The 57671-nt window shown below is 70.5% G+C and carries 53 protein-coding genes and 4 tRNA genes (1 of these 57 running past the window's edge); 38 read left to right on the forward strand and 19 right to left on the reverse strand.

Annotation, left to right across the window (positions count from 1 at the left end):
- The 3 genes from IEY55_RS23435 to IEY55_RS23445 all read left to right on the forward strand — a co-directional run.
- The coding region (locus IEY55_RS23435) for a replication initiator (RefSeq protein ID WP_373290051.1) at positions 1-877 on the forward strand (877 nt) is incomplete at its 5' end.
- The gene (locus IEY55_RS23440; protein ID WP_189060706.1) at positions 870-1142 is read left to right on the forward strand and encodes a helix-turn-helix domain-containing protein; all 273 of its coding nucleotides are present in this window, start codon (positions 870-872) and stop codon (positions 1140-1142) included. The genes IEY55_RS23435 and IEY55_RS23440, both read left to right, overlap by 8 nt.
- Position 1143: 1 nt before the next feature.
- Positions 1144-2394: a tyrosine-type recombinase/integrase gene (locus IEY55_RS23445; protein WP_189060707.1), complete on the forward strand. Its 1251-nt coding sequence runs from the start codon at positions 1144-1146 to the stop codon at positions 2392-2394.
- An 84-nt stretch (positions 2395-2478) separates the two neighbouring features.
- Here the strand turns inward: IEY55_RS23445 and IEY55_RS23450 are convergent.
- The 4 genes from IEY55_RS23450 to IEY55_RS23465 form a co-directional block, all read right to left on the reverse strand.
- Positions 2479-2553 (reverse strand) — tRNA-Val (locus tag IEY55_RS23450).
- Between the two features lies 1 nt (position 2554).
- Positions 2555-2626 (reverse strand) — tRNA-Cys (locus tag IEY55_RS23455).
- A 59-nt stretch (positions 2627-2685) separates the two neighbouring features.
- Positions 2686-2758, reverse strand: a tRNA-Gly gene (locus IEY55_RS23460).
- 133 nt (positions 2759-2891) lie between these two features.
- Positions 2892-3317, reverse strand: coding sequence for an SsgA family sporulation/cell division regulator (locus tag IEY55_RS23465; RefSeq protein WP_189060708.1), 426 nt, complete (start codon positions 3315-3317; stop codon positions 2892-2894).
- 665 nt (positions 3318-3982) lie between these two features.
- Between IEY55_RS23465 and IEY55_RS23470 the strand changes: the two genes are divergently transcribed.
- Positions 3983-4054, forward strand: a tRNA-Val gene (locus tag IEY55_RS23470).
- Positions 4055-4496: 442 nt separating this feature from the next.
- Here IEY55_RS23470 and IEY55_RS23475 read toward each other — a convergent pair.
- Positions 4497-5105, reverse strand: coding sequence for a hypothetical protein (locus tag IEY55_RS23475; protein ID WP_189060709.1), 609 nt, complete (start codon positions 5103-5105; stop codon positions 4497-4499).
- Positions 5106-5324: 219 nt separating this feature from the next.
- Positions 5325-6950, reverse strand: a complete 1626-nt coding sequence (locus IEY55_RS23480) for a sensor histidine kinase (protein ID WP_189060710.1) — start codon at positions 6948-6950, stop codon at positions 5325-5327.
- 261 nt (positions 6951-7211) lie between these two features.
- Between IEY55_RS23480 and thrS the strand changes: the two genes are divergently transcribed.
- The 6 genes from thrS to IEY55_RS23510 all read left to right on the forward strand — a co-directional run bounded on the left by thrS (position 7212) and on the right by IEY55_RS23510 (position 13844).
- Positions 7212-9281, forward strand: coding sequence for a threonine--tRNA ligase (gene thrS / locus IEY55_RS23485; RefSeq protein WP_229686676.1), 2070 nt, complete (start codon positions 7212-7214; stop codon positions 9279-9281).
- Positions 9278-9865, forward strand: coding sequence for an HIT family protein (locus IEY55_RS23490; protein WP_308424780.1), 588 nt, complete (start codon positions 9278-9280; stop codon positions 9863-9865). The genes thrS and IEY55_RS23490 overlap by 4 nt, the downstream gene beginning before the upstream one ends.
- A 295-nt stretch (positions 9866-10160) precedes the next feature.
- Positions 10161-10766 (forward strand): phosphatidylinositol phosphate synthase, encoded by a 606-nt coding sequence (gene pgsA, locus IEY55_RS23495; RefSeq protein WP_189060711.1) that lies wholly within the window; start codon positions 10161-10163, stop codon positions 10764-10766.
- On the forward strand, positions 10763-11707 hold the full coding sequence (locus IEY55_RS23500; protein ID WP_189060712.1) for a phosphatidylinositol mannoside acyltransferase: 945 nt from the start codon (positions 10763-10765) through the stop codon (positions 11705-11707). Before pgsA ends, IEY55_RS23500 begins: the two co-directional genes overlap by 4 nt.
- Positions 11704-12849 (forward strand): glycosyltransferase family 4 protein, encoded by a 1146-nt coding sequence (locus IEY55_RS23505; RefSeq protein WP_189060713.1) that lies wholly within the window; start codon positions 11704-11706, stop codon positions 12847-12849. The genes IEY55_RS23500 and IEY55_RS23505 overlap by 4 nt, the downstream gene beginning before the upstream one ends.
- Positions 12846-13844, forward strand: a complete 999-nt coding sequence (locus IEY55_RS23510) for an NUDIX hydrolase (protein WP_189060714.1) — start codon at positions 12846-12848, stop codon at positions 13842-13844. The genes IEY55_RS23505 and IEY55_RS23510 overlap by 4 nt, the downstream gene beginning before the upstream one ends.
- A 220-nt stretch (positions 13845-14064) precedes the next feature.
- Here the strand turns inward: IEY55_RS23510 and IEY55_RS23515 are convergent, their stop codons facing one another.
- Positions 14065-16194, reverse strand: coding sequence for an elongation factor G-like protein EF-G2 (locus IEY55_RS23515; RefSeq protein ID WP_189060715.1), 2130 nt, complete (start codon positions 16192-16194; stop codon positions 14065-14067).
- A gap of 206 nt (positions 16195-16400) precedes the next feature.
- Here IEY55_RS23515 and IEY55_RS23520 point away from each other — a divergent pair, with 206 nt between their 5' ends.
- Both IEY55_RS23520 and pdxS read left to right on the forward strand, forming a co-directional pair.
- Positions 16401-16901: a pyridoxamine 5'-phosphate oxidase family protein gene (locus IEY55_RS23520; protein ID WP_189060716.1), complete on the forward strand. Its 501-nt coding sequence runs from the start codon at positions 16401-16403 to the stop codon at positions 16899-16901.
- A gap of 265 nt (positions 16902-17166) precedes the next feature.
- Positions 17167-18084, forward strand: coding sequence for a pyridoxal 5'-phosphate synthase lyase subunit PdxS (gene pdxS / locus IEY55_RS23525; protein WP_189060717.1), 918 nt, complete (start codon positions 17167-17169; stop codon positions 18082-18084).
- Positions 18085-18166: 82 nt separating this feature from the next.
- Here the strand turns inward: pdxS and IEY55_RS23530 are convergent, their stop codons facing one another.
- The 3 genes from IEY55_RS23530 to IEY55_RS23540 form a co-directional block, all read right to left on the reverse strand.
- The gene (locus tag IEY55_RS23530) at positions 18167-18544 is read right to left on the reverse strand and encodes a type II toxin-antitoxin system VapC family toxin (RefSeq protein ID WP_189060718.1); all 378 of its coding nucleotides are present in this window, start codon (positions 18542-18544) and stop codon (positions 18167-18169) included.
- Positions 18538-18696, reverse strand: coding sequence for a hypothetical protein (locus tag IEY55_RS23535; protein WP_189060719.1), 159 nt, complete (start codon positions 18694-18696; stop codon positions 18538-18540). Before IEY55_RS23535 ends, IEY55_RS23530 begins: the two co-directional genes overlap by 7 nt.
- Before the next feature lie 173 nt (positions 18697-18869).
- Positions 18870-19436 carry a helix-turn-helix domain-containing protein gene (locus IEY55_RS23540; protein ID WP_189060720.1) on the reverse strand — a complete coding sequence of 189 codons (567 nt, stop codon included), beginning with the start codon at positions 19434-19436 and terminating at the stop codon, positions 18870-18872.
- 68 nt (positions 19437-19504) lie between these two features.
- Here IEY55_RS23540 and IEY55_RS23545 point away from each other — a divergent pair, with 68 nt between their 5' ends.
- From IEY55_RS23545 to IEY55_RS23625, 17 genes are all read left to right on the forward strand, one after another.
- A complete protein-coding gene (locus IEY55_RS23545; protein WP_189060721.1) occupies positions 19505-20203 on the forward strand; it encodes an AzlC family ABC transporter permease in 699 nt (232 codons plus the stop codon).
- Positions 20200-20508: an AzlD domain-containing protein gene (locus IEY55_RS23550; RefSeq protein ID WP_189060722.1), complete on the forward strand. Its 309-nt coding sequence runs from the start codon at positions 20200-20202 to the stop codon at positions 20506-20508. Before IEY55_RS23545 ends, IEY55_RS23550 begins: the two co-directional genes overlap by 4 nt.
- Before the next feature lie 234 nt (positions 20509-20742).
- Positions 20743-22071: an amino acid permease gene (locus tag IEY55_RS23555; RefSeq protein WP_189060764.1), complete on the forward strand. Its 1329-nt coding sequence runs from the start codon at positions 20743-20745 to the stop codon at positions 22069-22071.
- 455 nt (positions 22072-22526) lie between these two features.
- Positions 22527-23897: an amino acid permease gene (locus IEY55_RS23560; protein ID WP_189060765.1), complete on the forward strand. Its 1371-nt coding sequence runs from the start codon at positions 22527-22529 to the stop codon at positions 23895-23897.
- A gap of 123 nt (positions 23898-24020) precedes the next feature.
- Positions 24021-24641 carry a pyridoxal 5'-phosphate synthase glutaminase subunit PdxT gene (gene pdxT / locus IEY55_RS23565; protein ID WP_189060723.1) on the forward strand — a complete coding sequence of 207 codons (621 nt, stop codon included), beginning with the start codon at positions 24021-24023 and terminating at the stop codon, positions 24639-24641.
- Positions 24642-24789: 148 nt separating this feature from the next.
- Positions 24790-25539, forward strand: coding sequence for a YebC/PmpR family DNA-binding transcriptional regulator (locus IEY55_RS23570; RefSeq protein WP_189060724.1), 750 nt, complete (start codon positions 24790-24792; stop codon positions 25537-25539).
- Between the two features lie 280 nt (positions 25540-25819).
- A complete protein-coding gene (locus IEY55_RS23575) occupies positions 25820-26332 on the forward strand; it encodes a DUF4262 domain-containing protein (RefSeq protein WP_189060725.1) in 513 nt (170 codons plus the stop codon).
- The gene (locus IEY55_RS23580; protein WP_189060726.1) at positions 26329-26835 is read left to right on the forward strand and encodes a DUF4262 domain-containing protein; all 507 of its coding nucleotides are present in this window, start codon (positions 26329-26331) and stop codon (positions 26833-26835) included. Before IEY55_RS23575 ends, IEY55_RS23580 begins: the two co-directional genes overlap by 4 nt.
- 94 nt (positions 26836-26929) lie before the next feature.
- Positions 26930-27322 carry a hypothetical protein gene (locus tag IEY55_RS23585; RefSeq protein ID WP_189060727.1) on the forward strand — a complete coding sequence of 131 codons (393 nt, stop codon included), beginning with the start codon at positions 26930-26932 and terminating at the stop codon, positions 27320-27322.
- Positions 27323-27543: 221 nt separating this feature from the next.
- The gene (gene ruvC / locus IEY55_RS23590; protein WP_189060728.1) at positions 27544-28125 is read left to right on the forward strand and encodes a crossover junction endodeoxyribonuclease RuvC; all 582 of its coding nucleotides are present in this window, start codon (positions 27544-27546) and stop codon (positions 28123-28125) included.
- A complete protein-coding gene (gene ruvA / locus IEY55_RS23595) occupies positions 28122-28718 on the forward strand; it encodes a Holliday junction branch migration protein RuvA (protein ID WP_189060729.1) in 597 nt (198 codons plus the stop codon). The genes ruvC and ruvA overlap by 4 nt, the downstream gene beginning before the upstream one ends.
- A gap of 64 nt (positions 28719-28782) precedes the next feature.
- Positions 28783-29814, forward strand: coding sequence for a Holliday junction branch migration DNA helicase RuvB (ruvB, locus tag IEY55_RS23600; protein ID WP_189060766.1), 1032 nt, complete (start codon positions 28783-28785; stop codon positions 29812-29814).
- Between the two features lie 147 nt (positions 29815-29961).
- Entirely contained in the window at positions 29962-30366 is a 405-nt protein-coding gene (yajC, locus tag IEY55_RS23605) for a preprotein translocase subunit YajC (RefSeq protein ID WP_189060730.1), read from the forward strand.
- A gap of 174 nt (positions 30367-30540) precedes the next feature.
- On the forward strand, positions 30541-32253 hold the full coding sequence (gene secD / locus IEY55_RS23610) for a protein translocase subunit SecD (protein ID WP_189060731.1): 1713 nt from the start codon (positions 30541-30543) through the stop codon (positions 32251-32253).
- 1 nt (position 32254) lies between these two features.
- Positions 32255-33484 (forward strand): protein translocase subunit SecF, encoded by a 1230-nt coding sequence (gene secF, locus IEY55_RS23615; protein ID WP_189060732.1) that lies wholly within the window; start codon positions 32255-32257, stop codon positions 33482-33484.
- A gap of 74 nt (positions 33485-33558) precedes the next feature.
- Complete coding sequence (locus IEY55_RS23620) at positions 33559-34089, forward strand: adenine phosphoribosyltransferase (RefSeq protein ID WP_229686688.1); 531 nt, start codon at positions 33559-33561, stop codon at positions 34087-34089.
- Positions 34090-34245: 156 nt separating this feature from the next.
- On the forward strand, positions 34246-36540 hold the full coding sequence (locus IEY55_RS23625) for a RelA/SpoT family protein (protein ID WP_189060733.1): 2295 nt from the start codon (positions 34246-34248) through the stop codon (positions 36538-36540).
- A gap of 99 nt (positions 36541-36639) precedes the next feature.
- Here the strand turns inward: IEY55_RS23625 and IEY55_RS23630 are convergent, their stop codons facing one another.
- The gene (locus IEY55_RS23630; protein WP_189060734.1) at positions 36640-37446 is read right to left on the reverse strand and encodes a peptidylprolyl isomerase; all 807 of its coding nucleotides are present in this window, start codon (positions 37444-37446) and stop codon (positions 36640-36642) included.
- A 181-nt stretch (positions 37447-37627) separates the two neighbouring features.
- Between IEY55_RS23630 and IEY55_RS23635 the strand changes: the two genes are divergently transcribed.
- From IEY55_RS23635 to IEY55_RS23645, 3 genes are read left to right on the forward strand one after another with little or no spacing between them, the layout of a single operon-like run.
- Positions 37628-38332: an MBL fold metallo-hydrolase gene (locus IEY55_RS23635; RefSeq protein ID WP_189060735.1), complete on the forward strand. Its 705-nt coding sequence runs from the start codon at positions 37628-37630 to the stop codon at positions 38330-38332.
- Between the two features lie 12 nt (positions 38333-38344).
- Entirely contained in the window at positions 38345-39616 is a 1272-nt protein-coding gene (gene hisS / locus IEY55_RS23640; RefSeq protein ID WP_189060736.1) for a histidine--tRNA ligase, read from the forward strand.
- 10 nt (positions 39617-39626) lie between these two features.
- Positions 39627-40271: a hypothetical protein gene (locus IEY55_RS23645; RefSeq protein WP_189060737.1), complete on the forward strand. Its 645-nt coding sequence runs from the start codon at positions 39627-39629 to the stop codon at positions 40269-40271.
- Between the two features lie 208 nt (positions 40272-40479).
- Here IEY55_RS23645 and IEY55_RS23650 read toward each other — a convergent pair whose 3' ends face one another.
- From IEY55_RS23650 to IEY55_RS23665, 4 genes are read right to left on the reverse strand one after another with little or no spacing between them, the layout of a single operon-like run.
- Complete coding sequence (locus IEY55_RS23650; protein WP_373290052.1) at positions 40480-42027, reverse strand: YibE/F family protein; 1548 nt, start codon at positions 42025-42027, stop codon at positions 40480-40482.
- 57 nt (positions 42028-42084) lie between these two features.
- Entirely contained in the window at positions 42085-43572 is a 1488-nt protein-coding gene (locus IEY55_RS23655; RefSeq protein ID WP_189060768.1) for a GMC family oxidoreductase, read from the reverse strand.
- A 14-nt stretch (positions 43573-43586) separates the two neighbouring features.
- Positions 43587-45092: an aldehyde dehydrogenase family protein gene (locus tag IEY55_RS23660; RefSeq protein WP_189060739.1), complete on the reverse strand. Its 1506-nt coding sequence runs from the start codon at positions 45090-45092 to the stop codon at positions 43587-43589.
- Complete coding sequence (locus IEY55_RS23665) at positions 45089-46786, reverse strand: high affinity choline transporter 1 (RefSeq protein ID WP_229686678.1); 1698 nt, start codon at positions 46784-46786, stop codon at positions 45089-45091. The genes IEY55_RS23660 and IEY55_RS23665 overlap by 4 nt, the downstream gene beginning before the upstream one ends.
- Positions 46787-47110: 324 nt before the next feature.
- Here IEY55_RS23665 and IEY55_RS23670 point away from each other — a divergent pair, with 324 nt between their 5' ends.
- Together IEY55_RS23670 and IEY55_RS23675 are read left to right on the forward strand one after the other, a co-directional pair.
- Positions 47111-48193 (forward strand): Rv2578c family radical SAM protein, encoded by a 1083-nt coding sequence (locus IEY55_RS23670; RefSeq protein WP_189060740.1) that lies wholly within the window; start codon positions 47111-47113, stop codon positions 48191-48193.
- A gap of 115 nt (positions 48194-48308) precedes the next feature.
- On the forward strand, positions 48309-48692 hold the full coding sequence (locus IEY55_RS23675) for a PPOX class F420-dependent oxidoreductase (protein WP_373290053.1): 384 nt from the start codon (positions 48309-48311) through the stop codon (positions 48690-48692).
- An 18-nt stretch (positions 48693-48710) separates the two neighbouring features.
- Here IEY55_RS23675 and IEY55_RS23680 read toward each other — a convergent pair whose 3' ends face one another.
- Both IEY55_RS23680 and IEY55_RS23685 read right to left on the reverse strand, forming a co-directional pair.
- On the reverse strand, positions 48711-49595 hold the full coding sequence (locus IEY55_RS23680) for an aminoglycoside phosphotransferase family protein (protein WP_189060742.1): 885 nt from the start codon (positions 49593-49595) through the stop codon (positions 48711-48713).
- A gap of 12 nt (positions 49596-49607) precedes the next feature.
- Positions 49608-50849, reverse strand: coding sequence for an NsdA family TPR-like regulatory protein (locus tag IEY55_RS23685; RefSeq protein WP_189060743.1), 1242 nt, complete (start codon positions 50847-50849; stop codon positions 49608-49610).
- Between the two features lie 223 nt (positions 50850-51072).
- On the opposite strand from IEY55_RS23685, the gene IEY55_RS23690 reads away from it, so the two are divergent.
- On the forward strand, positions 51073-51444 hold the full coding sequence (locus tag IEY55_RS23690; protein ID WP_189060744.1) for a hypothetical protein: 372 nt from the start codon (positions 51073-51075) through the stop codon (positions 51442-51444).
- 83 nt (positions 51445-51527) lie between these two features.
- Complete coding sequence (locus IEY55_RS23695) at positions 51528-51770, forward strand: hypothetical protein (protein ID WP_189060745.1); 243 nt, start codon at positions 51528-51530, stop codon at positions 51768-51770.
- A gap of 68 nt (positions 51771-51838) precedes the next feature.
- Here the strand turns inward: IEY55_RS23695 and IEY55_RS23700 are convergent, their stop codons facing one another.
- On the reverse strand, positions 51839-53503 hold the full coding sequence (locus IEY55_RS23700) for an alpha-keto acid decarboxylase family protein (RefSeq protein WP_189060746.1): 1665 nt from the start codon (positions 53501-53503) through the stop codon (positions 51839-51841).
- A 123-nt stretch (positions 53504-53626) separates the two neighbouring features.
- On the opposite strand from IEY55_RS23700, the gene IEY55_RS23705 reads away from it, so the two are divergent.
- A complete protein-coding gene (locus IEY55_RS23705) occupies positions 53627-54886 on the forward strand; it encodes a PucR family transcriptional regulator (RefSeq protein WP_189060747.1) in 1260 nt (419 codons plus the stop codon).
- Here the strand turns inward: IEY55_RS23705 and IEY55_RS23710 are convergent.
- Positions 54839-55876, reverse strand: a complete 1038-nt coding sequence (locus IEY55_RS23710; RefSeq protein WP_229686680.1) for a sodium:calcium antiporter — start codon at positions 55874-55876, stop codon at positions 54839-54841. The genes IEY55_RS23705 and IEY55_RS23710 overlap by 48 nt on opposite strands.
- An 811-nt stretch (positions 55877-56687) precedes the next feature.
- On the opposite strand from IEY55_RS23710, the gene aspS reads away from it, so the two are divergent.
- Positions 56688-57671: the 5' portion of an aspartate--tRNA ligase gene (gene aspS, locus IEY55_RS23715; protein ID WP_189060748.1), read on the forward strand. It continues 807 nt past the right edge of the window; the window shows 984 of its 1791 coding nt (coding positions 1-984); the start codon lies at positions 56688-56690; its stop codon lies beyond the right edge, outside the window.

Consider the following 57671-nt stretch of genomic DNA (forward strand, 5'->3'; position numbering starts at 1 on the left):
TGTGGGGGCGGTGTTGTGGCAGGCGCATGCGGGGGAGTTGTGGCGCCGGTTCACCATCGCCCTGCGTCGGGCGGTGGCTGCGGCGGCCGGTGTGCGGGAAGCGCAGTTGGGCGAGGTCGCGCGGGTGTCCTACGCCAAGGTCGCCGAGTACCAGCGGCGCGGCCTGGTGCACTTCCACGCGGTCGTCAGGGTGGACGGCCCGGCCGGACCCGGCGATCCCGCACCCCCGTGGGCCACCGGTGCCCTGCTCGACCAGGCGGTGCGGGCGGCTGCGGCGTCGGTGGTGGTCGAGTCGCCGGCCTCGGCGGCGGTGGGTACTTACCTGCTGCGCTGGGGTGACCAGGTTGATGTGCAGCCCATCACCGCCGACCAGGACACGGCGGCCGGCGAGGGAGCGCTGACCGATCGGCGGGTGGCCGGCTATGTGGCCAAGTACGCCACCAAGGGCACCGGGGCCACCACCGGGGCGGATGCCCGCATCCGCTCCGAAGCGCATATCGAGGACTTACCGATCGCCGAGCATCACCGGCAGATGATGCGCACCGCCTGGCGGCTCGGCGGTCTGCCGGAGTTCGCGGGGCTGAACCTGCGCCGCTGGGCCCACATGCTCGGCTTCCGCGGCCACTTCCTGACCAAGTCCCGCACCTGGTCGACCACCTTCACCGCGCTGCGGGCGGCCCGGGCCGCCTACCGGCTCGCCGAACACCGGGCGCGCCTGGGCGTACCGGCCGACGAACCCCTCGTGGTGATCAACCACTGGGACCTGGTCGGGGTCGGCTACCGCAACCCCGCCGAACGCGAACTCGCCGAAGCTATTGCCGCACGCCAGAAAGCCTCTCGCGGCAACCGTCCACAGGGGAGTGATCTGTATGGGTGACGTGGTGGCGTTCCGGCGGCGGGCGGCGTCGCCCCGGACCAACGCGACCGAGCGGGCCGGTTCGGTGCCGGACATCGCTGAGGATCGGCTGACCTACACCGTTGCGGAGGTGGCCTACCTGCTCAGCCTCTCGCGCGGGGTGACCTACCGGATGGTGCGCGAGGGCGAGATCCCGGCGCGACGGATCGGGCGGCGGTGGGTGATCCCGCGCGCGGCGTTCCGCGAGTGGCTGAACAACCTTCCACAACACGAGGGGGAGATCTGACATGGGACACGTGGTACCGACTCCGGCCGGCAACTACCGGGCCAACTGGCGCGAACCCTCGGGCCGGCAACGCTCGAAGACGTTCAAGACCCAACGGGAGGCCAAAGCCTTCCTCGCCCAGATCGAGGCGGCCAAGACCCAGGGCCTGTATGTGAGTCCGCATGCGGGCCGCACCCTGTTCCGGGAGCACGCGGACCGGTGGATGGAGGTGCGTCGAACCGAGGTCACGACGGCGGCCCGGGATGCCTCGGTGATGCGGACGCACGTGCTTCCGCAGTGGGGTGATTGGCCGCTGGCCAAGATCGATGATCTATCGGTTCAGAGGTGGGTCACGGAGTTGGCGGGTCGTCGGTCGCAGCCCGTGGTAGCGAAGTGTCTTCAACTCACGTCGGCTGTGATGCGCTCCGCAGTGCGGAACAGGCTGATCGCGACCAACCCGTGTGAGGGGGTGCGGGTGCCCAAGCGTCGCAAGCGGGACTCGGATGGGCGCATGATCACGCGGGAGCAGCTTCACGAACGCCTGTTGCCGGCCGTGCCCGCTCAGTACCGGGGTGTCGTCGCCTTGGCGGCGGGCTGTGGGTTGCGGTGGGGTGAGATCGCTGGTTTGCGTTGGGATGCGGTCGATCTGGAGCGGGAAGAGCTGCGGGTGCTGCGCACCGTGGTCGAGGTCGCCGGCCACACCATGCCCAAGCCCTACCCCAAGTCGAGGGCCGGTCGCCGCACCCTCCCCGTGCCGAAGTTCGCCGCAGAGCTGCTGCGGGAACAGGCCGTCCGGGCCGGCGCCAACCCGTCTGACCTGGTGTTTCCCAACAGGGAGGGCAAGCCTCTACTGCGGGGGCTGTTCCGCGCACGCATCTGGCGTCCCTCCCTGGTCCGGGCTGGCCTGCTCGGCCGTGTTACTCCCGGCGAGGGCGGGTATGAGGCGCGCTGGCTGAACGCGGGCGGGGTCGAGCAGCACGCCATCTTCGGCCGGCATCACGAGGCCGTGATGCATGTGGCTCGCCACCATGCCGGCGGCCTGCGCCTTCATGATCTCCGCCACTGCTACGGCACGTGGCTGGTCTCCGACGGTGTCCCGATCAACGTCGTTCAGACCGTCATGGGTCACGAACGCGCCGCGACCACCCTCGGCCTGTACGTCGACACACCCGACGAACTCACCAATCGCGTCCGCGATGTGTTCGAGCGGACCGAGAATGACCCTGACGACCCGGACGAAGGCTCGGCCGGCGTCCCAGCCCCGGCCCGCTGACTTTCTGCTGACTCCGGGGCTAATGGCCAGACAGAAAAACAGGTCGGGAATGCTTCTTAAAGCTTCCCGACCTGCTTTTTCTGTTGGTGGGCGATACTGGGATTGAACCAGTGACCTCTACCGTGTCAAGGTAGCGCTCTCCCACTGAGCTAATCGCCCGAGGCGGAGGCGGGAATCGAACCCGCGTACAGGGCTTTGCAGGCCCTTGCCTAAGCCACTCGGCCACTCCGCCGTTTCCCCGGTGCCGTTGCCGGCCCCCGGGAGTCAAGCCCTCCAGAGTGGGCCGCTCAGAGCGGACGACGGGACTCGAACCCGCGACCCTCACCTTGGCAAGGTGATGCGCTACCAACTGCGCTACGTCCGCACGCTCCCGGCTGGCTGTCCGTCCCGCTCTCGCGTGCCGGCGCCGCGTGCCGTGTTGCGAACGGAACTCTAGCCGACGCGCGGAGGCGGGATCAAATCGGGGGCACCCGCCGCGCGCCTCGCCGGGCGTTTGCTCAGGTCAGGTCGTTGGAGAGCAGGTGGGTGAGGGCTTCGTCGACGTTGACCCAGAGGTTCTCGTTGCCCGGGACGACGACGTCGTAGGTGCGGTCCAGGAACTCGGCGAGCTCCTGCGCCGAGGCCTCGAAGACGGCGTGGCCGGACGGCGAGCTGAGCTCGATCACGACCACCTCGGGATCGTCGACGGCCGGCCGGATCCGCACGTCGCCCTGGCCCGCCTCCGCGATCAGGCCGTCGGCGAGCAAGTCGCGGGCGAACACCCAGTCGACCCAGCCTGCACGGCCGGTACGGAACGCCGCGACGACGGCGTAGGGGTCGCGCGTGTCATAGCGGAGCTCGACCTGAACCGGGACGGCCGGGCTCCGGGGCGCCAGTAGGTCGAATACCGCCGCAGAGCGGAGTGTCACGTGTTCGTTGCGCATTGTGATCGCCTTTCCTGCTCCTTCCCGGCCAGGAAACGACCGAGCTCCACAGTTGTGACGCGGATGTGGCGCGCAACGCTCGCCTGCCGCGCATAGATCACCCATACGGGTCAGCGATATTCCGCTGGGCGACGAGTGTGTCGCGGTGCGTGTTCGGGGTCCGTGTGCAATTTCGTTACCTGTCCAGCGTGACCCCGATCGCACCTGGTTCGCGAACGCTGCGCGCGAGGACTCCCCTGGCGGCTGACCCCCAGTCGGGTCCGGGCCGGGGGCGCAACCCCCATGCGGACAGCGCGAGGCGCTGGGCACCGGCGTCAACCGTACGCGCGTCGTACCGGGCGAGTCCGCCGCTGTGAGCGCGGTCGCGCGTGACGCGGGGCACGTGGATCACCCGCGGATCCCTGGTGATCTCCGGTGCGGGGACGGCAACCACCCGCCCCGCCGCGCCCGATGCGTGCTCCGGCGGGGAGGCGACGGGGGAGCGGAACAACATCACCTGATCGGCGACAGTTGCCGGTCCTGCCCCGGGAGCCCTTGCGTTGTGCCTGGTCGCGGCGCCTGCCCGACACCCGCGGCACCCCCGATTTAGTGTTCCGGGAGGTGATCCGGTATGTTTCTCCCCGTCGCCGGGAACGGCCCACGGGGCGGAGCAGGCGACGGGCCTTGGGCGATTAGCTCAGCGGGAGAGCGCTTCGTTCACACCGAAGAGGTCACTGGTTCGATCCCAGTATCGCCCACGATCGCGGGAGCGCGGTCGGCGTGCAAAAGGCGCACGACGACCGCGCTCGTCTTGTTTTGTGCGGGCGAAGCCCCCAAACACCCCACCCGGGGCAAGCCCCCGACCCCCGTCGAGCTCCGGGGCCGATGTACGCGAAGTACGGACCCTGTCGCCCGGCATGTTTTGGGCGAAGCCCGCACACCCCAGCTGGGGACAAGCCCACGGATCCCCGTCGAGCCCTGACAACTTCGTTGGTGGATCTTGCGGACAGACGAACGAGAGTCCCTGGACCGCCGGTCCAGGGACTCTCGCCCTTTGTTGGTGCGTCGGACAATCACATTTTGTGGTTGCGTGATTGTCGAGAGTGTCCGAAGTGGATGATCATCGGTGAAACCCGGGATCACAAATCTTGGTCTTGCGTAGAATCGCACCCCGCGGCCGGGTTCCGTTGTGGCCGCGGGCTACGCCGCTTCCCAGTGGGTCACGTATGCCGCGACCTCGCCCCGGATCCAGGCGTCCAGCTTCGCCCGGTTCACCCGCCGGTTGAGCCGGTGCAGCCGCCCCCGCCGCACGTCGATTACGAGCGGCACGCCATTGGGCAGAAGCTCCGGCATGTGCCGTTCCAGCAGGCGGAGCGCCACTGTCGCACCGTCCCGGCTGAGCGGGCGCTCCTTCACGTACAGAAACGTCGCGAAGGCCACACCGTTCGCCTCCCGCAACCCCAGGTGCGGGGTGACGCCAAGATCCAGTTGCCCGCACCGCCAGCGGGCACTGCCGGTCGGAACCACGGTCGGACGCCATCCCCGCAGGCACCCCAGCCATCCCTCGGCGATGGCCTCGTAATGCGGCCGCTGTACCCGACCGGCCTGCTCGACAACGGTGGCCAGGGCCTCGTCGTCCCGGCCCTCCGCGCGCCCGGCACGGATCGCGTTGATGATCCGCGGGTAGAAGGAGAGCCCGTGCGGCGACGGCTCCTCGTAAAGCCTCCGCTGCTGCAGCACGGTGGACATCCGCATGGCCCCGGTACCGCTGCTGTAGTCCACGAAGCTGCCCAACGAAATCTTGATCACGCGAGGTGACGGGCGGAGCGAGCCTCGCAACGCGGCGACAGGGCGCGCAGCGGAGCCCGGAGACGAGCTATTCGACATGAGTCCCTCCTCGCGCTCCGACTGCACCCCCGTACAGCCGGGCACACCGGGGAAGCTAGCGATCACCCCTGACAGTCCGGGAGGCGTTTGCGCAGGTCAGCTGGACTGGAGGCGGGAAACCACCCGGCTGTCGCAACCGGGTCAGGAGCTCGGCACGCGGACGATCTCCTTGTGGGCGAGCTTGTCGCCGCGGAAGCAGAACCGGTAGGCCACCAGGTCGGCCCCGTTCAGCGGCTCGTCCACCGCCGGGTACTCCTCGCAGAAGGAGCCGGCCGGGGTCGGCCCGCCAGCCTCGTGCACGTCGTCGCGGGCCACGATCGAGTTGAGCGGCAGCTTGCGTCGCACGTCCTGCTCAGGTTGGCCCACCCCGGCCTGCTCGTACAGCGACCGCTGCACCGGGTCCCCGGCCGGCAGGTCCTGCGTGACGAGCACGGTGAGGAAAACGCAGCCGACGAGGGCGAACAACGCCAACCCGATGCCCACCCGCAACCCGACGGCCGGGGTCGACTCCGGGGGTGGCAGCGGCACCCCGGGCCCCTCCTCCGCGGCGGTCGGGGGATTGGTCGGTGGCTCGTCGGGCAGCGTGGCCGCCAGCCGGTACCCGCCGTCCATGGTGGGACCGGCCGCCAGCCTGCCCCCGGCCACGCGCACCCGCTCCCGCAGCCCGATGAGGCCCTGCCCGCCGCTGCTCACGTCCTCGGGCACCGGGGAGGTGGGAGGGGTGTTCTCCACGTCGACCAAGAGCCCGCCCTCGGAGAACCGCACGCAGACGTCGACCCGTGCGCCCGGGGCGTACTTGTGCGCGTTGGTCAGCCCCTCCTGCACCACCCGGTAGGCCGCGTGCTCGATCGCCGGCGCCAGCGGGAACGGCTTGCCCAACCGCTCCCACCGCACGTCCATCCCGGCCTCGCGGGAGCGCCGGAACAGTTCGTCGAGGTCGTCGAGGGTGTGCGGTTGCCCGCGGTCGGCGTCATCCTCCTGGGTGAGGACCCCGATGATCTGCCGCAGCTCCTGGAGCGCGGCCTGCGTGCCATCGCGCAGCACCCGCACGGCCCGCAGCTGCGACTCCGGCAGCTCGGCGGCGATCTCCAGCCCGCCCGCGTGCAGCGAGACCAGGGTGAGCTGGTGCCCGAGGCTGTCGTGCATCTCCCGGGCGATGCGGGTGCGCTCCCGCAGCCGGGCCTGGTTCGACACGACCAGCCGCTCCCGCTCCAGGAAGGCGTTGCGCTCGCGTAGCGCGTCCAGCAACGCCCGGTGCTGCGCCCGCGACCGGGCCACCAGGACCGGCAGCACCACGAACAGCAGTACGTAGGCGACAACGAAGACCAGGTGGTACGACTGGAACTCCCGCTCCCGCCACGGCCCCACGAACTGGGCCGTCACCGCGACCACGTGCGCCAGTCCCAGGCGCCACCAGCGGGAACTCCGGAAGCCGGCGGCATAGCTGGTGGCCACCAGCAGCGGGATCCCACCGATCTGGACGAAGCCGGCGAGCACGCCCGCGCCGGACAGCGCGAGCGCGGGGAACCGGAGCCGGGCGAGCATGAGAGCCGCGGCGCCGAGCAGCGCCAGGACCCTGCCGCCGGTCGTGTCCAGCTCGCCGTACCCCACCGCCGCGCCGAGCCCGACCACCAGCGCGGTCACGAACAGCTCGTACAGCACCTGGCGGCGCGACAGCGGACGCGGCGGCAGCAACGAGCGCAGCAGCTGCCCCGCTCGAGCGCGGAGGCGCTGACCAGGGCTGGCGGGGAGCTGGCTACCGGGCACGAACCGAAGGTAATGGGTCGTGTCCACCCATTCGGCGCAAACCGGGAGAAGCGGGTGAGCAGTCTCACGGTCACCGGCCGGCGCGGACGGCCGGACCGGGCGGTCGCGGGGCGCGAAACCGCTCGCCGTCGTGCCGCGCGGGCTCGATAACATCGACTGTCGAAACCACCTGTCCGCGCACCCGCGTGACGCCGGCTCGCCGGCTTCCGCCGTGGCCCGCCGAGCCGGGCCGGCGCCCTTCGAACCCGTGAGGAGACTCCCGTGTCGCAGCCCAGTCCCGTGTCCGCCGTGCCCGCCTCGCGCGTGGTGGTGCCGGCCGGGACCACCGCCGGCCAGGCGCTGCGCGACGCGGGAGCGCCCAACCGCGGGCCGCAGGCCGTCGTCGTGGTGCGCGACCCGCAGGGTCGGCTGCGCGACCTGTCCTGGGCGCCCGAGGTGGACACCGAGGTGGAGCCGGTGGCAGCCGACAGCGAGGACGGCCGCGCCGTCATCCGCCACTCCTGCGCGCACGTGCTGGCCCAGGCCGTGCAGGACCTGTTCCCCGAGGCCAAGCTCGGCATCGGACCGCCGGTCAAGGACGGCTTCTACTACGACTTCGACGTGGACCGGCCGTTCACGCCCGAGGACCTGCAGGCGCTGGAGAAGCGCATGAAGCAGATCATCAAGGGCGCGCAGCGGTTCTCCCGGCGGGTCGTGGACTCGGTCAAGGCCGCCCGCGAGGAGCTGGCCGCCGAGCCCTACAAGCTCGAGCTGGTCGACCTGAAGTCCGACGCCGCCGACGTGGACACCTCCGAGGTGATGGAGGTCGGCGGCGGTGAGCTGACGATCTACGACAACCTCGACCCGCGCAGCGGGGAGCGGATCTGGGGCGACCTGTGCCGCGGGCCGCACGTGCCCACCACCAAGTACATCCCGGCGTTCAAGCTCATGCGCACCGCCGCCGCCTACTGGCGGGGCAGCGAGAAGAACCCGCAGCTGCAGCGGATCTACGGCACGGCGTGGGAGTCGGCCGAGGCGCTGGAGAACCACCTGGAGCTGCTCGCCGAGGCCGAGCGGCGCGACCACCGCCGGTTGGGCACCGAGCTGGACCTGTTCAGCTTCCCCGACGAGATCGGCTCCGGCCTTCCCGTCTTCCACCCCAAGGGCGGGATCGTGCGCCGGGTGATGGAGGACTACTCGCGGCGCCGGCACGAGGAGGCGGGCTACGAGTTCGTCTACTCGCCGCACATCACCAAGGGCTCGCTGTTCGAGACCTCCGGGCACCTCGACTGGTACCGGGAGGGCATGTTCCCGGCGATGCACCTGGACGCGGAGCTGGACGAGGAGGGCAACGTCCGCAAGCCCGGCCAGGACTACTACCTGAAGCCGATGAACTGCCCGTTCCACAACCTGATCTTCCGGTCCCGGGGACGGTCCTACCGGGAGCTGCCGCTGCGGCTGTTCGAGTTCGGCTCGGTCTACCGGTACGAGAAGTCCGGCGTGGTGCACGGCCTGACCCGGGTGCGCGGCATGACCCAGGACGACGCGCACATCTACTGCACGCAGGAGCAGGTGCAGGACGAGCTGAAGTCGCTGCTGACCTTCGTGCTCGACCTGTTGCGCGACTACGGCCTCGACGACTTCTACCTGGAGCTGTCGACCCGCAACGAGGAGAAGTACGTCGGCTCGGACGAGGTCTGGGAGTCGGCGACCGCCGCGTTGCGGGAGGCTGCCGAGGCCAGCGGCCTCCAGCTGGTCCCCGACCCCGGTGGCGCCGCCTTCTACGGCCCGAAGATCTCGGTGCAGGCTAAGGACGCGCTCGGCCGGACCTGGCAGATGTCGACCATCCAGCTCGACTTCAACATGCCCGAGCGGTTCGGGCTGGAGTACACCGCCGCGGACGGTTCGCGGAAGCGGCCGGTGAAGATCCACCGGGCGCTGTTCGGCTCCATCGAGCGGTTCTTCGGTGTGCTCACCGAGCACTACGCGGGTGCGTTCCCGGCCTGGCTCGCTCCGGAGCAGGTGGTGGGCATCCCCATCGCCGACGAGCACGTCGAGCACCTGCAGCAGGTGGCCAAGGCGTTGCGGGCCAGGCGGATCCGGGTCGACATCGACCTCTCCGACGACCGGATGCAGAAGAAGATCCGCAACCACACCATGCAGAAGGTGCCGTTCCTGCTGCTGGCCGGCGGCAAGGACGTCGAGGCCGGGGCCGTCTCGTTCCGCTTCCGCGACGGCAGCCAGCTCAACGGGGTGCCGGTCGACCGGGCGGTGGACGCGATCAGCCAGTGGGTGCGGCGACGGGAGAACGCCTCTCCTACGGCAAAGAATTTCCGGGTGGAGGAGTCGTGAACGCCACCGGGGTGCCGGAGGACGGCCTGCCCGGCCCGGTCCCCGAGGTCGTGCCCCAGGAGGGCATCGGGGTGCCGGACCCGTTGCAGCGCCTGTGGACGCCGCACCGGATGGCCTACATCAAGGCCGAGACCAGGCCCGCCGACGCCGAGTCGGCCGGCTGCCCGTTCTGCCGGGTGGTCGACCTGCCCGACGACCAGGGACTGATCGTCGCCCGCGGGAAGTTGGTGTACGCGGTGCTCAACCTGTACCCGTACAACCCGGGCCACATGATGGTGCTGCCGTACCGGCACGTGGCCGACTACACCGAGCTCACCGCCGAGGAGACGGTCGAGCTGGCCGAGTTCACCCAGCGCACGATGCGGGCGGTCCGGCTGGTTTCGGCGCCGCACGGCTTCAACATCGGCATGAACCAGGGGCAGGTGGCCGGTGCCGGCATCGCTGGCCACCTGCACCAGCATGTGGTGCCCCGGTGGGGTGGCGACGCGAACTTCATGCCGGTCGTCGGCCACACCAAGGTGCTCCCGCAGCTGTTGGGCGAGACCCGGGCGCTGCTGGCCGATTCCTGGCAGCAGGTCGACTGACCTGCTCGGGGCGACGTCGTGGCCCGCGGCCCCGGTCGCGCCGCTGCGGTTTACCCGAGCTGGTCCTTTGCCGCGGTGCCAGGTCCGTCCGACAGCCCCACGTGCCCACCGGGCGGTGGGGCTCCCACGGGCCGCCGGTGAGGTCGCGCGCCCGGCGACAGGAGACCGGGGCGAGGTAATGAAGAACACCTGGCGTCCCTCGCGAGAGGTGTCCTTGGCAGCGGCCGGCCACCGGCTGGTTAGGCTGCCGACACCAGACCAACCCGTCGCCCACGGTAGGTGCCGAAGCTTCCCGATGCTCAACATCCGCGCGCGTGCCTCGGTCTCCCGCGTCACCGATCCGATCGGGGCGTGGCTGGTCAGGCGCGGCCTCACCCCGAACGTCGTCACGGTGGTCGGCACCACCGGCACCGTGATAGGCGCGCTGTGGTTCCTGCCGCGCGGCCAGCTCTTCGTCGGCGCTCTCGTCGTGACCGTGTTCGTTCTCTTCGACCTGCTGGACGGCGCCATGGCGCGGGCCGCGGGATCGACCCGCTTCGGCGCCGTTCTTGATGCCAGCTGTGACCGCATCGCCGACGGTGCCCTGTTCGGCGCCCTGGCCTGGTACGCGTTCACCATCGGTGACCATCCGCTGGCGGCGGCCGCCCTGGTGTGCCTGGTGACCGCGCAGGTTATCTCCTATATCAAGGCGCGGGCCGAGGCGTCCGGGCTGACCGCGGACGGCGGTCTGGTGGAGCGCGCGGAGCGGTTCATCATCGCGCTGGTCGGCACCGGGCTGGCCGGCCTGGGCCTGTCCTGGACGTTGCCGGTCGCGTTGTACCTGCTCGCGGTGCTCTCGGTGGTCACCGTGGTGCAGCGGCTGGTGATCGTGCACCGGGTGGCGAAGGAGGCGGACGAGTGAGCGCGAGGGCGAGGCTGGTCGACGCGGGCTACGCCGCCGGCTGGCGGGTGGTGCGCACGCTTCCCGAGCCGCTGGCCCGCGGTGCGTTCCGGCTCGGCGCCGACTTGGCGGTGCGCCGTGGTGGCGCCGGGGCCCGACAGCTGCGCCGTAACCTTGCCCGGGTCCGTCCCGATGCCAGCCCCGCCGAACTGGACCACCTGCTGCGCTGCGGGTTGCGCTCCTACGCCCGGTACTGGTGCGAGGCGTTTCGCCTGCCCGCCATGGACCTACGTGCGGTGCATCGCAGGCTGGACGCGAGCGTCGCGGGCAGGGAGCACCTCGATGCCGCGCTGGCCGCGGGGCGCGGCGTGATCGCCGTCCTGCCGCACACCGGGAACTGGGACATGGCCGGTGTCTGGCTGGCCCACCAGTACGGGCGGTTCACCACGGTGGCGGAGCGGCTGCGCCCGGAGTCGCTGTTCCGCAGGTTCGTCGCCTACCGGGAGTCCTTGGGTTTCGAGGTCGTCCCGCTGACCGGTGGGGACCGTTCGGTGGCGGCAACTTTGGTCAGACGGCTGCGGGAGAACCGGGTCGTGTGCCTGGTCGCCGACCGGGACCTGACCACCTCCGGGGTGCCGGTGACGTTCTTCGGCGAGCCGACCCGGATGCCGGCCGGGCCGGCGTCGCTGGCCGCCACCACCGGGGCGGCCCTGCTGCCGGTGCGCTCGCACTACACCGACGCAGGGGGCTGGGAATTCCTGATCTACCCGCCGGTGCCGGTGGACGGGCGGAGGTCGGTCCCGGCGGCCACCCAGGCCATGGCCGACGTCTTCGCCGCCGACATCGCCGAGCGGCCCGAGGACTGGCACATGCTGCAGCCGTTCTGGCCCGCGGACCTGCCGGCGGCGCGGCGGGCCGAGCTCGCACCGGAGGGGGCGGTGACCACGGAGGGCGCCCGATGAGGATCGGGATCGTCTGCCCGTACTCCTTCGACGTCCCCGGCGGAGTGCAGGCCCACGTGGTGGACCTGGCCCGCGCGCTGCGCGGGCTCGGCCACCAGGTCGACGTGCTCGCCCCGGCCGACGAGGACACCCCGCTGCCGGACTTCGTCACCCCGGCCGGCCGGGCGCTGGCCATCCCGTACAACGGCTCGGTGGCCCGGCTGGCGTTCGGCCCGGTCTCCTACGCCCGGGTGCGCCGGTGGATCCGCGACCACGAGTTCGACGTGCTGCACCTGCACGAGCCCACCGCTCCGAGCCTGTCCATGCTCGCGTTGATGGCGGCCGACGGCCCCATCGTGGCCACCTTCCACACCTCCACCCCGCGGTCCCGGGCGTTGACCGCGTTCCAGGGGGTGCTGCAACCGTTCCTGGAGAAGGTGACCGCACGGATCGCCGTGTCGGCGTTGGCGCGCCGGGTGCAGGTGGAGCATCTCGGCGGGGACGCGGTGGAGATCGCCAACGGCGTCGACGTCGGATTCTTCGCCAATGCCGAGCCGTTGGAGGGATACCCGCGCGAGGGCGGCACGGTGGGATTCGTCGGCCGCTTCACCGAGTCCCGCAAGGGAATGCCGGTGTTGCTGGACGCGTTGCGGCTGCTCGTCGACGAGCTTCCGGAGCTGCGCTTGCTGGTGGCGGGTCGGGGCGATTCCGACGACCTACGGAAGGCGGCCGGCCCAGAGCTGGCCGACCGCCTGGTGCTGCTCGGCCAGGTCGACGACGGGACCAAGGCGCGCGCCCTCCGCAGCGTCGACGTCTACTGCGCACCCAACACCGGCGGCGAGAGCTTCGGGATCATCCTCGCCGAGGCGATGGCCGCCGGGGCCCCGGTGGTAGCCAGCGACCTCGACTCCTTCCGTCGGGTGCTCGACGACGGTCGGGCCGGGGTGCTGGTGCCGGTGGGGGAACCGGACCCGCTGGCCGACGCGTTGCACGACCTGCTGGCCGACCCGCGGTGGCGGACCGAGCTGGCCGCGGCGGGCCGCCGCCGGGTCGCCGCGTTCGACTGGTCACTGGTGGCCGCCCAGGTGCTACGGGTCTACGAGACCGCGGTCGCCGCCGACCCGCGTCGGGTCCGGGAGGCGGGGGAGGGACCTGCCGCGTGACCGTCCTGATCAGCACGCTCGTCGTGGTGCTGGTGCTGGCCGCGTTGGTTGGCCTGTGGGGCCTGTTCACCGCCAACCGGCTGGACCGGCTGCACGTGCGCACCGACGCGGCATGGGCCGCCCTGGAGGCGGCACTCGCCCGGCGCGCGGTCGTGGCCCGCACGGTGACGGCGGCCGCGGAGCTGCCCGCCAGGGACGGTCCGCGGCTGCGTGCGGCGGCCGTCCGGGCGGAGCGTGCCGTCCGCGCCGAGAAGGAGGCTGCCGAGAACGAGCTGGGCCGGTTGCTGGCCGTGCTGGATCGCCAGGTCCTGCCCGCCTCGCTGGTCGCCGAGCTGTCCGACGCCGAGCAACGTGTCGTCCTGGCACGGCGGGTGCACAACGACGCGGTCCGGGACACCCTGGCCCTGCGCCGGCGCCGCCCGGTTCGCTGGCTGCGGCTGGCCGGTACCGCCGGTGAACCGGAGTACTTCGAGATCGTCGAGCCGCCGGCGCCCGCCGAGGCCGGCGCGGCCCCGGAGTCCCGGCCGGCGGCGCGCGTGGTGCTGGTCGACTCCGCCGACCGGGTGTTGTTGTTCAACGGCTACGACCCGGCCTGCCCGCAGGAGTCCTTCTGGTTCACCGTGGGCGGGGGCGTGGCGCCGGGGGAGGAGCTGCGTGCGGCGGCCCTGCGCGAGCTGCACGAGGAAACGGGCCTGCGGATGGCGCCCGGCGAGCTGGTGGGCCCGGTGTGGCGCCGGCGGATCCTGTTCCGCTGGGACGGGCACACCTACGACGGCGACGAATGGTTCTTCCTGGCACGGGCCAACGGCCACAACCCGACGGTGGACACCTCCGGCTTCAACGAGCTGGAGAGCCGTACCGTGCGAGCACACCGGTGGTGGAGCGCGGCGGAGCTGCAGGACACGGGCGACACCGTGTACCCGCTCCAGCTCGGCGAGCTGCTCCCGGACCTGCTTGCGAAGCAATGGGACGGCACGACGCGCACCATCCGCTAGCCGGCCCATGGTGGCCGGCTGCCAGGGCAGGGCCGCCGCGGCGAGCTGGCCACAGCTGGCCGCGGCGATGGGCCTGGGCCGGGCAAAGGTACTCGGGGAACTGGACCAGTTGCCCGCGCTGCCCTCCGGCAGCTCGCGTGTGGCATCACCGGGCGGACGGCGAGACGTGGGTACGTGCTCCCCGGCTCCCGCCGTCGCCCGGACTTCCTTCGCGCCCCGGCTACTTGCCCATCTTCGCCGCGATCGCCTCCGGTAGCGGGTCGTAGCGCGCGAAGCGGCGGGTGAACGACGCCGTGCCCGAGGTCATCGAACGCAGCTCCACCGCGTAGCGGACCAGCTCGGTCGCCGGAACCTCGGCCCTGATCAGCGTGCGCCCCAACCCGGCGGACTCGGTGCCCAGCACCCGGCCGCGCCGGCCCGACAGATCACCCAGCACCGTGCCCATGTAGTCGTCCGGCACCTGCACGGCCACCTCATCCACCGGCTCCAGCAGGGTGATCCGGGCGTTGGCGGCCGCGTCCTTCAGCGCCAGCGAGCCCGCGGTCTGGAAGGCCGCGTCCGACGAGTCGACGCTGTGCGCCTTGCCGTCCACCAACGTGACCCGGATGTCGACGACGGGGTGGCCGCCCAGCAGCCCCCTGGCCATCTGCGCCCGGATTCCCTTCTCCACACTGGGAATGAACTGGTTCGGGATGGCCGCGCCCACGATCTTGTCGACGAACTCGAAACCCGAGCCGCGGGGCAGCGGCTCCACCTCGATGTCGCACACGCCGTACTGGCCGTGCCCACCGGACTGCTTCACGTGCCGGCCGTGCCCCTTGGCCGGACCGGCGAAGGTCTCCCGCAACGCGATCCGCACCGGCTGGGTATCCACCTCGGCACCGCCGGCCCGCAGCCGCTGCAACACCACGTCGGCGTGCGCCTCACCCATGCACCACAGCACGAGCTGGTGGGTCTCGGCGTTGCGCTCCAGCCGGAGCGTGGGGTCCCCGGCCACCAGGCGGGTGAGGTTGCGGGCGAGGTTGTCCTCGTCGCTGCGGCTGCGCGCGACCACCGCCACCGGCAGCAGCGGCTCCGGCATGTCCCACGGCTGCACCAACATCGGCTCCCCGGTGGCCGAGATCGTGTCGCCGGTCTCGGCCGAGCCGATCTTGGTCAACGCACACAGGTCACCCGCCACGCAGAACGGCACCTCGCGGAGCTGGGCGCCCAGCGGCGAGTACACGTGCGCGACCCGCTCGTCGGTGTCGTGGTCGGCGTGGCCGCGGTCGGCCAGCCCGTGCCCGGACACGTGCACCGAGCCCTCCGGCCGCAATGTCCCGGAGAACACCCGGACCAGCGAGACCCGGCCGACGTAGGAGTCGACGGCGGTGCGCACGACCTCGGCGAGCAGCGGTCCCTTGGGGTCGGGCGAGAGCCGTTGCCGCGGGATTCCGTCCACCGAGCTGGCCTCGGGCAGCACGTGCTCGAGCGGGGAGGGGAACCCGCGGGTGAGCACCTCCAGCAGCTCGGCGATACCGAGCCCGGACACCGCGCACGCCGGCAGCACCGGGTAGAAGGTGCCGCGCACGACCGCCTTCTCCAGGTCGTCGATCAGCGTTTCCTGGTCGATCTGCTCACCGGCCAGGTAGCGGTCCATCAGGGACTCGTCCTCGCTTTCCGAGATGATCCCCTCGATCAACGCGTTGCGGTGGTCGGCGACGAACGACTCCAGCCCGGGGTCGGGTTCGTGTACCGCGGGTGGGTAACCCTTCGCGTAGTCGAACACCCGCTGCGTGATCAGGCCGACGACCTTGTTCAGGCCGTCGCCGGGCACCGGCAGGTAGAGGGGGAGGACGCCGTTTCCGAACGCCTGCTGGCAGGAGGCCAGCTCGCTGTCGAAGTCGGCACGGTGGTGGTCCAGGCGGCTGATCACGACCGCCCGGGGCATGTTGACCGCCGCGCACTCCTCCCACAGCGCGATCGTGGCGGCGTCGACGCCCTCGGACGCGCTGACGACGAACAACGCGGCGTCCGCCGCCCGCAGGCCGGCTCGCAGCTCGCCCACGAAGTCGGCGTAGCCCGGGGTGTCGATCAGGTTGACCTTGACGCCGTCGTGCACGAAGGGCGCGACGGCGAGCCCAACCGAGCGTTGTTGCCGTACCGCGGCCGGGTCCTGGTCACACACCGTGGTGCCCTCGGTGACCGAGCCGGCCTTGCCGATGACCCCGGCCGCGGCGAGCAACGCCTCGGTGAGGGTGGTCTTTCCGGACCCGGAGGGTCCCACCAGCACCACGTTGCGCACCTTGGCCGGGTCGGTTACAGCGACCGACGCTCCGGCATGCCCGTTCTCGGCGTGTTTGGTACCCATCGGGCACCACCTCCAAGTTCACGTCAGGGCGCGGTCCGGCGGACCGGCCGCCGGGCGGGACGAGCTCGCCGGGCATCCGCGCCGGCTCGGCGACACCTCTTTCGAGCTGGTCCCCCCGCCATTCACTGGACGTTCATGTGCTGGATCTCACACCGTTGTGCAGGTTGGGACAAGACCGGCCGACCCGACCCCATCCAGGAGGACGAATGCGAGCGCTCCCGACTCCCACCACCGAACCCGCGCTCGTCGGTGGCAGGCGCGCGCCCAGCGGCGGCCGGTTGCCGTGGAGCTGGGCCCGGCAGGCGCTTGAGGAGGCGCGCAACTACTGGATCGCGACGAACCGGCCCGGGCGCCCGCCGCACTGCCGGCCGGTGTGGGGCGTGTGGCAGCTGGACGGCTTCTGGTTCACCACCGGCTCCCGGGCGAACCGCAACCTGGCGAAGGACGACGCGATCGCCGTGCACCTGGAGAGCGGGCAGCAGGTGGTGATCGTGGAGGGTCGGGCGGTGCGGACCCGTGAGCACGCCGATCTCATCCGGTTCGCCAAGGCCGTGGACACCAAGTACGGCTGGGACGCGGTGCCGGCCGACGACGGCGTGACCGACCCCGAGGGGAACGGCGGGCCCGTGTACGTGGTGCGCCCCGGGCTGGTGCTGGGGTGGAACACCGATGTCTCCGTCGCCACGCGGTGGGAGTTCGGGACGTGATCGTCGTCGCTCGGGGCGCGGGGTTCGGACGCTGATCCTCTTCTGGCTCGACGCCAATGCGGGAGGTCGTGGTGGCGGGGGCGGAACGGTCCTCCTCCGGGCGCAAGTCGACCACTGCCGGGCGGTGGCCGCCCGCGATCGATTGGACTGCCGGAAACGGTCCGGAATGGCATCCCTGGCTGGTCCACGTCGGCCGTAGGATTGCGGGGAGGCCGTCGTGCGGACGGCGGCGTCGGCAGGCTGCAGGAGTGGAAAGGGTCCCCAGGTGACCGAGACCGAGACCGGGCAGAACGACGTCGCGCAGGTGACCGGCACCGCCCGGGTCAAGCGCGGGATGGCCGAGATGCTCAAGGGCGGCGTGATCATGGACGTGGTCACCCCCGAGCAGGCCAAGATCGCCGAGGACGCCGGCGCCGTGGCCGTCATGGCCCTGGAGCGGGTGCCGGCGGACATCCGGGCCCAGGGCGGCGTGGCGCGGATGAGCGACCCGGACCTGATCGACAAGATCATCGACGCGGTCTCCATCCCGGTGATGGCCAAGGCCCGGATCGGCCACTTCGTCGAGGCGCAGGTGCTGCAGGCACTCGGCGTGGACTACGTCGACGAGTCCGAGGTGCTCACCCCGGCCGACGAGGCCAACCACATCGACAAGTGGGCGTTCACCGTGCCGTTCGTGTGCGGCGCCACCAACCTCGGGGAGGCGCTGCGCCGGATCACTGAGGGCGCGGCGATGATCCGCTCCAAGGGCGAGGCCGGGACCGGGAACGTCGTCGAGGCCACCCGGCACATGCGGGAGATCCGGGCGGAGATCCGTCGGCTCACCGTGCTCGATGAGGCGGAGCTCTATGCCGCGGCCAAGGAGCTGCGCGCACCCTACGAGCTGGTCAAGGAGATCGCCGAGACCGGGAAGCTCCCGGTGGTGCTGTTCACCGCGGGCGGGATCGCCACGCCCGCGGACGCGGCGATGATGATGCAGCTCGGCGCCGAGGGCGTGTTCGTCGGCTCCGGGATCTTCAAGTCGGGCGACCCGGCGAAGCGGGCCGAGGCGATCGTGAAGGCCACGACCTTCCACGACGACCCGGACGTGATCGCCAAGGTGTCCCGCGGCCTGGGGGAGGCCATGGTCGGCCTGAACGTGACGGAGCTCCCGGAGACCCAGCGCCTGGCCACCCGCGGCTGGTAACTCCCCGAGATGTCGTGTCTCTGAGGGCCCTGGCTTGCGCCAGGGCCCTCAACCAATTCCTGGGATAGAGCTCGATCTCCGCCTAATGCGTGTTCGAGCCGGCCAGCTTGGCGTCACACGTGACCAGAGGCAGTCCGAGATCTTCCGCGAGCGTGATGTATGCGGCGTCGTAGGAGGTAATGCTGTGCCGTAGCTGCCAGATCCGCTCTATGTAGGGCGTGTGCGGTGCTCGGGCAAGGGTGAAGACCTTGAGGTTCTCCATCACTCCCTCGGCGGTGTCCTCAGACATCTCCCCCCGGATCACTTGTGCGCGGATGGCACCGATCACCTCGACGTCGATCAACGCCGGAGCTGCGGCAACACCAGACAGCAGGCGCTTGACGAGGTCGCGGTCGGGGTTGCGGGCGCCGAGGAACTCGACGAGGGCGGAGGCGTCGATCACGAAGTCCGGCCTTACCATTCGGCGCGTTCCTTCCGCATCTGGCGGATCGACTCGGCGATCAGTTCACGATCGACTCCGCCCGCGCGCCGTTCGTCGGCTCGTCGAAGGATCTCTTCTGTGGGAAGGGTGTCTGTCATCTCTTCCAGCTGACGACTCAGGTAGGCGGTCATGTCGAAGCCGCGAGCGGTCAGGTGCGAGTCCCGCCGAGGCCGCGGAGACCCGGGACCGCTGTGTGGTTGTTCACTCATGGCTTCCACGCTGTCGGCGGCTGCCGCCGTAGACCTGAAGCTTGCAGTCGTGTTGGTGCTCGATAGAGCCGACCCGGGCGGGCTTGATCACGCCCTTACACGTGTTCCATGACGAGGACGTAGCTCGTTCCTTCCGTCAGGGCCTGGTACACGTGCGGGACGTCGCCCGGGAACGTGGCGTAGTCGCCGGGGGCCAGCTCCACAGCGTTGTCCACCGGCCCCGTGCGCAGGCGCCCCCGGTTGACCACCAGGTGCTCCACGGTCCCCGGAATATGCGGGTCCGCGTGCCGCGGTCGGTCGGGCTCGATCCCGATCATGTAGATATCCCGCCGCGCGTTCGGCGGGCAGGAAGAGAGCAGCGTCGCCGCGTAGTGCGTCTGCTCCGAGTGGATCGTGGGCCCCTCGCCGGCCCGGCGCACGCGCACCTGCGGCGTGGGCGGCTCCACGAGCCGGCTGAACGGCACCCCGAGCGCCACCCCGAGCGCCCACAACGTCTCCACGCTCGGGTTCCCGCTGGCCGACTCCAGCTGGGACACCGTCGACTTCGCGATCCCGGCCCGCTTGGCCAGCTCCGACAACGACATCCCGACCCGCTCCCGCTCCCGGCGCAGGGCGGTGGCGATGACGTCCAGCGGCGCACCGCGGCGATCGTCCTGGTTCATGCGTTCGCTCCAGCGAATCATTCGTTCGTGTTGACGAACAGGACCGATGCTGTTCAGCATACGGGTCGATGTGTTCGATATGGCGAACCCTGGATCGCAAACTCCTCCGTGACGCCCTGGCGGTGGCGGCCGCCACGGGCGTGATCGGCATCTCCTTCGGCGCGATCGCCGTGGCCAGCGGCATGCCCGCCTGGCTGGCCGCCGCAATGTCAACGCTGGTCTTCGCGGGCGGCTCGCAGTTCATGGCGCTGGGCGTGCTGGCCGCCGGCGGTGGTGCGGTCGCCGCCGTGCTTGCGGCGTTGCTGCTCAACGTCCGCCACCTGCCGTTCGGTCTGGCGATCGCCGACGTGCTCGGGCCCGGCCGCGTCGACCGCTTCCTCGGCTGCCACCTGATGACCGACGAAACCGTCGCCTTCGCGCTCACCCAGACCGACCCCCGGCGCCGCCGGGTCGCCTACTGGACGAGCGCGACTGCGTTGTTCGTCACCTGGAACACCGGCGTGTTGGTCGGCGCGTTCGCCGGACAGGCGCTCGGGGACCCCAACGCGTTCGGCGTCGACGCGGCCTTCCCCGCCAGCATCATCGCGCTCCTGCTGCCCGCGCTGCGCGACCGGGCCACCGCCCGGGTCGCCCTCGCCGCGGCCACCGTGGCCCTCGCCACCACGCCGGTGTTGCCGGCCGGCCTCCCCGTGCTGCTGGCCCTGCTCGGTCTCCTCGCCGCCTACACCACGGCGAAACCGCAGGTCAGCGAGGAGAAGATCGGATGACCCTCACCACCGTGCTCGTTCTTGCTTCAGGCACTTATGCTTTGCGCTTGGCCGGGCCGCTGCTGCGGGACCGGCTGCACCTGCCCGAGCGGGTCGAGCGGATCATGTCCCACGCGGCCACTGCGTTGCTCGCCGCGCTCGTGGCGACCGCGGCGTTGACCGCCGACGGCGGGTTCTCCGGGTGGGCACGACCCCTCGGGGTGGCCGTCGGGGCGCTCGCCGCCTGGCGCCGGCTGCCGTTCGTGGCGGTGGTCGTGCTCGCCGCGTCGACCACCGCGCTCCTGCGGCTGGTCGGCATCCCCTGACAGGGAAAAGAGGTGTGCCGCGCGCCGTGCCCGCGACCCGGGCCGGCCGCGGCCGAGGGCACCCGTGTGTCCGGCGCACCCGCCGGGGGCGCGGGTGTCGTACCTGAAGCGACGAGGAGGGCTTGCGGCGTGGATTCGCTGGGGCTGAAGAGCGCCGTGGGCGCCAAGGGCGCGGACGGCGTCACCGCGGGGGACGAGGGTTACGCGAAATCCCTCACCAACCGCCAGATCCAGATGATCGCCATCGGCGGCGCCATCGGTGTGGGCCTGTTGCTGGGGGCCGGTGGCCGCCTGCAGTTCGTCGGCCCGGGCCTGGTGCTGTCCTACGCCATTTCCGGCGTGGCCGCGTTCTTCGTGATGCGCGCCCTGGGCGAGCTCGTGCTGCACCGCACCACGTCCGGCAGCTTCGTGGAGTACGCCCGCGAGTTCATCGGGCCCTGGGCGGGCTTCGCCAGCGGCTGGATGTACTGGCTGAACTGGGCGATGACCGGTATCGCCGAGTGCACGGCCGCCGCGATCTACGTCAGCCGCTGGCTGCCCGATGTCCCGCAGTGGATCACCGCGCTGGTCGCGTTGGGTGTGTTGCTGGTCGTCAACCTGTTGTCGGTGAAGCTGTTCGGCGAGCTGGAGTTCTGGTTCGCGCTGGTCAAGGTGCTGGCCATCGTCGTCTTCCTGTTCGTTGGTCTCGCCCTGATCACCACCGGTGCCTCGGTGGGCGACACCGGGCACCACGCCGGGATCGGCAACCTGACCGAGCACAACGGCTTCCTGCCCAACGGCTTCCCCGTGGTGTTGATGGCGTTGCAGGGCGTGATCTTCGCGTTCGCCGCGATCGAGATGGTCGGCATCGCGGCGGGGGAGACCGACAACCCGCGCAAGGTGCTGCCCAAGGCGATCAACAGCGTGGTCGTCCGGATCGCGGTCTTCTACGTCGGCTCGATCCTGCTGCTCGCCCTGGTCCTGCCGTGGACGATGTACAGCGGCAACGAGAGCCCGTTCGTCACGGTCTTTTCCCACCTGGGGGTTCCGGCCGCCGGCGACATCATGAATGCGGTGGTGCTGACCGCGGCACTGTCGTCCTGTAATTCCGGTTTGTACTCGACCGCCCGGATTCTGCGCTCCCTCTCCCAGCGGGGCGAGGCCCCGGCGTTCACCGCCAGGATGAGTCGGCGCCAGGTCCCCTATGGCGGCATCCTGTTTACCGGTTTTGTCTATCTCTGTGGTGTGGCGCTCAACTACTGGATCCCGACGGACGCTTTCGACATCGCGGTCAACGTGGCCTCGCTGGGCATCATCACCACCTGGATGACGTTGTTGTTCTGCCAGATCCAGCTACGTCGGAAGGCGCTGCGCGGCGAGATCGAGCGCCCCTCGTTCCGCATGCCGGGCGCGCCCTACACGGGCTGGGCCACGCTGGCCTTCCTGGTGGGCTGCCTGGGCCTGATGGCCTTCTCCGACGACTGGAAACAGCAGGTCGCGGTGGCCCTGGCGCCGGTGCTGGCGATCGTGCTCGCGGTGGGTTGGCGGATCATCGAGACCCGCCGCGCCGGGAACCAGGTCTGAAGTTCTCGTTGACAGTTTTGCCAGGGGTGGAGCCGCGCCGGCGGTTCCACCCCTGTTGTCTTCCTGCCGAACCACCTGCCCCGCCGTGCCCCACGCCACACCATGATTTCGTTGTGTCGATCACAACAAAGGCGGGCTGGCTCACGTTTCGCCCGGAACGATCCCGCCGTTTGTTACGGACAGTGATCATCTGGTCATATTCCTTACCGCGAACGTGGTGATGTGATCCCTGTTACGTCACTGCCTGTCGATTTCGTGGCTTCGGGTTAACGGTGGCTATCGTCCGGCCTTCGAGGGCTGGTCGGGTAGCGGGAGACCCGACCACAACAGTTGACGGGAGGGCTCGCAGCGTGGATTCGCTGGAGCTGAATCGCACCCCTGGCACCCCGGGTGCCGGCGGGGTCGACACCGGGGACGACGGCTACGCCAAGTCCCTCACCAACCGCCAGGTGCAGATGATCGCCATCGGCGGCGCCATCGGCGTCGGCCTCTTCCTCGGCGCCGGTGGCCGGTTGCAGGCCGCGGGACCGGGCTTGGTGCTTTCCTACGCGGCTGCCGGTATCGCCGCCTTCTTCGTGATGCGTGCCCTGGGCGAGCTCGTGCTGCACCGGCCCGTCGCGGGTAGCTTCGTGGAGTACGCCCGTGAGTTCATCGGACCGTGGGCCGGCTTCGCCAGCGGCTGGATGTACTGGGTCAACTGGGCGATGACCGGCATCGCCGAGATCACCGCCGCCGCCATCTACGTGCACAAGTGGCTGCCCGACGTCCCGCAGTGGATCACCGCGCTGATCGCGTTGGGCGTGTTGCTGGTCATCAACCTGTTGTCGGTGAAGCTGTTCGGCGAGCTGGAGTTCTGGTTCTCCGTCATCAAGGTGCTCGCGATCGTCGTCTTCCTGTTCGTCGGCCTCGCCCTGGTGATCACCAGCGCCGGTATCGGCGACACCGGTGTGCACGCCGCGGTGAGCAACCTGACCACGCACGACGGCTTCCTGCCCATGGGCTTCCCGGTCGTGCTGCTGGCCCTGCAGGGCGTGATCTTCGCCTACTCGGCCATCGAGATGGTCGGTATCGCGGCGGGCGAGACCCAGAACCCGCACAAGGTGATCCCACGCGCCGTCAACGGCGTCGTCTGGCGGATCGGCATCTTCTACATCGGGTCGGTCCTGCTGCTGACGATGATCCTGCCGTGGACCATGTACAGCGGTAAAGAAAGCCCGTTCGTGACCGTCTTCTCCGCCCTGGGTGTCCCCGGCGCCGGCGACCTGATGAACGCGGTGGTGCTGACCGCGGCACTGTCGTCGTGTAACTCCGGCCTCTACTCGACCGGCCGGATCCTGCGCTCACTGGCGAGCAAGGGCGAGGCACCCGCCTTCACCGCCCGGATGAGCAGCCGGCACGTGCCCTACGGCGGCATCCTCTTCACCGCGATCGTCTACCTGTTCGGTGTCTTCCTGAACTACTTGGTCCCGTCCGCGGCGTTCGACATCGCGGTCAACGTGGCCTCGCTGGGCATCATCACCACGTGGATGACCCTGCTGTTCTGCCAGGTCCGACTGCGACAGCGGGCGGCCCGCGGGGAGATCGAGCGGCCCTCGTTCCGGATGCCGGGCTCGCCCTACACCAACTACGGCGCGCTGGGCTTCCTCGTGCTGTGCCTCGCGCTGATGGCCTTCTCCGACGACTGGAAACAGCAGCTGGCGATCGCGCTGGCCCCGGTCCTGGCCGTGGTCCTGGTGGTGGGCTGGAAGCTGGTGTCCGCCCGGCGTCGCGCCGCGGAGGGGGCCACGGCCCTCGCGGCGGTCGCCGCCAGGGAGCCCGTCGACTGACCGTGATCCTTCTTCCGGGTGGGGCCGGGCCGGAACCACTCCGGCCCGGCCCCACCCGTTCCGCCTGCCGGCAACTACCCTTCTGATCTGGAAGAACCCCTGACGAACCGGAGGCATCCCGTCGTGTCCGCAGCCCAGCCCGTCATCGGCGTGCTCGCCCTTCAGGGTGACGTCCGCGAGCACCTGGTCGCGCTCGCCGAGTGCGACGTGCTCGCCCGTCCGGTGCGCCGCCCCGAGGAGCTGGCCGAGGTGCACGGCCTGGTGCTGCCCGGTGGCGAGTCCACCACGATGAGCCGGCTGCTGGAGACCTTCGAGCTGCTCGAGCCGCTGCGCGAGCGCCTGCGGGCCGGGATGTCCGCCTACGGCTCGTGCGCCGGCATGATCCTGCTCGCGACCAAGGCCCTGGACGCCCGGCCCGACCAGCACCAGCTCGGCGCGATCGACATGGTCGTCCGGCGCAACGCCTTCGGCCGGCAGGTCGACTCCTTCGAAGCCGACCTGGACTTCACCGGCCTGCCCGGGGCGCCGCTGCACGCGGTGTTCATCCGCGCCCCCTGGGTGGAGTCCGTCGGCGCCGGGGTCGAGGTGCTGGCCACCATCCCCGACCGTCCGGAGGCCGGGGCGGCCGCCGGTAGGATCGTGGCGGTTCGCCAGGGGCAGGCGCTCGCCACCTCGTTCCATCCGGAGCTGACCGGTGACGGGCGCGTGCACCGCCTGTTCGTGGAGATCGTCCGCGCGTCCTGACCGCGCCCGGCCACGCGCAGGCAAGGCAGTGGTAACACTGCGTGCCGACGCACTGTCGGTGTCCGGTGGCGACGGTGGGCGGCGTATCCCCTCCGCCCACGCGCACCGACCGGGTGCGGGGTGTCGGCGCAGCAACACAGGAGGAGAGATGAGCGGCCACTCCAAGTGGGCCACCACCAAACACAAGAAGGCCGCCCTCGACGCCAAGCGCGGCAAGCTGTTCGCGAAGCTCATCAAGAACATCGAGGTCGCCGCGCGGACCGGTGGGGGTGACCCGGACGCCAACCCGACGCTGTACGACGCCGTGCAGAAGGCGCGGAAGAGCTCCGTGCCGATGGACAACATCCAGCGGGCGATCAAGCGCGGGTCGGGCGCCGAGGCCGGTGGTGCCGAGTACCAGACGATCATGTACGAGGGCTACGGGCCGAACGGGGTGGCCGTCCTCATCGAGTGCCTGACCGACAACCGGAACCGGGCTGCCAGCGAGGTCCGCACCGCGGTGACCCGCAACGGCGGGAACATGGCCGACGCCGGGTCGGTGTCCTACCTGTTCAACCGCAAGGGCGTCGTCATCCTGTCCAAGGCCGGGCTCAGCGAGGACGACGTGCTCGGCGCGGTGCTCGACGCGGGTGCCGAGGAGGTCAACGACCTCGGCGAGCACTACGAGGTGATCAGCGAGGCGTCCGACCTGGTCGAGGTGCGCAAGGCGCTGCAGGAGGCCGGGATCGACTACGAGTCGGCCGAGGCCAACTTCCTGCCGTCCACTTCGGTCCCGCTGGACGCCGAGGGCGCCCGCAAGGTTTTCAAGCTGGTCGAGGCGCTCGAGGACCTGGACGATGTCCAGAATGTATTCGCCAACTACGATGTTCCGGACGAGGTGATGGCCGAGGTCGGCTGACCTCGCGGCAGACCTTGAGGCCGTGCCCACGGACCTGGTCCGGGGGCGCCGTGTTGTCCGAGCTGTTGTCCGCCCCCATTTTGCGCGCGCCTGTTGTCCGTCCCGGCTGTCCATCCGGTTGTGCATCCCGTAATTCGGCCCCGGCGAACGCCCCTGTCGAGCGGGAACCGTTCTCCGTCGCCGGATACATACCGCTGTCCGGAATCGCTTTGCCGCACGTCCACCCCGGCCCGGCGTGCCGCTTGCCGTAAGGCACTTGCGCGGTCGGCACAATATGCGCGTGCGGCGTGAGGGCAACGGGCACCGGGTGCGGCTCGAGACCGAGCTGCGGTCGAGGGTGGACAGTGCGGGATACGCGGTACTCGCGGTGTTCGACCCGGAGGAGGAGGCACCGCCGCTGACATACAGCCTCGGTGTGTGGCGCAGCTTCGGCGTGCCCGAGGTGGTCACCGTCGGCGTCGACCACGACCTGGGCACCGCACTGGTGGAGGAGTACGTGTGCCGCAGCCGGGACGGTGAGCGTTTCAAGCCGGGGCGGCCCTACGCCGGTTTCCTGGACGACCTGCCCGTGATCTTCGAACGGGTCAGCCCGGCGCACCACGCGGACTGGCTCGGCTCGGCCGCGGTCCTCTACCCGGACCGGGCGTTCCCGATGGTGCAGCTCCTGGTGCCCGACCCGCTCGGCCTGTGGCCCTGGCAGCCGGACGCGCCCCGCGACTTCGTGCAGAGCCAGCCGGTGCTCACCGCCTCCGGCCGGCCGGAGAGCTGGAACCCGGAGGTGGAGCGGCAGTGACCGCCACGACCGATGACGACCTGCGACGCCATCTGCTCGAAACGGCCGAACGCGAGGGCGTGGCCGTCGTACAGGTCGCCGAGAGCGAGGGCGAGCCCCCCTTCGCCTTCTCGGTGGGCACCTGGCGCCGGTGCGCCGCGGCCGAGGCGGTGGTGGTCGGTGTGGCGCCCGAGGTGGCGCACGCGCTGCTGATGACCTATGCCCAGCGGGTGGCCGCCGGGGAGCGGTTCGAGCCGGGGCGGCTCTACGACGGGTTCCTGGAGGGCCACAAGGTCACCTTCGAGCGGGTGGCCGAGCAGTTCTACCCCGAGTACTTCGGGCACGCCTTCCTTGTCTACCGCAACGGCCAGTTCCCCGCGGTGCAGATCCTGGTCCCGGTGCCGGGATCACCCGGCGTCTTCCCCTGGCACGAGGAGGCGCCAGCAGGTTTCGACCGCTGGCAGCCCGTGCTCACCGACAGCGGCCGGCCCGAAAGCTGGCGACCGGGAGCCGACGGCCCCTGAACGCGCCGCGGATGGGCGCCCCGCACCACACGATCGTGCGGAGAATGCGGCGATTTTTCGCGCGGTAGTCATCTCGTGGCGCACCGTGATCGCCGTGGCGAAGCAGATCGTGCTCGTGCTCCCGGACTTCGACTGCGCGGAGGTCGAGCGCCTTGCCGCGGCCCAGGGTGTCTCGCCACAGGCATGGCTGGTTGCCGCCATCGGGCGGGAGATCGCTCGGCAGGGCGCGGAACTGGCGCGGGCGCAGCGGGCGGGGATGCGGGCGCGGGGCCACCACGCGTTGGGTGGGGCGTTCGACGCCGCCGCGGAGGAGGGAGCGGCCACCCTCATCGAGAACGAGCTGGAGAACGAACTCGAGGATGCCGCCGAACAGTTCGGGGACGATCCCGCCGCCTGGTCGGAGTACCTCCGCGGGCTGGTCGACTGGGACGCGCCGGCCGAGACGTCGCGTCCTGTCGCCGAAGGGACGGCCGACTTCTCGGCGTGAGAAGCCACCTGCCTGGCCCGCACGCGGGGCGAGCTGATCCAGGCACACGACCACCCAGACCGTCACCCGCGCATCGCCCTGCGCGATCGAACTCCTCCCGACGGCCCGGCACCGGGCCACAGTCGGGCGCTGACCGGCGCCGGCTCGCGCGTGTCGGGTGCGGGCGGTGACCGCACAGGCCGTAGGGTTCGAACGAATGTTCGTCGGGGAGGGTGGTGCGCGTGCGGGTCCTGGGAGTCGACCCGGGGCTGACCCGATGCGGCCTGGGTGTCGTGGACGGCGGCAGTGGCCGCACCGTCCACTGCGTCGACGTCGGCGTGCTCCGCACCCCGGCGGACGAGGACCTGCCGCACCGCCTGCTGGCCATCGCCGACGGCCTCGAGCAGTGGCTCGACCGGCACCGCCCCGACACCGTCGCGATCGAACGCGTCTTCAGCCAGCACAACGTGCGCACGGTGATGGGCACGGCGCAGGTCAGCGGCGTGGTCGCGGTGGCCGCCGCCCGCCGTGGGCTCCCGGTCGTCTTCCACACCCCCAGCGAGGTCAAGGCCGCGGTCACCGGCTCCGGCAGCGCCGACAAGAAGCAGGTCACCACCATGGTCACCAAGCTGCTGAAGCTCGCGGCGGCACCGCGCCCGGCCGATGCCGCCGACGCCCTCGCGCTGGCCGTCTGCCATCTCTGGCGCGGGCCGATGCTGCGCCGGATGGCCGAGGCCGAGGCCAGGGCCGCCCAGCTCGCCCGGGCGCACCGGGCTCGGCTGGCGGCCGCCGCACAACAAGCCAGGACGGGAGGAGCGCCGTGATCGCATCGGTGCGCGGCCGGGTGCTGTCGGTCGGGCTGGACCACGCCGTCGTGGAGGTCGGCGGGGTGGGCCTCGCGGTGCACGCCGCGCCCGCCACGCTGGCCACCCTGCGCCGCGGCGAGGAGGCCCAGCTGGCCACCTCCCTGGTCGTGCGGGAGGACTCGCTGACCCTGTTCGGCTTCGCCGACACCGAGGCCCGCGAGCTCTTCGTGTTGCTGCAGACGGTCTCCGGCATCGGCCCCCGGCTCGCGCTGGCGATCCTCGCCGTGCTCGAGCCGGACAAGCTGCGCCAGGCCGTGGCCGAGGGCAACCTCACCGTCCTCACCCAGGTGCCGGGCGTCGGCCGCAAGAGCGCCGAGCGCATGGTCATCGAGCTGCGGGACAAGATCGGCGCGGCCCCCGCCCAGGCCGGCGGCGAACCGGCGGCCGACGGCCGGCGGGTGCGGGCCGAGGTGTGCGAGGCCCTGACGGGCCTCGGCTTCCCCGCCAAGCAGGCGGAACGGGCCGTGGACGCGGTGCTCGCCGAGGACGGGCAGCCCGACACCTCGGCCGTCCTCCGCCGGGCACTGGCCGCGCTGGGCCGCAAGCGGTAGGGGTGAGCACGTGCACGAGCCCAGCCAGCCCGCGGACCTCCACCCCGACCACACCGACGCGGCCATCGGTCCGCTCTCCCCCCACCCGGAACCGGGCGAGCGCGACGACGAGGCCACGCTGCGCCCCCGCCGGCTGACCGAGTTCGTCGGCCAGTCCCGGGTCCGCGAGCAGCTGGAACTGGTCCTGGAGGGCGCCCGGCGCCGGGGCAGCCCACCGGACCACGTACTGCTGTCCGGACCGCCCGGGCTGGGCAAGACCAGCCTGGCCATGATCATCGCCGCCGAGCTGGGCAGTGCGCTGCGGGTGACCTCCGGGCCCGCGCTGGAACGCGCCGGCGACCTCGCCGCGATGCTGTCCAACCTGGCCGAGGGCGACGTGTTGTTCATCGACGAGATCCACCGCATCGCCCGGCCGGCCGAGGAGATGCTCTACCTGGCCATGGAGGACTTCCGGGTCGACGTCGTGGTCGGCAAGGGTCCGGGCGCCACCAGCATCCCGCTGGAGGTCGCACCGTTCACCCTGGTCGGCGCCACCACCCGCTCCGGCGCGCTGACCGGTCCGCTGCGGGACCGCTTCGGCTTCACCGCGCACATGGAGTTCTACTCCTCCGGCGACCTGGAGCGGGTGCTGCGGCGCTCGGCCACCATCCTCGGCGTCGACCTACGACCGGACGGGGCCGTCGAGGTCGCCCGCCGCTCCCGGGGCACCCCGCGGATCGCCAACCGGCTGCTGCGGCGCGTGCGCGATTACGCCGAGGTGCGCGCCGACGGTGCTGTGACCAGGGACATCGCCCGGGCCGCCCTGGCCGTCTACGACGTGGACGAGCTGGGCCTGGACCGGCTCGACCGGGCCGTGCTCGGCGCACTGGTGCGTACCTTCGGTGGCGGGCCGGTCGGTGTCTCCACGCTCGCGGTCGCGGTGGGTGAGGAGCCGGCCACGGTCGAGGAGGTCTGCGAGCCCTACCTGGTGCGGGCCGGCATGCTCGCCCGCACCCCGCGCGGCCGGGTGGCCACCGCCGCGGCGTGGCGGCACCTCGGGATGGAGCCACCGGCACAGGCACCGGGGGACGCCCCCACGCTGTTCGACGGGGAGTGAGGTGGCGGTGCCGCCGGTCGGTGCGCCGGCGGGGCACCGAGAGTGACCTCCGCCTCGGGACCACCGCGCCCGATTTGGCAGACTCGGTAGACGAGCCCGAGATACGGACCAACAGGCGGCGGCAGCCCGCCGCCGGAGACGAGAACGATGGACGCCTCTTTCCTCTTCCCCCTCCTGATCATCCTGATCGCCCTGCCGCTGTTCCTCAGCGCGCGCAAGCAGAAGAAGGCATACCAGCAGATGCAGCAGCTGCAGCGCTCGCTGCAGCCCGGTGACCGCGTGATGACCACCTCGGGTCTGTACGGGACCGTCGTCGACAGCGAGGACGACGAGACGATCGACCTGGAGCTGGCCCCGGGCGTGGTGACCACCTGGGCGCGTGCCGCGGTGCGGGAGAAGGCCAACCCGCAGGCCGACGCCGCCACCGACGTTGACGGGACCGAGGTTGACGGCACCGAGTCCGCCGAGCAGCCCACCGAGGTGGCCGCCGACAAGGGCAGCGCGGGTGCGGAGGTGGCCCCGCCGCTGGAGGAGGAGAAGAACCGGCGGTAAGAATGCCTTGACGCTCGGTCGTGCGGCACACACACCGAGCAGACGCCATGACCGGTAGGCTGCGCCTCCGCCCGGTCCCTGCTCGAGACGAGCGGGGCGGACCGGGTGGGGGCGTCCCGTGATCGACGGGGCCCACCGGTCCCGACATCAGGTTTCGAGGAGACGGACGCAACCGTGGCACCTCCGGCCGGGCAGATCCGCCCAGGGCGATACCTGGCGGTTTTCGCCCTGATCGTCGTCGTGCTCTACGCGCTGGTGTTCTTCACCGGCGACCGCCAGGCGACCCCCAAGCTGGGCATCGACCTGCAGGGCGGCACGCGCGTGACGCTCACCGCGCGCTCACCCGACGGCAAGCCGCCGTCCCAGGAGGCGCTGAACCAGGCGAAGTCGATTATCGACACGCGTGTCAACGGCATGGGCATCAGTGGTGCCGAGGTCGTCCTCGACGGCAACAACCTGGTGATCACGGTCCCGGGCGAGGGCGGTGAGCAGGCGAAGCTGGTCAGCCAGACCGCCGAGGTCAACTTCCGCAAGGTGGTTGCCGCCGTGCCGGCCACCCCGCCGGCTCCCGGTGACCAGAACGGCGCCAACAACTCCGGCCAGCCGGGTGGCGACAAGCCCAACGGTGGGCAACCCGGCAACGCCAACTCCGGCGACCAGCCCAACTCCGGGGGCCAGCCGGACGGCAAGCCCAAGCCGCAGGGCCGACCCGCTCCGGCCGCCGAGCAACAACCGCCGAACAACGGTGACAAGGGCTCGGTCGACGAGAAGACCGCCGAGGAGATCCGCAAGGCCAAGGAGACCCGGCAGAGCACGGACCCGCAGGTCCAGCAGCAGGCGCTGGCCGCACTGGACTGCTCCAAGCCGGACCCGTTGCGCGGCAACGACGAGGCGGACAAGCCGCTGGTCACCTGCAGCAAGGACAAGACCGAGAAGTACGTCCTGGACAAGGTCTTTTTGCCCGGCAAGGAGGTCTCCTCGGCCAACGCCGTGCAGGACCCCCGGGGCGCCGGCTTCATCGTCGAGCTGGACTTCAAGAGCGAGGGCGCCAAGATCTGGGGTGACTTCACCTCGAAGAACGTCAACGAGCGCGCTGCCTTCGTGCTGGACACCGAGGTCGTCTCCGCACCCACGATCAACGAGCCGATCCTGGGCGGCCGGACGCAGATCAGCGGCCAGTTCACCCAGAAGTCGGCCAGCGACCTGGCGCAGATCCTGCAGTACGGCGCGCTGCCGCTGTCCTTCGACTCTTCCCAGGCCGAGACCGTGTCCGCCACGCTGGGCCTGGCCTCGCTGGAGGCCGGCCTGATCGCCGGCCTGGTCGGCTTCGCCCTGATCGCGGTGTACAGCCTGATCTACTACCGCGGGCTGGGGATCCTGCTGATCGCCTCGCTGGGGTTGACCGCGGGGCTGGTCTATCCGGTGCTGGTGCTACTCGGCCGCTGGATCGGCTTCACCCTGGACCTTGCCGGTGTCGCCGGTTTCATCATCGCGATCGGCGTCACGGCGGACTCGTTCGTCGTCTTCTTCGAGCGGATCAAGGACGAGATCCGGGAAGGCCGCACCGTGCGGTCCGCGGTGCAGCGCGCCTGGCCGCGTGCCCGGCGTACCATCCTGTCCGCCGACGGGGTGGTGTTCCTCGCGGTCGCGGTGCTCTACGCCCTGGCCGTCGGCCAGGTCAGGGGTTTCGCCTTCACCCTGGGCCTGTCCACCGTCCTCGACCTGCTGATCGTGTTCCTGGTGACACATCCGATGGTGGTGCTCGCGTCCCGAAGCAAGTTCCTGACCCGCCCCGGGCTCTCCGGGCTCGGTGCCATGCAGCGCCTGGGCGCCGCGCAACGTAAGGCGGCCGCTGCCGCGGCGTCGGCAAACACGAAGGAGGCGTGAGGTGGCGACCCCCCAGACCCCGACCTCGCCGCAGCGCCAGGGCTTCTTCTTCCGCCTCTACAGCGGGACCGGCGGGCTCAACATCGTCGGCAAGCGCAAGTGGTGGTACCTCGTCATCGCGCTCATGCTGGCGCTCTGCATCGGCTCGATGGTGACCAAGGGCTTCACCCCGGGCATGGACTTCGTGGGTGGAACCCAGATCCAGATGCCCGCCAAGGGCGAGTCCGGAGCCATTGACCTGAAGCGGGTCAAGAGCGTCTTCCGGGAGAGCACGGGTAGGGACGCGACCTCGGCGCAGCGGGTCGGCGCGGGCGCCGGGGAGAGCGTCCTGATCCGCTCCGTCACGCTGACCAACCAGGAAACGGCCAAGGTCAAGGCCGACCTCTTCGACGCCTTCAAGCCGCTGGGCACGGACGGGCAACCGAGCCAGGCGTCGATCAGCGACAGCAAGGTCAGTTCCACCTGGGGCGGGGAGATCAGCAGGAAGGCGCTGATCGCGCTGGGCGTGTTCCTCGTGCTGGTGATGATCTTCCTGTCGGTGTACTTCGAGCGCTGGATGGCCATCGCCGCGTTGGCGGCGCTGGTGTACGACATCACGGTCACCGCCGGCATCTACTCGCTGGTCGGCTTCGAGGTCACCCCGGCGACCGTCATCGGCCTGCTCACGATCCTGGGCTACTCGCTCTACGACACCGTCGTCGTGTTCGACAAGGTCAAGGAGAACACCCGCGGCCTGCTCGGCCTGACCCGCCGCAACTACGCCGAGACCGCGAACCTGGCGTTGAACCAGACGCTGATGCGGTCCGTCAACACCTCGCTGACGTCCCTGCTGCCCGTCCTCGGCCTGCTGATCATCGGCGCCGGTCTGCTCGGCGTGGGCACGCTCAAGGACCTGGCCCTGGTGCAGGCGGTGGGCATCCTCACCGGCACCTTCTCGTCGATCTTCCTGGCCACGCCGTTGCTGGTCGACCTGAAGATGCGCGATCCGCGGTTCAAGCAGCAGGCGGCCCGGGTCGCCGCCCGGCGGGCCAAGGCCGGTGACGCGGCCGCCGCGATGGCCGCGGCGCCGACCGGGACCGACGACCAGGCGCTGGGCACCGAGCTGCGGCGGGAGAAGGCCCTGGCCGCGGCGGCGAGCGTGCCGGCCCGGCCGGGCAAGGGCCCGGAGTCGCGGCGGACGCGTCGCCCGGCCGGCAAGGCCGGGCGGCCCACCGGGAAGCGCGGCCGGTGAGCGGCGCGGACCCGGCCGGCCCGCTGGGCGAGCTCGCCGGCGACATGGCCCGGCTGAATGCCGCCATCGCCCGGATGGGTGAGCTGTCCGGTGACCTGGAGCGAGCGTGGCGGCTGATGCGGGAGGTGCCCGACTTCCCCGAGCCGGGCGTGCTCTTCCGCGACATCAGCCCGGTGCTGGCCGACGCCGAGGCGTTCCGCGCCGTGGTGTACGGCCTGGCCCGTACCGCGCCCGACGCCGACCTGGTGCTGGGCATCGAGGCCCGCGGCTTTCTGCTGGGCGCGGCCGTCGCCTACGCCTGCGGCACCGGCATCGTGGGCGTGCGCAAGCCGGGCAAGCTGCCCGCGGTGGCGCACCGGGTCGACTACGACCTGGAGTACGGCCAGGCCACCCTGGAGCTGCCGGAGGGCACCGTCGCCCCGGGGCAGCGCGTCCTCGTCGTGGACGACGTGCTGGCCACCGGCGGCACCGTGGCGGCCAGCAGCGAGCTGGTGCGGCAGGCCGGCGGCGAGGTGGTCGGCGCGGCGGTCGCGGTCGAGCTGGCCGCCCTCGGTGGCCGAGAGCGACTGGCCGGGCTGAACGTGCACGCGGTGTTCACCGTCTAGGCGCTACCGCTCGTCGCGTGCGTCACCCTGCGGGAAGGGTGCTGGTCTGCGGAGCGTTATCCTCGACACCCGGGCCGTACCAACGGCGGTGGTCCGGGTGCCGAGGCTCGCCCGGGCTCAACGGGCGAGCCAACCCTGCAGCCCCGGGAGTGCGCGGTGAGCCAGGACGTCGAGCCCGTCGTATCGGGACAGTCGTCGCGGACGCCGTCGGCCACCCGCCGGGTGCGGGCGCGGCTGGCGCGCCGCATCACCGCCCAGCGGCCCGCCCCGGTCAAGCAGGTCCTGGAGCCGCTGGCCGCGGTGCACCGGGAACTGCACCCCAAGGCCGACCTGGCGTTGCTCCAGCGCGCCTACGACGTGGCCGAGGAGAAGCACCGGGGGCAGCGCCGCAAGTCCGGCGACCCCTACATCACGCACCCGCTCGCGGTGGCCACCATCCTCGCCGAGCTGGGCATGGACACCACCACCCTGGTCGCGGCACTGCTGCACGACACGGTGGAGGACACCGACTACTCACTGGAGCGGTTGCGCACCGACTTCGGTGACGAGGTCGCGCACCTGGTGGACGGCGTCACCAAGCTGGACAAGGTCAAGCTGGGCGCGGCCGCCGAGGCCGAGACCATCCGCAAGATGGTCATCGCCATGGCGCGCGACCCACGGGTGCTGGTCATCAAGCTGGCCGACCGGCTGCACAACATGCGCACCATGCGGTTCCTGCCGCCGGAGAAGCAGGCCCGCAAGGCGCGGGAGACGCTGGAGGTGCTGGCCCCGCTGGCGCACCGGCTGGGCATGGCCACGGTGAAGTGGGAGCTGGAGGATTTGGCCTTCGCCATCCTGCAGCCGAAGAAGTACGACGAGATCGTCCGCCTGGTCGCCAACCGCGCCCCGTCCCGGGACATCTACCTGCGCAAGGTCATCGCCGAACTGTCCGCCCACCTGGGCGAGGCACGGATCACCGCGCGGGTGGAGGGCCGGCCCAAGCACTACTACTCGATCCACCAGAAGATGATCGTGCGGGGCCGGGACTTCGACGACATCCACGACCTGGTCGGGGTGCGGATCCTGGTCGACGAGGTGCGGGACTGCTACGCGGCCATGGGCGTGGTGCACGCGCTGTGGCAGCCGATGCCCGGCCGGTTCAAGGACTACATCGCCCAGCCCCGGTTCGGGGTGTACCAGTCGCTGCACACCACGGTCATCGGACCGGACGGCAAGCCGCTGGAAGTGCAGATCCGCACCCACGAGATGCACCGCACCGCCGAGTACGGCATCGCGGCGCACTGGCGGTACAAGGAGACCCGGGGCACCCACAACGGCCGGTCGATGGAGATCGACGAGATGGCGTGGATGCGCCAGCTCCTCGACTGGCAGCGGGAGGCCGCCGACCCCGGCGAGTTCCTCGAGCAGCTGCGGTACGACCTGGCCACCCGGGAGATCTTCGTCTTCACGCCGAAGGGCGACGTCATCACGCTGCCCACCGGCTCCACGCCGGTCGACTTCGCCTACGCCGTGCACACCGAGGTGGGGCACCGCTGCATCGGGGCCCGGGTGAACGGCCGGCTGGTCGCCCTGGAGCGCAAGCTGGAGAACGGCGAGGTCGTCGAGATCTTCACCTCGAAGGCCGAGGGCGCCGGGCCGAGCCGGGACTGGCTGTCGTTCGTCGCCTCGCCGCGGGCCAAGGCGAAGATCAAGCAGTGGTTCGCCAAGGAGCGGCGCGAGGAGGCGATCGAGTCCGGCAAGGAGAGCATCGCCCGCGAGGTGCGCCGGGTCGGCCTGCCGCTGCAGCGCCTGGTGTCGGCGGACGCGATGACCGCGCTGTCGCGCGAGCTGCGGTACGGCGACGTGAGCGCGCTGTACGCCGCGGTGGGCGAGGGGCACGTCTCGGCCCGGCACATGGTGCAGCGCCTGATGGCGTTGATCGGCGGCGAGGAGCACGCCGAGGAGGAGCTGGCCGAGCGGCTGACCCCGTCGACGGTGGTCCGGCGGCGCGGGTCCGGGGACGCCGGCGTGATCGTCAAGGGCACCAGCGACATCTGGGTCAAGCTGGCGCGGTGCTGCACGCCGGTGCCGGGCGACGAGATCCTGGGCTTCGTCACCCGGGGCGGCGCGGTCAGCGTGCACCGCACGGACTGCACCAACGCCGACGACCTGCGGTCCTCGCCGGAACGGCTGGTCGACGTGGAGTGGGCGCCCTCGTCGTCCTCGCTGTTCCTGGTCGCCATCCAGGTGGAGGCGCTGGACCGGCACCGCCTGCTCTCGGACGTGACGAAGGTGCTGGCCGACGAGCGGGTGAACATCCTGTCGGCCTCGGTGACGACCTCGCGGGACCGGGTCGCGGTCAGCCGGTTCACCTTCGAGATGGGCGACCCCAAGCACCTGGGCCACGTGCTGAAGGCGGTCCGCAACGTCGAGGGCGTCTACGACGTGTACCGCGTCACCTCGGCGTCCTGACCAGGGCAGTCACCGTCGGCTCCGGTCGTCATTGACGAAACGCGGGGTACCCCTGTCGCGCTGACCGGGGTACCCCGCGTGGTCGTGTGGGGACCGGCGTCAATTGGCGACCACGGCCTGCTTGATCTCGACCGGGATCTTGGGCTTGCCGTCGCCCTCACCCCTCGGGCCGGCCTCGACACCACCGGCAGCCACCTTGTCCAGCGCCTTCAGGCCGTCCTCGCCGATGCTGCCGAACACGGTGTAGTTCGGCGGGAGCTGTGAGTCGCCGTACACCATGAAGAACTGGCTGCCGCCGCTGTTAGGCGCTTGGGTTTTCGCCATCGCCAGGGTGCCACGGGTGTATTTCAGGTCCGGAGAGACCTCGTCCTTGATCGTGTAGCCCGGGCCACCCTGACCCGTGCCGGTCGGGTCGCCGCACTGCAGCACCTTCAGCCCATCGGTAGTCGTCATCCGGTGGCAGGAGGTGTCGTCGAAGAACTTCTTCTTCGCCAAATGCACGAAGCTCTGCACGGTGCACGGTGCCTTGGCCCGGTCCAGGGTGAGCGGGATGTCGCCCTGGCTGGTCTTCAGGGTCACCTGAACCTTGCCCTGGTCCGGCGTGGGATTCGGGTCGTCCGGCATCCCCACGTTCTTGGCGGGCTTCTCCCCGGGAGCCTCGGTGTACTCGCAGGGCCCGCCACTAGTCTTGGCCGGAGTGGTCGGGCTCGTCGAGGCATCAGCCGCCGCGTCCGAGGTGGATTCCCTGGTCGCCAGGTAGTAGATGCCGGTGCCGACCAGCGCGGTCGCCACGACCGCCGACACCGCTCCCAGAATCCGGCGCCGCTTCGCACGCTCGGCGCGACGCTTGAGCTGACGCTCCAGCTTCCGCTTCGCGGCCTGGCGACGTTGCTCGTTGGTCGGCACCTGCTCCTCCTGATGGTCGACGGACACGGCTGGTGACAGAGGCGCAGTCTATGGCGACCACCTGTGAGGTCGGCATAGTGGCCGGTCTAATGGGCATGATCGCGTCAGTGGGTTGGGCGGCGTCCTCTAGGCTGGTCACCAGCTGAGGCCGCCCCACCCACCCGCACCGGAGGTCCACGTCGTGCTCGTCGTCGGGTTCCCGTCCGGCCCGTTGCAGGCCAACTGCTACCTGCTGGCCCCGGGCGAGGGCGAGGCGTGCGTCATCGTCGACCCCGGCCAGGACGTGGTCGAGCCCCTGGCCGAGCAACTGCGCAAGCACCGGCTGACCCCGGTGGCCGTGCTGCTCACCCACGGCCACTTCGACCATTGCTTCTCGGTGGCCCCGGTGTGCGACGGTCACGACATTCCCGCCTGGGTGCACCCCGACGACCGGTCGCTGCTCGCCGATCCCGGCCGCGGCCTCGGGCTGGCCGGGCAGGCCCTGTTCGGCGGCGGCATGCCGATGCGGGAGCCGGCCGAGGTGCGGGAGCTGTCCGACGGTGCCGAGCTGGACCTGGCCGGGCTGCGCATGACGGTCGACCACACCCCGGGTCATACCGGCGGGTCGGTGTCGTTCCGCACCGGCAGCCAGGAGGGGGGCCGGCTCATGCTGTCCGGCGACACCCTCTTCGCCGGGTCCATCGGGCGCACCGACCTGCCGGGCGGCGACCACGCCCGGATGCTGGCGACCCTGCGCGGCAAGGTGTTGCCGCTGCCGGACGACACGGTCGTGCTGCCCGGCCACGGGCCCACCACGACGATCGGCCGGGAACGCGCGACCAACCCGTTCCTGCTGGAGCTCGGCAGCGGCGAGGGCGCGCCCGCCGCACCACACAGAGGACTGTGAAGTAAGAAGCAGATGAGCGTCTTTACCGCCCCCAAGGGCATCCCGGAGTACTTCCCCCCCAACTCGGCGGCGTTCCTGGCCGTGCGCGAGAAGCTGGTCGGTGCGGCCCGTCGGGCCGGCTACGGCTACGTCGAGCTGCCGATCTTCGAGGACACCACGCTGTTCGCCCGCGGCGTCGGCGAGTCCACCGACGTGGTGACCAAGGAGATGTACACCTTCGCCGACCGCGGCGGCCGGTCCGTCACGCTGCGGCCGGAGGGCACCGCCGGGGTGATGCGCGCGGTCATCGAGCACGGCCTGGACCGGGGACAGCTGCCGGTGAAGCTGTACTACGCGGGTCCGTTCTTCCGCTACGAGCGGCCCCAGGCCGGCCGCTACCGCCAGCTGCAGCAGGTCGGGGTGGAGGCGATCGGCGTCGACGACCCGGCGCTGGACGCCGAGGTCATCGCGATCGCCGACACCGGGTTCCGCGACCTGGGGCTGTCCGGCTACCGACTGGAGATCACCTCGCTGGGCGATGCCAGCTGCCGGCCGCAGTACCGCGCGGAGCTGCAGGACTTCCTGCGGAAGTTGCCGCTGGACGACGAGACGCGGCAGCGCGCCGAGATCAACCCGCTGCGCGTGTTGGACGACAAGCGGCCGGACGTGCGCGAGCTGCTGGCCGATGCGCCGCTGATGGTCGACCACCTGTCGCCGGAGTGCCGGGAGCACTACGAGCAGGTCAAGGGGCACCTCACGGACCTCGGCGTGAAGTTCGTCGAGAACCCGCGCATGGTCCGCGGGCTCGACTACTACACCAAGACCACCTTCGAGTTCGTGCACGACGGCCTGGGCGCCCAGTCCGGGATCGGTGGCGGTGGTCGCTATGACGGCCTGATGGCCGAGCTTGGCGGCCAGCCGCTGTCGGGCGTGGGCTTCGGGCTCGGCGTCGACCGCACGCTGCTGGCGTGCGAGGTCGAGGGCGTCACGCCCGGGGACACGGCGCGGTGCGACGTGTTCTGCGTTCCGCTGGGGGATGCTGCCAAGGCGCGTCTGGTGGCGCTTGCGGGCCAGCTCCGCGCCCGGGGCGTCCGGGTCGACCTCGCCTACGGCGGCAAGGGCCTCAAGGGCGCGATGAAGGCGGCCGATCGGTCGGGTGCGCGGTTCGCGCTGGTGGTGGGCGAGCGTGACCTGGCCGAGGGCAACGCCCAGCTCAAGGAGCTGAGCACCGGCGAGCAACGGGCCCTGCCGCTGGACGGCGCGGTGACCGGGGTGCTGCGCGCCCTGGGTGGGAGCGATACGTAGGGAGACGGCCATGGGGGAGCAGCAGCGGCCCGAGGTCGTGCCGCTGGACCTGCTGGACCGCGCGGTACTGCGACGGCGGGCGGTCTCGGTGGCCCTGGGCGCGATCCTGGTGGCGGCCGCTTTCGGCGGCATCATCGGGCTGCTGGCCGGGCAGGTGGCCGGTTTGGTCACGGCGACTGTCCTCGGCGTGCCGCTGCTGCTCCTGGCGGTGAGTGAGGCGCGCCGCCGGATCTGGCTGGAAGGCGCCTCGGTGGTGGTGCGCGCGATCGGCACGCGCCGGGTCGACCTGCGCGACGCCGACTTCGACCTGCTGCTCACCGACGCCCGTGGGACGCGGACGGTCGGCATGTTCGTGCGTGAGCGGAGTAAGGGCCGCAAGGCCACCAACGTGGCATTGGCGATCTACTCCGGGACCGGCGGCCGGGAGTTGGGCATCCTGCCGCTACGCCGGCTCGCCGACACGTTGGCCGGGGTGGGCGACCCCGCGGCGCTGCTGTACTCCGAGCTGCTGGTCGCGCAGCTCCGCTCGGAGGCTCGCGGGGACGCGGCCCAGGAGCGGCCACTCCATCAGCTGGCTTCCCTGGCCCCGGGCGGCCGCCTCGCGCAGAAGCTGACGCCCGACGCCGTGGCCCGCTTCGTCACCTCCCTGGGCTGAGCGGTAACTATCTCAGCAGGTCGCGCTGGGTGCCGATGCCCATTCTCGGCCTAACTTGCCGCTCGACGCGATCTTGTCAAGTCCTTTTCCGTCCGCTGTGGACAGCCGCGTCGACCTGTGGATCAGTATTTTGACCTGCGAAAACGACCCGATAGGCTGGTCGTGGGGCGCCACCCCCGGGCGGGAGGGGGCTGCTTTCCGGAAGTCGCTACCGCCGACGGCGGGCGGTTTCCGGTGGCTCGTGACGTCGGAGGCCGGGCGGCAGGTCGATCGGCACCGTGGGCGGGTCGGCGTCCAGGGAGCGACGGCCATCCCCATTCGGGCTCGCGCCATCAGCATGGGAAGCCGCCGGAGCCTTGGCGGCCGCCTCATCCTCGGTGTCCTTCCCCGATGCGCCGCTCTCATCCGGCTCCTCGCCCCCGCGGGCGACAGCAGCGGATACCGGTTCGCCGCTGGCGACGAGGGCCGAGAGGGCGGTGGTGACCGGCACGGCCGCAACCAGTCCGACGCTGCCGACCAGCGTGCGCACCACCTCCTGTGCCACCGCCTGCGCGGTCACCAGCTCCCCGAAGGTCCGGCCGGACAGCGAGTACGCCAGCAGCATCGGCAACGCCGCGCCGGCGTACGCCATGACCAGCGTGTTCACCGCCGAGCCGACGTGGTCCCGGCCGATGCGCAACCCGGCCGAGTACAGCCCCCGCCAACCCAGGTCCGGGTTGGCGCGCCGGAGCTCCCACACCGCGCTGGCCTGGGTGACCGTGACGTCGTCGAGCACACCGAGCGCGCCGATGATGACCCCGGCCAGCAGCAGGCCGCGGGCGTCGATGCCGTGCCCGAGCAGGCCGATCAGGTTCGCGGTGTCCTCGTCGAGCCCGGTCAGCCGGGACGCGGCCGCGAACGCCCAGCCCAACACCCCGATCAGGGTCAGGCTGACCAGCGTGCCGAGGATCGCCGTGGACGTTCGCGCGGTGAAGCCGTGCGTGATGTACAACGCCACGAACATGATCACGCCGGAACCCACCACGGCGACCGGCAGCGGACCCTGTCCGGCCAGGATCGCCGGCAACACGAACAACACCAGCACCCCGAAGCTGACCGCCAACGCGCCGAGTGCGGCCAGCCCCCGCCACCGGCCCAGCAGGAGCACGGCGAGCGCGAACACACCCGCCAGGACGCTCAGCGGCCATCCCCGCTGGAAGTCAACCAGCTGGTAGGAGCTGGGGTCGTTGGGTGCCGCACCGGTGTAGGCCAACACCACCCGGTCGCCCACCGTGAACGAGGGCGTGCTCGGTTCCTGCGGCACCCGTTGCTGGATCAACACCCCGGCCGCCGGCCCGTCCTCCAGCCGCACGGTGACCGTCAGGCACTCGCTGGCCTGGCCGGCATCCGGCTGCCCGGCAGCAGGCTGCCCCGGCGCCGGCTGGGGGCTCCCCGGCGGAGCATTGCCCGGTCCCGCGGTGCACGGCCCGGCCGCCACCGCCGTGACCTCGCCGGGCACCGGGACGTGGTCGAGGCCAAGCTTGCCGCCGGTCGCCTGGTCGTGACCGAACGGATACAGCACCGCCATGCCCACGACCGTGGCCAGCGCGAGCGGGGCCAACAACGCGACGAGCAGCAGCCGCACCCGCCGGGATGCCGGCTCGACCGGGCCGTGTCCGTGCCCGTGACCATGGCCGTGCCCGGTCCGCGGCAGACGCGCGGCGGCCGTCCGGGAACCGCGTCGGTTCCCGGACGGCCGCCCGTCAGTGGTCCTCACGGGGTCACATGGTGCCGACCGAACGTCGGACGCCATACCACCGGTCGGCCTACCGATTCAGCTCCCGGTGATGAACCGGGCCACGCGCTCGCCGATCATCATGCAGGTCAGGTTCGGGTTGACGGTGGTCATCGACGGGAAGACCGAGGCGTCGGCGACGCGCAGCGCCTCGATCCCGAGCACCCGCAGCCGCGGGTCGACCACGGTCGTCGGGGCGTCGGGCGCACCCATCCGACAGGTACCCGCCGGGTGGTAGACGGTGTTGGCAGTGCGCCGCACGTACTCCGACAGGTCCGCGTCCTCCACCATCGCGGCACCGGGGGACAGCTCCTTGTCCACCCACTCCCGCAGCGGCGCCTGCGCCATGATCTCCCGCGCCAGGTGCACGCCGGCCAGCATGATCCGCTCGTCGTAGCCCTCCGGGTCGGTGAAGTACCGGAAGTCTATGAGCGGCTTGTCGTCCGGGTTGGCCGAGCGCAGCCGCACCGTGCCCTCGCTGCGGGCACGGGCGACGTTCGGGGTGAGCGCGAAGCCCTGCTCCGCGGTGGGGTAGCCGGCCGGCCCGGTCTGCATGTCGAACACCTCGAGCCCGAGGTGGAACATCAGGTCGGGGTGGACCGGGTCCTCGACGCAGGCGAAGATCCCGACCTCCCACAGCTGCGCGCTGGGGAAGTCAAGCGGCTTGCGGGACGACCAGTTGAGCACACCCTCGGGGTGGTCGAGCAGGTGCTCGCCCACCGGCAGGTCGGCCACCACGTCGATGCCCAGGGCACGCAGCTGGTCGGCCGGCCCGACACCGGAGAGCATCAGCAGCTTCGGGGTGTCGAACGCACCGGCGGACAACACCACCTCGTGGCGGGCCCGGATGATGCCGCGGTCGGTCGCCACCCCGGTGGCCCGGCCACGGTCGATGAGCACCCGCAGCGCCCGGGTGCCGGTGAGCACCTCGAGGTTCGACGGCAGTGCACCCAGCGGGTGCAGGTAGGACACCGACGAGGACTGCCGGATGCCGTCGGAGACGTTGATCTGGAACCGGCCAGCCCCTGGGCGCAGCTCACCGCTCTGGTTGAACCGCGTGGTGGGCAGACCCAGCTCGGCACACGCCTCGATCACCGCGTGGTTGAGCGGGTTGTCCTCGGGCGGCTCGTCCACGTGCACGCGCTCGCGCACACCCGCGATCGCCGGCGCGACCTCTTCCGGGCTCCAGCCGGCCGCGCCCAGCTCCACCCACTGCCGCAGATCGCGCTCGGGGGTGAAGAACGCGATGCAGGAGTTGTGCGAGGAGCAGCCGCCGAGCACCTTGGCGCGGGCGTGCCGGATGTTGCCGTTACCGCGCTCCTGCGGCTCGATCGTGTAGTCGTAGTCGTACTCCGACTCCAGCAGCTCGGTCCAGCGGCGCAGCGTCAGCACCTCGTCGCGGCCCTCGTCGGACGGGCCGGCCTCCAGCAGGACGACCGAACCCACCCCCCGCTCGGCCAGCCGCCGCGCGGCCGCCGCCCCCGAACTGCCGCCCCCGACGACGACGACGTCGTACTCACCCAGCAGCTCGTGCTTGCCGGTCACGCATTCCCTCCAGTAGTGCCCAGCCAGCCCGACCGGGCCGGCCGAAGGTTGTGGTAGACGTGCTTGGTCTCGGTGTACTCGTCCAGCCCGGCCTGCCCGAGCTCGCGGCCCACCCCGGACTGCTTGAAACCGCCCCACTCGGCCTGCGGCACGTAGGGATGGAAGTCGTTGATCCACACCGTGCCGTGCCGCAGCCGGCGCACCATCCGGCGGGCGCGACCGGCGTCGGTGGTCCACACCGCGCCGGCCAGGCCGTAGATGGTGTCGTTGGCCAGCGCCACGGCCTCGTCCTCGGTGTCGAAGACCTCCACCGTGACGACCGGGCCGAAGACCTCCTCGCGGACCGCGGTCATCCCGGAGCGGCACCCGTCCAGCACGGTCGGTGGGTAATACCAGCCGTTGGCCAGCTCGGGGTCGCTCGGTACCGCGCCACCGGTGCGGAGCACCGCGCCCTCGGCGACCGTGGCGTCGACGAAACCGGCCACCTTGTCCCGATGCGCACGGGAAATCAGCGGTCCAATGTGGACACCCTCGGTGAACCCGTCGCCGATCCGGATCTCGGCGACGCGCTCCACCAAGGCGTTGACGAACCGTTCGCGGATCTCCCGCTGGACGATCAGCCGCGCACCGGCGGAGCAGACCTGGCCGGCGTGGAAGAAAGCGGCCGTCAGCGCGTTGTCCACCGCGGCGTCGAAGTCGGCGTCGGCGAAGACCACGTTCGGGTTCTTGCCGCCCAGCTCCAACGCCACCTTCTTCACGGTGGCGGCGGCGTCGGCCATGATGCGCCGCCCGGTGGCCAGGCCGCCGGTGAACGACACCATGTCGACATCCGGATGGCTCACCATCGTGCTGCCCACGGGGGCACCGGCACCCAGCACCACATTGAGCACACCGGGCGGCAGGTCCAGCTCAGCCTGCACCAGCTCGGCGAAACGCATCGTGGTCAGCGGCGTCAGCTCGCTCGGCTTGAGCACCACGGTGCAGCCGGCGACCAGGGCGGGCGCGATCTTCCACGACGCCTGCAGCAGCGGGTAGTTCCACGGGGTGATCTGCGCGCACACGCCGACCGGCTCGCGCACCACCTCGCTGGCCACGTCGGGGTTCGGCGGCTCGACCGTGCGCCCGGTGTTCGCCGGGCCGAGCCCGCCGTAGTAGCGGAAGACCGCGGCGATGTCGGACATGTCCTGATGGCTGTCCGCCAACGGTTTCGCCGTGTCCAGGCTCTCCAGCTCGGCGAGCTCGTCGATGTTGCGCTCGATCAGCTCGGCGATGCGGTACACCAGCCGGCCGCGCTCGGCAGCGGGCAGGTGCGGCCACGGGCCCTCGTCGAACGCGTGACGGGCGGCGGCCACGGCCGCGTTGACGTCGGCCTCGCTGGCCTCACCGACCACCGCGACCACGCGGTCGTCGTGCGGGCTGCGCACCTCGCGGGTGCCACCGGTGGCCTCGGCCCACCGGCCGTCGATCAGCAGCCCCGTGGGCACCTTCGCGGTGCGGGTCATACCTTCACCTCTTCACTTGTCCTGTCCTGCTCGGCGGGCATGGGCATGGCCCGCCGCTCCGGCGAGTCCGGGTCCAGCGCCGACAACGGCACCGGCTGGTGCACCCGCCGGGTCAGCCACGAGACCACCAGGATGGTGGCCAGGCCGGCCAGCATCGACACGGTGCGGAACGGGAAGAGCACCGCACCGTCCTGCTGCCACGGCCACGGCAGCAGCGCGGGCAGCCCGAATGTCGGCTCACCACCGCTGAAACGCAGTAGAAAGCCCACGATGAAGCCCGCGACCACGCCGATCCGGTTGGCGAACGGCACGAACAACGCGCACACCAGCATCGGGAACAACAGCACGTACACCAGGTCGCTGGCGAGGTACCAGAGCTGGTAGACGCTGGCCACGTTGAGCGCGAGCACCGCGGCGGTCGCGCCGATGACGACGATCAGCCGCCGGATCATCCGCTGCACCTGGGCCGCGGTGGCCTTCGGCCGGATCAGCCGACGGTAGACGTTCCATCCGGTCAGCGAGGACGCCGACAGTACCGAAGAGTCCACGCTGGACATGACGGCGGCGGCCATGGCACCCATGGCAAGTGCGGCCACTCCCGTCGGCAGCAGGTAACGCAGCACGTATGGCAGCGCCATCGAGGGGTTGTCCAGCGGCGGCGCACCGGCGGCGCTGAAGTTCGCGGCGGTGGCGATGATGCCGATCAGAATGGGCGGAACCGCGGCGAGCATGCACAGCACACCGGCGCCGACCGACAGCCGGCGCGCGGTCTTCTCGTCCCGGGCCGACAGCACGCGCTGGAAGTACACCTGCCACGGGATGCCACCCATGACCAGCAGCAGGCCCATGTCCCACCAGTTCCACCACAGCGGGCCCCACGCCGGGTCGTCCCAGCCGGTCAGCGGCGGGAACAGGGAGGCGTATGAACCGAACGCCTCCTGATAGCCGGACCAGGCACCGCCGAGGCCGCCCACGGCCGACGCGGCGAACGGGATGGCCGCGAACAGGCCGATGAAGATCACGATGACCTGGACGACGTCGGTGATCGCGACCGACCACATGCCGCCGACGACGGTGTAGGCGATGGCGACCGCCGCCGACAGGATGATGGAGAAGGTGAAGTCCAGGCCGACGATGGTGCCGAAGGTGGTGCCCAGCGCGGTGAGGATCGCCCCGGACCAGAAGATCTCACCGAGTACGGCCGGGACGGCGCCGAGACCGGCGGCCCGCTTGCCGAAGCGGATGTCGATCGGGTCGAGCATGGTGGCGAACCGGCCGCGGCGCATCTTGCCGGCGAAGAACAGGCCGCCGATCACGAGGCTGAGCGCGTAGCCCCAGGGCGCCTGCGCCCAGGCCATGCCGGAGGCGAAGGTGGCCTCGGCGGTGCCGTTGATGTATCCGCCGCCCACCCAGGTGGCGGTCATGGTGAACACGCCGATCCACAACGGGATGTTGCGGCCCGCCACGAGGGTGTTCACCAAGCTTCCGCCCTTGCGCGCCGCCACGACCGCGCCCAGCCAGTAGAAGAGCGCGTAGAAGCCGATCATGGCCAGCAGGCCGGGCCAGGACACGTTCGGCTGGGTCAGCGCCACGTAGATGAGCGCGCCGGTGATGACGACGGCGAAGCCGCCGAGCTTGATCACCTGGGTTGCGGTGGCGGTCGGTTCGGGAGTCCTCGTCGCTTCGACGGACACGCCGCTCCTTCCGTTGGGATCAGAACCGCCGATCGAAGCTAGTCCAAAAGTGGGACGGGAGTCCTGGTTCTGGCTGAAAATTGTGGCTCATGACACGTCCGCACCATGTAACAAATTGCGGTGCCAGAACGAAATTCCACTCTCGTTTCCGCTGGTTACCGGCGGGTTGGCGGGGTTGCGTCCGTTGCCTCCGGCCGGCGGGCCCTCTTGCTTTTTCACCCGATAGGAGCTACGCGCGACTCCCTGCTGTCGATCAAACGCACTGCGCAACCGGTTCGAGTGATCGTCCTTGCCATATTGTCGAACAGGTGTTCGAATGGGTAGGTGCGATGGGAACGGCAGCGCGTGGTCGGCGGGGAGCTCGTCGAGGTCCCGGTGCTCCCCGGCCTGCCCGGGCTGGTGCGCAGCGTCCGGACGCCGGAGTTCCACGACGTCACCTTCCACGAGGTGGCGGCCAAATCCGCGCTGAACCGGGTGGCCGCGGCCTCCGCAATGCCATTCCAGTGGACAATTAATCCCTATCGTGGATGCACCCATCAATGTGTTTATTGTTACGCTCGTCGATCGCACACCTATTTGGATTTTGATGCGGGAAAGGATTTCGATTCCCAGGTCATCGTGAAGGTGAATATTGGTGAAGTGCTCACTCGTGAGTTGGCTTCTTCGCGATGGCAGCGGGAACACGTCGCGATGGGGACGAACACCGACCCGTACCAGCGGGCGGAGGGTCGTTACCGGCTCATGCCCGGCGTGATCAATGCGCTGGCCAGCTCCGGGACGCCGTTCTCCATCCTCACCAAGGGCACCCTGCTGTCCCGGGACCTGCCGCTGCTCGCCGAGGCGGCGCAGGAGGTCTCGGTGGGGCTCGGTGTCTCGATCGCCCTGGTGGACCGTGAACTGCAGCACTCGCTGGAGCCGGGCACGCCGGGCCCGCAGGCCCGGCTGGACCTGGTTCGGCGGGCACGGGAGGCTGGACTGCCCTGCGGGGTCTTCGTCGCGCCCGTGCTGCCCTGGCTCACCGACTCGACCGCGGCCCTGGATGCCCTGCTGGCCGAGATCGCCGACGCGGGCGCAACCGGGGTGACGGTGATTCCGTTGCATTTGCGCCAGGGTGCGCGGGAATGGTTCATGACTTGGCTGGAACGGGAGCATCCGAAGCTCGTGCCCGGATATCGTCGAATTTACGCGCGGGGGTCGTACGCGGACCGGCGGTACCGGAAGTGGCTGAGCGAGAAGGTGCGGCCGTTGCTGCGAAAGAACGGCCTGCTCCCGAAGGATACCTCGCCCAATGCGAACCCGGTACGTGGTGTTGACGAGGAGGCCAACTGGCCGGACGGCAGCCTGCCGCCGGAGAGCACCCGCAGTGCGCCACTCCAGCCGGAGCAGCTCAGCCTCCTCTCGCTGTAACCCGATACCCACCTGGACCTTTGCTCCGGCCTGGACCTCGTGGGAATAGCGGCGGCCGGCTGCTGGGTTCTCGGAGGTTAGCTCTCGCATGAGGAGGCCCGAAGTGGGTGTCAGGTTGAACGAGCGGGTGCGCCAGCTGCTGGACGGCAGGAACCATGCGACGCTGGCAACGATCAATCCCGATGGAAGCCCGCAGACCTCGGTGATCTGGGTCGGCCGCGATGGCGACGAGGTGGTCTTCTCCACCACGGCCGAGCGCTACAAGACGCGCAATATGTGCCGTGACCCGCGCGTGAGCATCACGATCTTCGACCATGGCGACCCCAACACCTACGCGGAGATCCGCGGCACGGTGACCTTCACGCAGGAAGGAAGCCGCGAACCGGTGGAACAACTCGCCCAGAAGTACATCGGCAGGGAGTTCTACCCCGAACCGCCGGACGTGGTTCGAGTGACGGCGCGCCTCACCCCCACCAAGGTCACCGGCTACGCCGCCTGAACCTCAGCCTCCCTGGCACTAGAAGGGTGACCAGGACCATGGACGGGGGACATGCCCACGCAGGCAGCGCAACCGGTGTTCGGCTTCCCGCCGCGCTGCCGGGTTCCTATCGGACTTACTCGTGACGAAGAGCGTCCAGCGAAGCTCCGAGATGTCGGCGAGGTTGTCGAAACCTGCCCAGTGGGTGACGTCATAGCCGTAGGCCGACACGAGGGCTTGGTATTCGCACTCGGGGATGCGATCGAACCGGGTGACATCAACGGCAAGCGGAACAAGGTCCCACTCGGGTCGGCCCCAGGACACGTGCTCGAGGTCGAGTAGTAGCGGCTGCTGGCGGTCGCAGACAGCAACATTGCCCTGCCAGGCGTCCCCGTGAACGACACACGGTGGGAGCCCGGGTGGGAGATGGCGCCACTGTTCCTTGAGCTGGGCAAGCCGATGCCGGAGGAACTCGCGGTCCTCCGGCGGGAGGAACGCGGCGTCGTCAATACGTTCAGCCATTCCATCGAAGGGCTTGAGGGCGGGCAGAGTGATGTCGTTGGGCGCCGGAAGCGCGTGCAGCTTGCGCAGCACCGCGCCCAGCTCGCCAGCGGTGGCAGGTCGGTGCGGTGGCAGCTCAGACCAGAAGGTCACCGGTCGACTACCAATTTCCACCGGTTGGCGGAAACCAGCAGCCGTAACCGCTGGCACTCCGCAGGCTGCCAGCCAGTGCGACACCCGTACTTCCTTCGCCGCTCGATCCAAACTTCCCGCCGGCCCAACACGTGCAACCATCTCTCCAGGCAGTCGATAGAGCACGTTGGATCCATCGCGGATCAGTTCGGCACCGCTCACGTCGATCCCGACCAGCTCACCCGCTCTGACGAGAACCTCGAACGCGGACGAAGCAGAGAGGCATACCATAAGCTGATCGTGTCAGGACTGCACCGACAGCCGCATCAGATCATGGTGAAGTGCGGTGACCTCGGAGTGTCGCCGGTGCCGCTGGGCGGCACCGGCTAGCCGTCCCATCTCCTCGAGCACCCGCCGGGACCGCAGCGGTGCTGCGTCGTCCAGTGCCTGACGTGCGATTTGCACAGCCTCAGCCGGGTCGGCGACCTGCATGATGAGGGTGGCCAGGCGCAGCCTGGAGAACACGCGCGAGCGAACGTACTCCGGCCGCTGTAGCTCAATAGCCGCGCGCAGGCGCGATGCCGCTGATTCGTAGCAACCTGTCTGCGCGGCAGCCGGTGTAAGGGCGCGGCCGGTGCTTCCCAGGTGCTCGGCCCGGTCGTAGTAGCACAGCCAAGGCGGATCGAGTGGTGGGTGGGCATCAGCGAAGTGCTCATCGGCGCGCTCGACCTCGGCGTATGCCGCCCGATTGCGCGCTGTCCTTGCGAGTATCTGCGCACGAACAGCGCAGACCATTGCCCGAGTGGTCGCGGTGAGGCGATCAGCTCGCACCCCGGCGAAGTCAATCAGTGACAGTGCCTCGTCGAGCTGCCCGACATGGGCCGCCATGCGAGCCATATCGGCCCGGGTGCTTGCCCGAAGGAGCCAGGAGTCCCCTTGCTCGGCACACCAGAGCGCGAAGCGGAAGCAGCGCTCGGCCGCCATGAAGTTGGCGACATCGAAGGCTGCGAAGGCGACCACACCTGCGAGGTTGCCGACCGCCTCGAACATCGCGCGTCGTACCTCGTTGCTGGCACGCCTGTCGAGAAGCTGGGCAGACCATCGAAGTTGGCTGAGCGCCGCCTCACTCGCGAGGCCACCCCCGAACAGGTTCTCTGCCTGCGCAAAGGCCCGAGTCGTCATCCGCACGTATTCGACGTCTCGCGAGCCGATCGTCGCCGGGAGCGCGGTGCGGAGATCGAAGTCAGCGAGGAGGCTGGGGCCATCGGCCCCCCGAACCTCCAGCTCACCAGGCAGGCGCGCGGCCGGAGGTTCCTGCCTGGGATACGAAGGAGCACCGTACGTGGATCGATAGAAGCCAAGTTCGCGGTCGGTCTTGGCGTTCAGGAGTGCGCGGAGGGCCTCCCGAACCTCCCTCACCTGGGGCCTTCCGATCACACCGCGCTCGAGCTTGCCAATGTAGTTCCCATCTAGCTCCAGCACGCGCCCGTCGTGGTGCTCGTAGATCCAGACATTGACCAGTTCGGCCAGCTCCTGCCGCGACAACGGCTCGCCCGGAGTCTGCGGTGAGGGCGTGCGCAGGCGCGCCCGGCGAAGGCTCTCGTTCGGCTGTGCCACGGCCGTCCTCCTCGACTGGTCCGCACAGTCTGGCACCGCCCGTAATCATTCAAGCACCCTGCGTCTTCCTCGGATCCTCCCTCGAACCTCCCCTTGACATCACCGCCTCGATCGTCCCGAGCAGTGGCAGGGCGACAGCACCCTCAATGCCATGACTCAGAGCGAAACTGATGCGGCGGCGGTGCGGGCGTTTCCGGAGCTACGGCACCTGATTACGCTTCGTGACGGCGGCTGGCGGTTCCTGCCCGCACCGCACGTCGGCGGCGTGCCGGTGCGGATCGACGGCTTCCGGGAGTACCCCGGCCACTGGGACGCCATCCGGGTGGAGTCTCCGGTCGACGTTCTCGGTATCCGAATGACGCGCGAGAACCCACCGGGTCTCGTCTGGGAACGCACCGGGAGCCTTGGCGAAGTCGTCACGGAGCTGGCTCTGCTACCACCACCCGACCATCGACTGGCGCCCTACCTCGTCACCGGGACGGCCCCACTCCTCGTCCCGGGACACCTGGAGCCAGCCCGATGACGCCTTCACTCCCCAAATATGCCGCCGATATCCGCGAGGGGAGCCTCCCGCGGCCCGGCCGGAGGGGGCTGCACCACGTTGGCGTGCCCACCGCATGGCACCACTACGCCGGCTACACCTTCCGCTGGGGGAGGGGTGACCACACTGTCACCGTCCATCAAGGCCGTCATCTGGCGTCCTATGCCAACACGTTCCTCGTCGACGTCATCGACGTCGGCGCTGATTGGGAGGACGACAACGACCTCGTCCGTGTCACTCACTGGTGGCTTCGGCAGCAGTGGCGTGGCACTGAAAACACAGCGCGGTGCCCCGTCACCGCGCTGTGAAGCAGTGGCGGGGCACCGGTTGGCGATAACGGGCTGCCCGAGGCTCATGGGGAGCCGCGCCTGGCGTTTCAGCGCGCGTTGGCCGTGGCGAGCGCCTCCGCAATCGCGGCCATGAGGTCCGGCTTGTCCATCACCGGCACCGTCACTTCCAGGAAGACGAGCCTGTCCGTCGTCGCCCGCGCCATCTCCAGCGCGCGACGCAACTCCTCGACCGTCCCGGCGTGCAACGTGAGCGCCCGCTCCCCGGCACCCATCGCAGCCGGTACCAGCGACCAGTTCCACCTCGCAATGTCGTTGTAGGGCTGCTCGGCCCCGTGAATCGCCCGCTCGACGGTGTAGCCGTCGTTGTTCACCAACACGACGATCGGGCTGAGCCCGTTTCGCAGCATCGAGCCGATCTCCTGCGCGGTCATCAATGCCGAGCCGTCACCGATGAGCAGCACGACCCGACGGTCCGGCGCGGCAACCTGCGCGCCGAAGGCCGCGGGCAACGTGTACCCGATCGACCCCCACAGCGGCTGCCCGACGAAACCGGTCCCGCTCGGCAACGGCAGCCCGACGGCTCCGTACAACGACGTGCCCTGCTCGGCCACCACGATGTCCCCGGGCCGCAGGAACTCCTGCACGCTCGCCCACAACTCACGCTGGGTCAGGTGCGGCGCGGGCACGGGCACATCCACGTCCGTCTCCGGGACGAACTCACGCGCCCAGTCGCGACCCAACTCCCGCACAACCGCGGCGAGCCCGGACAACGCGGCCCCCATCGGCAGCGGCGCGAATCGCTGCTCACCAATCCGCGCCTCGAACGGCTGCAGGTCGATCATCCGCTCCGGCGCGATGTCCTGGGTGAACCCGGCGGTCGCCATGTCGGTGAACCGCACACCCGCCGCGATGACCACGTCGGCCTGTTCCACGGCCTGCCGCGCCGGCTTGGGGCTGGCAGCGCCGGCATAGGTCCCCACGAACGCAGGGTCGCTCTCGTCGAGCAGCCCCTTGCCCAACGCCAACGTCGTGCGCGGGAAGTGCCCCGCATCAAGCAATTCACCCAGTTCCTGCCGGGCCCCGAACCGGTCAACCAGGAAATCGGCCAACACGGTTGCCGACCCGGCGCTCGCCAGCAGCTCACGCGCCCGCCCCAGGAAGTCGGTCAGCACCCGCTCGGACAACTCCGGCTCCGGCGCGGCCAGTGGCGCGCGCGGCGGTGTGGCCGGGCTGGCAGCCACGTCGGTGGGCATCAACAGGTACCCGGGTCGGCGCTCCCGGACCGCCGCCAACAGCACACGGTCGATCTCGGCGGGAGCGGTACCGACGGCCAGGTGGGCATGCGCCACGGTGACCTCGGCGTAGGCCCGCAGGAAGTGCTCGAAGTCCCCATCACCCAGGGAGTGGTGGACGAGCGCACCCGCCCGCTGCGTGGTGGTTGAGGGGGCACCGACGACATGCACGACCGGCACGTACTCGGCATAGCTTCCGGCAATCCCGTTGATCGCGCTCAACTCGCCGACCCCGTACGTGGTCAGCAACGCGCCCACGCCATTGACCCGCGCATAGCCATCGGCGGCGTAGGCGGCGTTGAGTTCGTTGGCGTTCCCGACCCAGGTGATGTCCTCGTGGTCCATCACGTGGTCGAGGAAGGCGAGGTTGTAGTCGCCCGGTACGCCGAACAGGTGGCGCACGCCGATCTCGGCAAGCCGGTCCAGCAGGTAGTCACCGACCGTGAAGCTGTGGGTCATGGCCTCTCCTCCAACAGTTCTTGTGGAACCCCGCATCTAGCTTTCACCTAAGTTTCCGGGAAATCAGCGGTGATAATCTGAGACCTGGGGCCTGATTTTCGTGGAAACCACGAAGGAGTCGCCGTGGTCAAGGCTGAGACCGAGTCGGCGGAGCGGGCGTGGCGCCGGATTGGGGCGATCTGTCGGGAAATGGTCGATGATCTGCCTCACCTCATCCCGGCGATCGTCGCCACCATTCGCGCCGAGATTCCGAACTACGCCGTGGTGCCGGTCACCGAGCACGAGCGCCACATGGCCGAGCACTCCCGGAGCCTGCTGCACGGCCTGGCCGAGCGCCGGCCACCCAACGCCGAGGAGATCGACGAGGCCCGCACCCTGGGCCGGGCCCGCGCCCAGCAGGGGATCCCCGTCGAGCTGTTGTTGGGCGCCTACCACGTCATGCACCGCGAGCTGTGGAACGAACTGGTGCGCCGGACCCAGGCCACCGATCCCGAACTGGCCGTCGCCCTGGTGCAGACGTTCAGCGTGCTGTGGACCTGGATCCGCGGCATCACCACCCCCGCCTCGGAGTCCTACGCCGAAGCACTGCGCAGCCGACACGTCACCGAGGCCACCCTCCGGCACCGCTTCCTGGATGCGCTCACCGCCGTGTCCCCCGACCTCGAGGCCGCGGTGCCGCTCGCGCACGCTCTGGGCTACCAGCCCGACGGCCGCTTCCGGGCGCTGTGCCTGCTGACCGAGACCTGGCCGGACGACCGCCTGGACCGGCTGCAGGGATGGCTCTCCGTGCTCCGGGGCCGGGTGCACTCCGCCCCGCGCGGACTGGTCACGATCGTGCTCACCCAGCAGGCCGACACCGATCAGGTCGTGCGGGAGATCAAACGTGCGGACGAGCACTGCCCGGTCGGCGTGGGGCTGGAGCGTCCCGGGCTGTCCGGTGCCACCGCGAGCATCGCCGACGCGGAGCACGCGCTGGACATCGCCGAGCGCACCGGCGGTACCAGCTACTTCGACCGGGACTGGCTGGCCGCCAGCCTCTCCCGGCAAGCCGGCCGGCTCACCCCGCTGTTCGACGACGCCGTCCGCGCCGCGAAACTGGACCCGCACCTGGCCGAAGCGGTGCGCGCCTTCGCGGAGCACGGGCTCTCCGTGGCAGCCGCCGCCCGCGCCCTCCACCTGCACCCGAACTCGGTGTCCTACCGGCTGGAGCGCTGGCGCGACCGCACCGGGTGGGACCCGCGGTCGGGCGACGGGTTGGTGGCGTCACTGACGGCGCTCGCGTTGTACCGGCCGCAAGCCGACCGACCGGCAACGGCGAGAACACCTGACGCGCGACTAGAACGCGAGCGTGATCACGGCACTCAGATAGATGACTATCAGTAGGACGCCGTCGAACCCGAGCCGGAACCAACCCCGCCGCTGCCGGACGAGCAGGCCACCGAGCAGGACCGCAGTCATCAGCAGTGCCGCCGTGGTGAGGAAGAGCTGGTCGGTACCTGCCGCGTGGAACAGCGACCCGGGGCGGAACGCGACGTCACCGACAACGAGGTTGAGTGCGTCCAGGGTGTTTCCCCCGATGATCGCGGCGACGGCGAGGGTCATCGCGCCTCTCCGGACGGCGGCGACGGCGGTGACGGTCTCCGGTGCCGCGTTGACCAGACCCATGAAGACGGCCCCGACGAAACCGGCGGTCAGTCCGGTGGCGGCCACCATGTTCGCCGCTGCCCGCGCCACCACCCAGCCACCCACGACGACCAACAACGCGAGTGCGGCGAACTCCGCCCACAGCGAACGCGCCCTACGCGTGTCGAACCGGCCGTGTTCGGTGGGCACGTCCGGTCGCGTCTCCCGGGTGCTCACGGCGCGCCACAGCGGTCGCTCCTGTGTCCGGATGAGCGTCAACCCCCCGACGTAGAGAGCGACCATGAGCAACGAGGCCGGGTGAACGCCCAGCACGGTGGGAGAGGGGCTGAACGAGGCCAGTAGCGCGGTGCTCAACAGCACGATCAGCAGGCACCCGAACAGCAGGTTCTGCGCCGACGCTGCGGCGTGCTCGAGGTTGGCGGACCGGTACGTGGCGTCCGCGAGCACGATCGCCAGCGTCTGCGCCGCGATCCCGCCCACCGCGTTGCTGTAGGCCAGCTCGGGGTGGTCGGCCGCGGCGCTCACGCCGGTCATGACCAGGCCGGACAGCGACGTGACCAGACCGAAGAACACGGCGCCGAAGAATGCCTCACCCCAGCCGGTCCGGTCAGCGAGCGCGTCTCCGAGTCCGACCAGACGGACGGTGCAGAGGACCGTCAGCAGGCCCGCGAGGACGAAGGCGGCGACACTCCAGGCGACCGGCCACGGCTGCATCTGCCACTCGGACAACGGGAATCACCTTCGTCGCGCTGTGCTGGGAGGACCGGCTGCCCGCCATCGCCGGACACCGGACGGGCCCGGCTCTTCCGGCATGTCCACCTGCCGGGAACGATGGTGGTGGCACCCGCACTGGCTCGCGAGGCGAGCGGGGCAACGGCCGCGGCGACGGTGGGGCCTCTGGAGGCACGGTGGCGGGGGTGGGCCCCTGTCCTTACGGCACGCGACCACCAGGAGTCGGGGGAGGCTTGGGTCCCGATCGGGGCCGGGGTGACGGACACCTCGTGGGAGACCTGTCCCCCACCGGGCCCGAGGTCAGTCCCGGGTGTCGGCGGCGGTCTTGGAGGGGCGGTCGTGCAGCGCGATGACGACGCGCACCACCAGGGTCAGCGCCACGATGGCCACAGCCACCCACTGCCACATCGCGAGCCTCCGCTTGGGAATAAGGTGATCTCGAGGAATGGGGGCGTCCATCGCGGACGCCCCCATGCGCGAAGGCGACGGTACCGATTCCGATAGTGGGGGATACGGTGCTCGTTACAGCCGAGGCCGGTTCGTTGTTCACCCGTGATCATTGGCAATTGCCACTTACTCCCGGGTCCGGTCATCGAGCCGAGCCCCGGCCCCGAAACCTGCTCGACACCCGCCCCCCGCGGTTCGTTAGCCTTGCTCGGTTCGTTCCGCGCACCTGCGACGCGCGCATGCCCCGCCGGACGGGCGCCGCCAGACCGGCGCCGGACCGGCCACGGCACAGGGCACGAACCACCGAGCACAACGCTCAACCGAGCGCAACCGACGCAGAAGAACAAGGAGAGCCACACCCGTGATGCGCACGCACGAGGCCGGCACGCTCCGTGCCGGGCACGCTGGGCAGACCGTCACCCTCACCGGCTGGGTGGCCCGGCGCCGCGATCACGGTGGGGTCATCTTCATCGACCTGCGGGACGCCTCCGGCGTGGTCCAGGTGGTGTTCCGCGAGGGCGCGATGGCCGAGCGCGCCCACCGGCTGCGCGCCGAGTTCTGCGTCCGGGTGGTCGGCAGCGTCGCGCGCCGGCCCGAGGGCAACGAGAACCCGGAGATCGCCACCGGCGACATCGAGGTCACCGCGACGGACCTGGAGGTGCTCAGCGAGGCGGCGGCGCTGCCGTTCCCGCTGGACGAGCACCTCGGCGTGGGCGAGGAGGTGCGGCTGCGGCACCGCTACCTCGACCTGCGCCGCTCCAGCCCGGCCCGGGCGCTGCGCATGCGCAGCGAGGCCAACCGGATCGCCCGCGAGGTGCTGCACGGGCGGGACTTCGTCGAGGTGGAGACCCCGACCATGACCCGCTCGACCCCCGAGGGCGCGCGCGACTTCCTGGTACCCGCCCGGCTGCAGCCTGGCTGCTGGTACGCGTTGCCGCAGTCCCCACAGCTGTTCAAGCAGCTGCTCATGGTCGCCGGCATGGAGCGCTACTACCAGATCGCCCGCTGCTACCGGGACGAGGACTTCCGGGCCGACCGGCAGCCGGAGTTCACCCAGCTCGACATCGAGATGAGCTTCGTCGAGCAGGACGACGTGATCGCGCTGGGCGAGGAGATCGTCGCCGCGCTGTGGCGGGACTTGGCCGGCCACGAGATCCCCCGCCCGATCCGGCGGATGACCTACGCCGAGGCCATGGCCCGCTACGGCACCGACAAGCCGGACCTGCGCTTCGCGCTGGAGCTGACCGACCTCACCGAGTTCTTCGCCGACACCCCGTTCCGGGTCTTCCAGGCCCCCTACGTCGGTGCGGTCGTGATGCCCGGTGGCGCGGACCAGCCCCGCAAG

Origin of the sequence: Longimycelium tulufanense, assembly GCF_014645795.1 — a bacterium.
Classification (GTDB): Bacteria; Actinomycetota; Actinomycetes; order Mycobacteriales; family Pseudonocardiaceae; genus Longimycelium; species Longimycelium tulufanense.

Bases quoted from the DNA above. Each gene is read 5' to 3' on its own strand.
- IEY55_RS23555 (WP_189060764.1), top strand. From the start codon at position 20,743: ATGATCGCCATCGGCGGCGCCATCGGTGTGGGCCTGTTGCTGGGGGCC.
- IEY55_RS23690 (WP_189060744.1), top strand. From the start codon at position 51,073: ATGACTCAGAGCGAAACTGATGCGGCGGCGGTGCGGGCGTTTCCGGAG.
- IEY55_RS23550 (WP_189060722.1), top strand. From the start codon at position 20,200: ATGACCCTCACCACCGTGCTCGTTCTTGCTTCAGGCACTTATGCTTTG.
- IEY55_RS23540 (WP_189060720.1), bottom strand. From the start codon at position 19,436: ATGAACCAGGACGATCGCCGCGGTGCGCCGCTGGACGTCATCGCCACC.
- IEY55_RS23465 (WP_189060708.1), bottom strand. From the start codon at position 3,317: ATGCGCAACGAACACGTGACACTCCGCTCTGCGGCGGTATTCGACCTA.
- IEY55_RS23520 (WP_189060716.1), top strand. From the start codon at position 16,401: ATGCGAGCGCTCCCGACTCCCACCACCGAACCCGCGCTCGTCGGTGGC.
- IEY55_RS23535 (WP_189060719.1), bottom strand. From the start codon at position 18,696: ATGACCGCCTACCTGAGTCGTCAGCTGGAAGAGATGACAGACACCCTT.
- IEY55_RS23700 (WP_189060746.1), bottom strand. From the start codon at position 53,503: ATGACCCACAGCTTCACGGTCGGTGACTACCTGCTGGACCGGCTTGCC.
- IEY55_RS23560 (WP_189060765.1), top strand. From the start codon at position 22,527: ATGATCGCCATCGGCGGCGCCATCGGCGTCGGCCTCTTCCTCGGCGCC.
- IEY55_RS23445 (WP_189060707.1), top strand. From the start codon at position 1,144: ATGGGACACGTGGTACCGACTCCGGCCGGCAACTACCGGGCCAACTGG.
- hisS (WP_189060736.1), top strand. From the start codon at position 38,345: ATGAGCGTCTTTACCGCCCCCAAGGGCATCCCGGAGTACTTCCCCCCC.
- IEY55_RS23505 (WP_189060713.1), top strand. From the start codon at position 11,704: ATGAGGATCGGGATCGTCTGCCCGTACTCCTTCGACGTCCCCGGCGGA.
- IEY55_RS23515 (WP_189060715.1), bottom strand. From the start codon at position 16,194: ATGGGTACCAAACACGCCGAGAACGGGCATGCCGGAGCGTCGGTCGCT.
- IEY55_RS23620 (WP_229686688.1), top strand. From the start codon at position 33,559: ATGGGTGAGCTGTCCGGTGACCTGGAGCGAGCGTGGCGGCTGATGCGG.
- IEY55_RS23545 (WP_189060721.1), top strand. From the start codon at position 19,505: ATGTGTTCGATATGGCGAACCCTGGATCGCAAACTCCTCCGTGACGCC.
- IEY55_RS23660 (WP_189060739.1), bottom strand. From the start codon at position 45,092: ATGACCCGCACCGCGAAGGTGCCCACGGGGCTGCTGATCGACGGCCGG.
- IEY55_RS23570 (WP_189060724.1), top strand. From the start codon at position 24,790: ATGAGCGGCCACTCCAAGTGGGCCACCACCAAACACAAGAAGGCCGCC.
- IEY55_RS23530 (WP_189060718.1), bottom strand. From the start codon at position 18,544: ATGGTAAGGCCGGACTTCGTGATCGACGCCTCCGCCCTCGTCGAGTTC.
- IEY55_RS23440 (WP_189060706.1), top strand. From the start codon at position 870: ATGGGTGACGTGGTGGCGTTCCGGCGGCGGGCGGCGTCGCCCCGGACC.
- pgsA (WP_189060711.1), top strand. From the start codon at position 10,161: ATGCTCAACATCCGCGCGCGTGCCTCGGTCTCCCGCGTCACCGATCCG.
- IEY55_RS23645 (WP_189060737.1), top strand. From the start codon at position 39,627: ATGGGGGAGCAGCAGCGGCCCGAGGTCGTGCCGCTGGACCTGCTGGAC.
- IEY55_RS23680 (WP_189060742.1), bottom strand. From the start codon at position 49,595: ATGGTATGCCTCTCTGCTTCGTCCGCGTTCGAGGTTCTCGTCAGAGCG.
- yajC (WP_189060730.1), top strand. From the start codon at position 29,962: ATGGACGCCTCTTTCCTCTTCCCCCTCCTGATCATCCTGATCGCCCTG.